The organism is Streptomyces sp. NPDC110618 (assembly GCF_055657065.1).
On record NZ_JBVKBN010000005.1, the window covers coordinates 227,774 to 284,460 of the forward strand.

50 protein-coding genes (2 of these 50 running past the window's edge) are annotated in these 56,687 nt (G+C 71.2%); 32 read left to right on the top strand and 18 right to left on the bottom strand.

Translation table 11 applies throughout. The features are described 5' to 3' along the window. On the top strand, positions 1-43 hold the 3' portion of the coding sequence (locus ACZ7L7_RS12125) for a carboxymuconolactone decarboxylase family protein (protein WP_285513249.1). It extends 440 nt beyond the left edge of the window; the window shows 43 of its 483 coding nt (coding positions 441-483); its start codon lies beyond the left edge, outside the window; the stop codon is at positions 41-43. A 3-nt stretch (positions 44-46) separates the two neighbouring features. Here ACZ7L7_RS12125 and ACZ7L7_RS12130 read toward each other — a convergent pair whose 3' ends face one another. The 3 genes from ACZ7L7_RS12130 to ACZ7L7_RS12140 form a co-directional block, all read right to left on the bottom strand. Further along, positions 47-1,537: a glutamate synthase subunit beta gene (locus tag ACZ7L7_RS12130; RefSeq protein WP_472075730.1), complete on the bottom strand. Its 1,491-nt coding sequence runs from the start codon at positions 1,535-1,537 to the stop codon at positions 47-49. Between the two features lie 139 nt (positions 1,538-1,676). Next, positions 1,677-2,156, bottom strand: a complete 480-nt coding sequence (locus ACZ7L7_RS12135) for an anthrone oxygenase family protein (RefSeq protein ID WP_285513251.1) — start codon at positions 2,154-2,156, stop codon at positions 1,677-1,679. Between the two features lie 142 nt (positions 2,157-2,298). Further along, positions 2,299-2,994, bottom strand: a complete 696-nt coding sequence (locus ACZ7L7_RS12140) for a DUF2293 domain-containing protein (protein ID WP_471428293.1) — start codon at positions 2,992-2,994, stop codon at positions 2,299-2,301. 58 nt (positions 2,995-3,052) lie between these two features. Between ACZ7L7_RS12140 and ACZ7L7_RS12145 the strand changes: the two genes are divergently transcribed. Both ACZ7L7_RS12145 and ACZ7L7_RS12150 read left to right on the top strand, forming a co-directional pair. Beyond that, positions 3,053-3,700 carry a nucleoside/nucleotide kinase family protein gene (locus ACZ7L7_RS12145; RefSeq protein WP_285513344.1) on the top strand — a complete coding sequence of 216 codons (648 nt, stop codon included), beginning with the start codon at positions 3,053-3,055 and terminating at the stop codon, positions 3,698-3,700. Positions 3,701-3,814: 114 nt separating this feature from the next. Then, a complete protein-coding gene (locus ACZ7L7_RS12150; RefSeq protein WP_285513253.1) occupies positions 3,815-4,243 on the top strand; it encodes a CBS domain-containing protein in 429 nt (142 codons plus the stop codon). 55 nt (positions 4,244-4,298) lie between these two features. Here ACZ7L7_RS12150 and ACZ7L7_RS12155 read toward each other — a convergent pair whose 3' ends face one another. Continuing rightward, entirely contained in the window at positions 4,299-5,426 is a 1,128-nt protein-coding gene (locus tag ACZ7L7_RS12155) for a magnesium and cobalt transport protein CorA (protein ID WP_453606661.1), read from the bottom strand. Positions 5,427-5,638: 212 nt separating this feature from the next. Between ACZ7L7_RS12155 and ACZ7L7_RS12160 the strand changes: the two genes are divergently transcribed. After that, on the top strand, positions 5,639-6,433 hold the full coding sequence (locus tag ACZ7L7_RS12160; RefSeq protein ID WP_285513255.1) for a methyltransferase: 795 nt from the start codon (positions 5,639-5,641) through the stop codon (positions 6,431-6,433). 107 nt (positions 6,434-6,540) lie between these two features. Here the strand turns inward: ACZ7L7_RS12160 and ACZ7L7_RS12165 are convergent, their stop codons facing one another. Next, a complete protein-coding gene (locus ACZ7L7_RS12165) occupies positions 6,541-7,455 on the bottom strand; it encodes a carbohydrate kinase family protein (RefSeq protein ID WP_471592352.1) in 915 nt (304 codons plus the stop codon). After that, on the bottom strand, positions 7,452-8,360 hold the full coding sequence (locus tag ACZ7L7_RS12170) for a pseudouridine-5'-phosphate glycosidase (RefSeq protein WP_472075734.1): 909 nt from the start codon (positions 8,358-8,360) through the stop codon (positions 7,452-7,454). Before ACZ7L7_RS12170 ends, ACZ7L7_RS12165 begins: the two co-directional genes overlap by 4 nt. Positions 8,361-8,461: 101 nt before the next feature. On the opposite strand from ACZ7L7_RS12170, the gene ACZ7L7_RS12175 reads away from it, so the two are divergent. After that, entirely contained in the window at positions 8,462-8,890 is a 429-nt protein-coding gene (locus ACZ7L7_RS12175) for a VOC family protein (RefSeq protein WP_285513258.1), read from the top strand. Between the two features lie 41 nt (positions 8,891-8,931). Here the strand turns inward: ACZ7L7_RS12175 and ACZ7L7_RS12180 are convergent, their stop codons facing one another. Continuing rightward, on the bottom strand, positions 8,932-9,486 hold the full coding sequence (locus ACZ7L7_RS12180; RefSeq protein WP_472075736.1) for a methylated-DNA--[protein]-cysteine S-methyltransferase: 555 nt from the start codon (positions 9,484-9,486) through the stop codon (positions 8,932-8,934). Between the two features lie 71 nt (positions 9,487-9,557). Then, entirely contained in the window at positions 9,558-10,433 is an 876-nt protein-coding gene (locus ACZ7L7_RS12185; RefSeq protein ID WP_453606651.1) for a glycerophosphodiester phosphodiesterase, read from the bottom strand. 277 nt (positions 10,434-10,710) lie between these two features. Between ACZ7L7_RS12185 and ACZ7L7_RS12190 the strand changes: the two genes are divergently transcribed. The 7 genes from ACZ7L7_RS12190 (at position 10,711) to ACZ7L7_RS12220 (ending at position 19,508) form a co-directional block, all read left to right on the top strand. Further along, positions 10,711-11,580: an MHYT domain-containing protein gene (locus ACZ7L7_RS12190; protein ID WP_285513261.1), complete on the top strand. Its 870-nt coding sequence runs from the start codon at positions 10,711-10,713 to the stop codon at positions 11,578-11,580. 39 nt (positions 11,581-11,619) lie between these two features. Beyond that, on the top strand, positions 11,620-13,743 hold the full coding sequence (uvrB, locus tag ACZ7L7_RS12195) for an excinuclease ABC subunit UvrB (RefSeq protein ID WP_285513262.1): 2,124 nt from the start codon (positions 11,620-11,622) through the stop codon (positions 13,741-13,743). Between the two features lie 151 nt (positions 13,744-13,894). Then, complete coding sequence (locus ACZ7L7_RS12200; protein WP_285513263.1) at positions 13,895-14,473, top strand: TerD family protein; 579 nt, start codon at positions 13,895-13,897, stop codon at positions 14,471-14,473. A 170-nt stretch (positions 14,474-14,643) separates the two neighbouring features. Then, positions 14,644-16,644 carry a TerD family protein gene (locus ACZ7L7_RS12205; RefSeq protein WP_472075738.1) on the top strand — a complete coding sequence of 667 codons (2,001 nt, stop codon included), beginning with the start codon at positions 14,644-14,646 and terminating at the stop codon, positions 16,642-16,644. Positions 16,645-16,903: 259 nt separating this feature from the next. After that, positions 16,904-17,905, top strand: a complete 1,002-nt coding sequence (locus ACZ7L7_RS12210) for a TerC/Alx family metal homeostasis membrane protein (RefSeq protein WP_472075740.1) — start codon at positions 16,904-16,906, stop codon at positions 17,903-17,905. 129 nt (positions 17,906-18,034) lie between these two features. Beyond that, the gene (locus ACZ7L7_RS12215; protein ID WP_285513266.1) at positions 18,035-18,334 is read left to right on the top strand and encodes a hypothetical protein; all 300 of its coding nucleotides are present in this window, start codon (positions 18,035-18,037) and stop codon (positions 18,332-18,334) included. Positions 18,335-18,407: 73 nt separating this feature from the next. Then, positions 18,408-19,508 (top strand): calcium:cation antiporter, encoded by a 1,101-nt coding sequence (locus tag ACZ7L7_RS12220; RefSeq protein ID WP_472075742.1) that lies wholly within the window; start codon positions 18,408-18,410, stop codon positions 19,506-19,508. On the opposite strand, the gene ACZ7L7_RS12225 is transcribed toward ACZ7L7_RS12220, so the two are convergent. Beyond that, entirely contained in the window at positions 19,498-20,769 is a 1,272-nt protein-coding gene (locus tag ACZ7L7_RS12225; protein WP_285513268.1) for an MFS transporter, read from the bottom strand. The genes ACZ7L7_RS12220 and ACZ7L7_RS12225 overlap by 11 nt on opposite strands. Positions 20,770-20,855: 86 nt before the next feature. Beyond that, positions 20,856-21,902 carry a S66 family peptidase gene (locus ACZ7L7_RS12230; RefSeq protein WP_472075744.1) on the bottom strand — a complete coding sequence of 349 codons (1,047 nt, stop codon included), beginning with the start codon at positions 21,900-21,902 and terminating at the stop codon, positions 20,856-20,858. Positions 21,903-22,009: 107 nt separating this feature from the next. Between ACZ7L7_RS12230 and aroQ the strand changes: the two genes are divergently transcribed. Continuing rightward, positions 22,010-22,483, top strand: coding sequence for a type II 3-dehydroquinate dehydratase (gene aroQ, locus ACZ7L7_RS12235; protein WP_285513270.1), 474 nt, complete (start codon positions 22,010-22,012; stop codon positions 22,481-22,483). Positions 22,484-22,794: 311 nt separating this feature from the next. On the opposite strand, the gene ACZ7L7_RS12240 is transcribed toward aroQ, so the two are convergent. Both ACZ7L7_RS12240 and ACZ7L7_RS12245 read right to left on the bottom strand, forming a co-directional pair. Then, entirely contained in the window at positions 22,795-23,451 is a 657-nt protein-coding gene (locus ACZ7L7_RS12240) for an MBL fold metallo-hydrolase (protein WP_453605937.1), read from the bottom strand. A gap of 9 nt (positions 23,452-23,460) precedes the next feature. Beyond that, positions 23,461-24,144 (bottom strand): maleylpyruvate isomerase family mycothiol-dependent enzyme, encoded by a 684-nt coding sequence (locus ACZ7L7_RS12245; RefSeq protein ID WP_285513272.1) that lies wholly within the window; start codon positions 24,142-24,144, stop codon positions 23,461-23,463. 223 nt (positions 24,145-24,367) lie between these two features. Here ACZ7L7_RS12245 and uvrA point away from each other — a divergent pair, with 223 nt between their 5' ends. Next, positions 24,368-27,421 (top strand): excinuclease ABC subunit UvrA, encoded by a 3,054-nt coding sequence (uvrA, locus tag ACZ7L7_RS12250; RefSeq protein WP_472075746.1) that lies wholly within the window; start codon positions 24,368-24,370, stop codon positions 27,419-27,421. 75 nt (positions 27,422-27,496) lie between these two features. Here the strand turns inward: uvrA and ACZ7L7_RS12255 are convergent, their stop codons facing one another. Further along, entirely contained in the window at positions 27,497-28,402 is a 906-nt protein-coding gene (locus tag ACZ7L7_RS12255; RefSeq protein WP_471428306.1) for a carbohydrate kinase family protein, read from the bottom strand. Beyond that, positions 28,399-29,433, bottom strand: a complete 1,035-nt coding sequence (locus ACZ7L7_RS12260; protein WP_285513275.1) for a LacI family DNA-binding transcriptional regulator — start codon at positions 29,431-29,433, stop codon at positions 28,399-28,401. Before ACZ7L7_RS12260 ends, ACZ7L7_RS12255 begins: the two co-directional genes overlap by 4 nt. 198 nt (positions 29,434-29,631) lie before the next feature. On the opposite strand from ACZ7L7_RS12260, the gene ACZ7L7_RS12265 reads away from it, so the two are divergent. Then, positions 29,632-30,060 carry a Rieske (2Fe-2S) protein gene (locus ACZ7L7_RS12265; RefSeq protein ID WP_285513276.1) on the top strand — a complete coding sequence of 143 codons (429 nt, stop codon included), beginning with the start codon at positions 29,632-29,634 and terminating at the stop codon, positions 30,058-30,060. 77 nt (positions 30,061-30,137) lie between these two features. Here the strand turns inward: ACZ7L7_RS12265 and ACZ7L7_RS12270 are convergent, their stop codons facing one another. Further along, on the bottom strand, positions 30,138-31,130 hold the full coding sequence (locus ACZ7L7_RS12270; protein WP_471428309.1) for a hypothetical protein: 993 nt from the start codon (positions 31,128-31,130) through the stop codon (positions 30,138-30,140). A gap of 265 nt (positions 31,131-31,395) precedes the next feature. Between ACZ7L7_RS12270 and uvrC the strand changes: the two genes are divergently transcribed. The 12 genes from uvrC (at position 31,396) to pgi (ending at position 46,821) form a co-directional block, all read left to right on the top strand. Continuing rightward, positions 31,396-33,432 (top strand): excinuclease ABC subunit UvrC, encoded by a 2,037-nt coding sequence (gene uvrC / locus ACZ7L7_RS12275; protein ID WP_471428311.1) that lies wholly within the window; start codon positions 31,396-31,398, stop codon positions 33,430-33,432. Next, on the top strand, positions 33,429-34,382 hold the full coding sequence (gene rapZ / locus ACZ7L7_RS12280) for an RNase adapter RapZ (RefSeq protein WP_285513279.1): 954 nt from the start codon (positions 33,429-33,431) through the stop codon (positions 34,380-34,382). Before uvrC ends, rapZ begins: the two co-directional genes overlap by 4 nt. Next, a complete protein-coding gene (locus tag ACZ7L7_RS12285; protein WP_285513280.1) occupies positions 34,379-35,446 on the top strand; it encodes a gluconeogenesis factor YvcK family protein in 1,068 nt (355 codons plus the stop codon). The genes rapZ and ACZ7L7_RS12285 overlap by 4 nt, the downstream gene beginning before the upstream one ends. Then, entirely contained in the window at positions 35,437-36,426 is a 990-nt protein-coding gene (gene whiA, locus ACZ7L7_RS12290; protein ID WP_285513281.1) for a DNA-binding protein WhiA, read from the top strand. Before ACZ7L7_RS12285 ends, whiA begins: the two co-directional genes overlap by 10 nt. 146 nt (positions 36,427-36,572) lie before the next feature. Further along, positions 36,573-39,530 carry a M14 family metallopeptidase gene (locus ACZ7L7_RS12295; protein ID WP_285513282.1) on the top strand — a complete coding sequence of 986 codons (2,958 nt, stop codon included), beginning with the start codon at positions 36,573-36,575 and terminating at the stop codon, positions 39,528-39,530. Between the two features lie 195 nt (positions 39,531-39,725). Further along, a complete protein-coding gene (gene gap / locus ACZ7L7_RS12300; protein WP_285513283.1) occupies positions 39,726-40,733 on the top strand; it encodes a type I glyceraldehyde-3-phosphate dehydrogenase in 1,008 nt (335 codons plus the stop codon). 121 nt (positions 40,734-40,854) lie between these two features. Further along, positions 40,855-42,066 carry a phosphoglycerate kinase gene (locus ACZ7L7_RS12305; protein ID WP_285513284.1) on the top strand — a complete coding sequence of 404 codons (1,212 nt, stop codon included), beginning with the start codon at positions 40,855-40,857 and terminating at the stop codon, positions 42,064-42,066. Positions 42,067-42,072: 6 nt separating this feature from the next. Then, positions 42,073-42,849, top strand: coding sequence for a triose-phosphate isomerase (gene tpiA, locus ACZ7L7_RS12310; protein ID WP_471428317.1), 777 nt, complete (start codon positions 42,073-42,075; stop codon positions 42,847-42,849). A 101-nt stretch (positions 42,850-42,950) separates the two neighbouring features. Further along, positions 42,951-43,181 (top strand): preprotein translocase subunit SecG, encoded by a 231-nt coding sequence (gene secG / locus ACZ7L7_RS12315; RefSeq protein ID WP_015661252.1) that lies wholly within the window; start codon positions 42,951-42,953, stop codon positions 43,179-43,181. A gap of 246 nt (positions 43,182-43,427) precedes the next feature. Beyond that, positions 43,428-43,715: an RNA polymerase-binding protein RbpA gene (locus ACZ7L7_RS12320; RefSeq protein WP_004002138.1), complete on the top strand. Its 288-nt coding sequence runs from the start codon at positions 43,428-43,430 to the stop codon at positions 43,713-43,715. A gap of 133 nt (positions 43,716-43,848) precedes the next feature. Beyond that, positions 43,849-45,114: an MFS transporter gene (locus tag ACZ7L7_RS12325; protein WP_285513286.1), complete on the top strand. Its 1,266-nt coding sequence runs from the start codon at positions 43,849-43,851 to the stop codon at positions 45,112-45,114. A 54-nt stretch (positions 45,115-45,168) separates the two neighbouring features. Further along, a complete protein-coding gene (gene pgi, locus ACZ7L7_RS12330; RefSeq protein ID WP_472075750.1) occupies positions 45,169-46,821 on the top strand; it encodes a glucose-6-phosphate isomerase in 1,653 nt (550 codons plus the stop codon). A 52-nt stretch (positions 46,822-46,873) separates the two neighbouring features. Here the strand turns inward: pgi and ACZ7L7_RS12335 are convergent, their stop codons facing one another. The 3 genes from ACZ7L7_RS12335 to ACZ7L7_RS12345 are packed head-to-tail and all read right to left on the bottom strand — an operon-like array spanning position 46,874 to position 50,463. Beyond that, positions 46,874-49,159: an FtsX-like permease family protein gene (locus tag ACZ7L7_RS12335; protein WP_285513288.1), complete on the bottom strand. Its 2,286-nt coding sequence runs from the start codon at positions 49,157-49,159 to the stop codon at positions 46,874-46,876. Between the two features lie 39 nt (positions 49,160-49,198). Beyond that, positions 49,199-49,951, bottom strand: a complete 753-nt coding sequence (locus tag ACZ7L7_RS12340; RefSeq protein WP_453605921.1) for an ABC transporter ATP-binding protein — start codon at positions 49,949-49,951, stop codon at positions 49,199-49,201. Next, a complete protein-coding gene (locus tag ACZ7L7_RS12345) occupies positions 49,948-50,463 on the bottom strand; it encodes a PadR family transcriptional regulator (RefSeq protein WP_285513290.1) in 516 nt (171 codons plus the stop codon). Before ACZ7L7_RS12345 ends, ACZ7L7_RS12340 begins: the two co-directional genes overlap by 4 nt. A gap of 137 nt (positions 50,464-50,600) precedes the next feature. Here ACZ7L7_RS12345 and ACZ7L7_RS12350 point away from each other — a divergent pair, with 137 nt between their 5' ends. The 5 genes from ACZ7L7_RS12350 to ACZ7L7_RS12370 form a co-directional block, all read left to right on the top strand. Further along, positions 50,601-51,863 (top strand): ABC transporter substrate-binding protein, encoded by a 1,263-nt coding sequence (locus ACZ7L7_RS12350; RefSeq protein ID WP_285513291.1) that lies wholly within the window; start codon positions 50,601-50,603, stop codon positions 51,861-51,863. Positions 51,864-52,028: 165 nt separating this feature from the next. Beyond that, a complete protein-coding gene (locus ACZ7L7_RS12355; RefSeq protein ID WP_285513292.1) occupies positions 52,029-53,639 on the top strand; it encodes a glycoside hydrolase family 13 protein in 1,611 nt (536 codons plus the stop codon). A gap of 39 nt (positions 53,640-53,678) precedes the next feature. After that, on the top strand, positions 53,679-55,007 hold the full coding sequence (locus ACZ7L7_RS12360; protein ID WP_285513293.1) for an ABC transporter substrate-binding protein: 1,329 nt from the start codon (positions 53,679-53,681) through the stop codon (positions 55,005-55,007). 6 nt (positions 55,008-55,013) lie between these two features. Next, positions 55,014-56,375 (top strand): ABC transporter permease, encoded by a 1,362-nt coding sequence (locus ACZ7L7_RS12365; RefSeq protein ID WP_285513294.1) that lies wholly within the window; start codon positions 55,014-55,016, stop codon positions 56,373-56,375. Beyond that, a protein-coding gene (locus ACZ7L7_RS12370; protein ID WP_285513295.1) for a carbohydrate ABC transporter permease crosses the window boundary here: on the top strand, positions 56,372-56,687 show its beginning. Its footprint extends 524 nt past the window's final position; 316 of the gene's 840 nt are visible here — the first part of the coding sequence; its start codon is at positions 56,372-56,374; its stop codon lies off the right edge, out of view. Before ACZ7L7_RS12365 ends, ACZ7L7_RS12370 begins: the two co-directional genes overlap by 4 nt.

Consider the following 56,687-nt stretch of genomic DNA (forward strand, 5'->3'; position numbering starts at 1 on the left):
CACCGTGGGCAAGGTCGCGGGCACGGACGAGCGCCGGGGCTGAGGTCTAGACGGCCATCGGCCGGTCGTACGGGGATATCGGCGCCGGCAGCCGCGAGGTGCCCCCCGTCAGATGGCGGTCGACGGCCGCCGCCACCGCCCGCCCCTCGGCGATCGCCCACACGATGAGCGACTGCCCCCGGGCCGCGTCCCCGGCCGCGAACACGCCGGGGACGTTCGTGGCGAAGTCCGCGTCCCGCGCGATCGTGCCCCGGGGCTCCAGGGCCAGCCCCAGCTGGTCGATCAGGCCGTCCTGCCGGTCGGGCCCGGTGAACCCCAGTGCCAGCAGCACGAGATCGGCCGGAATCGCACGTCCCGTGCCCGGCAGGGGCCTCCGGTTCGAGTCGACCTCGACCAGGTGCAGGTATCGCACGTGCCCCGCCCAGTCACCGGTGAAGCGCAGCGTGGACGCCGCGAACAGCCGCGCGTCCGCGTCCGCCGAGGGCGCCGTCCGCAGCTGCCCCGCCTCCTCGTGCGCCGCCGAGAGCCGGTAGATCTTCGGGTACGTCGGCCAGGGCTCGGCGTCCTCGTCGCGCTCCTCGCCGGGCTTGGCGTAGATGTCGAGCTGGGTGACGGACGCGGCGCCCTCCCGGACCGCCGTGCCCAGGCAGTCGGCGCCGGTGTCACCGCCGCCGACGATGACGACGTGCTTCCCGGCGGCGGACAGCGGCGAGGCCTCCAGGTCCCCCTCGCACACCCGGTTGGCCAGCGGCAGGTACTCCATCGCCTGGTGGATGCCGGACAGCTCCCGGCCCGGCACGTCCAGCTCACGCCACGCGGTCGCCCCGGTGGCGATCACCACGGCGTCGTAGCGGGACCGCAGCTCCGCGGCCCCGATGTCCCGCCCGACCGCCGTGGACGTACGGAACTTCGTCCCCTCGGCCTCCATCTGCTCGATACGGCGCTGCAGTTGACGCTTCTCCATCTTGAACTCGGGGATGCCGTACCGCAGCAGCCCGCCGACCCGGTCGTCCTTCTCGTACACGGCGACGGTGTGCCCGGCCCGGGTCAGCTGCTGGGCCGCCGCGAGCCCCGTGGGCCCCGACCCGATCACCGCGACCGTCCGCCCCGACAGCCGGTCCGGCGGTCGGGGCGTGGTGAACCCCAGCTCCCAGGAGCGGTCGGCGATCGCGCACTCGACGTTCTTGATGGTTACCGCGGGCTGGTTGATGGCGAGCACACACCCCGCCTCGCAGGGCGCCGGGCACAACCGGCCGGTGAATTCGGGGAAGTTGTTGGTGGCGTGCAGCCGCTCGGCGGCGGCCCGCCAGTCCTCGCGGGAGACCAGGTCGTTCCACTCGGGGATCAGATTGCCCAGCGGACAGGCGTCGTGGCAGAAAGGTATGCCGCAGTCCATGCACCGGTCGGCCTGCCGGCTCACGATGGGCAGCAGCGCCCCGGGGACATAGACCTCGTCCCAGTCCCCTACCCGCTCCTCGACCGGCCGCCGCGGCCAGTCCTGGCGGGGAGTGGTCATGAATCCCTTGGGATCGGCCATGGCCGTCTCCCTTGCGTGCGGAGTGGAGCCGTACGTCATCGGGCGGCACTCTTCCGGCCACGATACGTCTCATCCGTCCCTTGCGCTTTCCCTCGGAAGCCCCCTGCCGGCGCTTGTCGGGCGAGGGCCAGGAGACTTCTCAGGCGAGCGCCAGGAGGTAGGAGACGCAGGCCGCCGCCGAGGCCACCGTGCGCACGTGGTTCCAGGCCGTCCACTCGCGCACGTACGCGGTCCAGTAGGCGCTTGCCTCGGCCGTACCCGGTTCCAGCTTCGCCAGCGCGTCGTTGCGGGGGACATTGGCGACCATGGTCACGCCGAACGAGCCGAACAGATACAACGCGCTGCCCAGCAGCAGCTCCACGGTCCCCTCGTCCGGCCACAGCACGAACGTCACCACCGCGAGCACCGCGCACAACACCGCGGAGCCGAGGAACACGATCATGAAGGCGGGGGTCACCGCAGCCACATTGATCGCCTGCATCGCCGCGACGCCCTGCGCGGGCGGCAGCGCGGCCAGCCCCTTCATCACGAAGGAGGAGAAGCCGCAGAACACCCCGGCCACCAGGCCGGTACCCAGCACACCCAGCACGGTCAGTACGAAGTACGGCCCATCGATCATCGCAACGTCAACTCCCCTTCGCCGCCGGGATCCTCCCGGGCGCCGTCGCTCACCTCAAGTGAATTCCTCGGCGTGGCGGCATCCCATGGCCGGTCGGCGCGGGGGCATAAGCGAGCGTCTCGCTCAGGGGGGACCAGGGGGTTCAGCCCGCCTCGGACTCCGGCTCCCGCCACCCCCTGAGCACCTCCTCCACCGCAGGTGCGATCCGCCGCCGCGCCTCGCGCCGCGGCACGCCGCTCATCAGCAGCTGGTCGTACGGCGTGTCCAGGTGCCGTACGGAGGCCGCGACCGCCGAGATCACGGCGCCCTCGGACAGCGCGCGCCCCGCCGCGCTGCGGCCGACCCGGCCGCTGCCCCGCACCGAGGCGTGCGCGGCCGTCGCGGCGGCCCGGTCCGGCGGGCAGCCCGGGAACAGCCGCCGTATCTCCGCCGCGAACGCCTCCGTGAACCGCACGTCCTCGGCCGCCCTGCGCTGTGCGTCCCGCAGCCGCCGACGCCGCCTGGCCTCGGCGTCCTCGAGACACCGCGCCTCGGCCCGGGCCAGCCCCGCCTCCTCCACCAGGACGCCCTGCCGCTCGTAGCGCCCCTTGCGCCGGTTGAACCGCACCACCACCGCCGACAGGGTGCTCTCCTCCCGCGACCGCCGGGTCAGCGCGGTGTCGCCGCGCGGCAGGAACACCAGATGCCCGAGGTCCGCGCAGTCCAGGCAGCGCGGTGCGCCGTCCTCCAGCACCAGCAGTGACAGCGGTCCGCCCCGGCAGGCGGAGCAGTACCGCCGCCGCAGCGGCTGCATGACGAGAAGCCCGGTCCGGTGCACGGAAGTTGACAGGTGTGCCATACCCGGATCATTCCCCTCCCGGTGCCCGCGCACCGTGCCCGGCCGCTCCTGGCGCATCATGGGCGGTGTGCGACTCGAAGCGATCACCTGGGACCGGCTCGGCGACGAGATCGCCGAGCGGCTGCTCGATCTGAAGCCCGCCGACGGCAGCCCCTGGCCGCGCATCGCCTTCGACGGAGCCCCGGCGGCCCGGCCGGGCGACCTCGCCGAACGGGTCGCCGAAGCGCTGCGCACCCGTGGGCGCCCCTCGCTGGTCGTCGGCGCCGAGGGCTTCCTGCGCCCCGCCTCCCTCCGCCTTGAGCACGGCCGCCGGGACGTCGAGGCGTACTACGACGGCTGGTTGGACACCGGCGCCCTGTGGCGCGAGGTGTTCGGCCCGCTCGAACCCGGCGGCGACGGCCGCGTCCTGCCCGATCTGTGGGACCCCGTCACCGACCGGGCCACCCGCAGTCCCTACGTTCCCCTCCCTTCGGGCGCCGCCCTGTTGCTGCACGGCCCGCTGTTGCTGCGGCACTGGTTCCCCTTCGACCTGACCGTCCACGTCCGGCTCTCCCCGGGCGCCCTGCGCCGCCGCACCCCCGAGGACGAGCACTGGACCCTGCCCGCCTTCGAGCGATACGAGGACGAGACCGACCCGGCCGGCACCGCCGACGTCCTCATCCGCGCCGACGACCCCCGCCACCCGGCCTGGAACGGCGGCCGCTGAAACGCGTCGGCTCCCGCGAGGTGCGGTCCGCCCCCGGCGCGGCGAGAATGTTTGGCGCCGGGACTAGCGGTGCGTCCTGCGCCGCGCCGGCCGTCCGGCATCGGGAGGTACTCCATGACCACTGCCGGAGACATCATGCACCGGGGCGCCCAGTGGATCCCGGCGCACGAGACCCTGGACCGCGCCGCCCAGCTGATGCGCGACCTCGGCGTCGGTGCCCTGCCCATCGGTGACTCGAACGACCGACTCTGCGGCATCCTCACCGACCGCGACATCGTGGTCGGCTGCGTGGCCATGGGACACGACCCGGCCAAGGTCACCGCCGGTGAGATGGCCCAGGGCACCCCGCGCTGGATCGCCTCGGACGCCGAAGTCGACGATGTGCTGCACATGATGCAGGAGCACCAGATCCGCAGGCTTCCCGTCATCGAGGGCAAGCGGCTGGTCGGCATGATCAGTGAGGCGGACCTGGCCCAGCACCTGTCGGAGGACCAGATCGCCGCCTGGGCCGAGAGCGTCTACGCCCGGACGGCCGCTCACTGAACGGACCTCCGCCCGGGGGCACGCCCGCACGCCCCGCGGCACCGAGGGCGTGCCCTCACAGCCAGCCGTTGCGCCGGAAGCCGCGGTACAGGCTCAGACAGGCCACCGCTATCACCCCTATGACCAGCGGGTACCCGAACTTCCAGTGCAGTTCCGGCATGTGCTCGAAGTTCATCCCGTACAGCCCGCAGACCATGGTCGGCACGGCGACCAGCGCGGCCCACGCCGTGATCTTCCGCATGTCCTCGTTCTGCGCGACCGTGACCTGCGCGAGGTGCGCCTGGAGTATGGAGTTGAGGAGCTCGTCGAAGGACGCGATCTGCTCCTTGACCCGCAGCAGGTGGTCGGCGACGTCCCGGAAGTACGCCTGTATCTCCGGGTCGACCACCCGTATCGGCCGGGTGGCCAGCTCCTCCAGCGGCCGGGTCAGCGGCGCCACCGCCCGCTTCAGCTCCAGCAGTTCACGCTTGAGCTGGTAGATCCGGCCCGGGTCGACACGCGCGCCGTCCTCCGCGAACACCGCCGTCTCCACCTGGTCGACGTCCTCGTGGACCGAGTCGGCGACGCTCAGATAGTCGTCCACCACATGGTCGGCGATGGCGTGCAGCACCGCCGCCGGACCCTGGGCGAGCTGCTCGGGCCGGGACTCCAGCTCCTCGCGCAGCGGACCCAGCGAACCGTGCCGTCCGTGCCGCACGGTGATCACGAAGTCGGTGCCGGTGAACACCATGATCTCGCCGGTGCTCACCACTTCGCTGGTCGACGTCAGCTCTTCGTGCTCCACGTAGCAGACGGTTTTGAACACCGCGAACAGCGTCTCGTCGTACCGCTCCAGCTTGGGCCGCTGATGCGCCTCGATCGCGTCCTCGACGGCCAGCGGGTGCAGCTCGAACAGCTCGGCGATGTCCGCGAACTCCTCGGCCGTCGGCTCGTGCAGGCCGAGCCAGACGAAACCGTCGCCGTGCTTGCGCACCCGCTCCACCGTCTCGACCACGTCGCCGCTCGCCGGGACCCGTACACCCTCGCGGTAGCTCACGCAGTTGACCACGGAGGAGCCCAGCGGGGAGCGGGCCGGGTGGCTCAGGTCGACGCGCGGGCGGCGCCGGGCCAGCCGGGCCACTCTGCGCAGGCCGCCGACCGTGCCGAGGCTCGTGACCTTCCGCAGATTTCCTGCCATGGACATCTGGATCTCCCCGTGTGGATCTCCTCGCGCCGCCGCTTCCCGCGCCGGTCGCGCCAGTCTGCCAGGTCGGCGGAAAAGCCGTACGGGCCTGTGGGAACAGGCTGTTCCGCTTGGTTCCCGGCTGTGGACAACCCGGTTCTCCCGGGGCGTGAACGGGTTCCCGGTGCGCGTCATCCACTCCGGACAAGAGGGGTAACTGGGATGATCACGGCATGACGCGAACCGACGGGTATCTCCTGGACAACCGGCAGAGTGAAGCCGGCGAGCGTTTCGACGCCTTCGCCGCCCTCTTCGATCCCACCACCTTCCGGCACTTCGAGGCCCTGGGTGTCGGCCCCGGCTGGCGCTGCTGGGAAGTCGGTGCGGGCGGCACCTCCGTGGTGTCCTGGCTGGCCAAGAAGGTCGGGCCGACGGGAAGGGTGCTGGCTACCGACATCGACACCTCACGGCTCGCCACGGCCGCCCGGCCGCCGGTCGAGGTGCGCGTCCACGACGTGGGGACCGAGGAGCCGCCCGGTGAGGGCTTCGACCTGGTGCATGCCCGGCTCGTCCTCGTCCATGTCCCGGACCGGGAGCGGGCGTTGCGGTCGATGATCGCCGCGCTGCGGCCCGGCGGACGGATCGTCGTCGAGGACGCCGACCCCGCCCTGCAGCCGCTGGCCTGCCCCGACGAGCACGGACCCGAGGAGCAACTGGCCAACCGGCTGCGGCAGGGCTTCCGCAAGCTCCTCGCCGACCGCGGCGCCGATCTCTCCTACGGCCGCAAGCTCCCGCGCCTGCTGCGGGAGGCCGGGTTGCAGCGGGTGGAGTCCGACGCGCACTTCCCGGTGGCCTCGGCCGCCTGCGCCGCGCTGGAGTCGGCGACGGTCCGCCAGGTTCGCGACCAGCTGGTCGCCGCGAACCTCGCCACGGAGGAGGAGATCGACCGCCACCTCGCCAACGTCGCCGCGGGCGGCATGGACCTGGCGACGGCCCCGATGATCTCGGCGTGGGGCCGGAAGGGCTGAGGGGCGATCAGGGCGGGGCAAGGCGAGGGCAAGGCGAGGGCAACGGGGGCGGGTCCCCGCGGTGCCCGTGACCCCCGCCGAGCACTCCTTTCTCCCCTGCTTGGTCCTCAGTCCGCCCCCGGCGGTCTCCCGCCCACCCGGCATACCGCGGACGCCCCCGCCCGGCACCCCTCGCGGGCGGCCTCCTCGGGATCCGCGCCCCTGAGCAGGGCGGCGAGGAAGGCGCCGGTGAAGGCGTCGCCCGCGCCGGTCGTGTCGGTGGGGGTCACGGGCACCGCGGGGACCCGGGCGCGCACCGTCCCGTCCGCCGCGACGAGCGCGCCGGACGCGCCCAGCTTGACCACCACCAGCGGCACCGCGCGGCTCAGCTCGGCCGCCGCGTCCGCCGGGCCGGGCAGGCCCGTCAGCAGGCAGGCCTCGTCCCGGCTGGGCAGCAGCACCTCGACCCCGTCGACGAGGGTGAGGAACCGGTCGGCGCCCAGGTCGGTCAGGAACCCGGCCGAGGCGGGGTCCAGGCTCACCGGTACACCGCGTGCCCGGGCCGACGCGAGGGCGGCGGCCACCAGGCCTCGGCTCGGCTCGGAGAACAGCAGATAGCCCGACAGATGCAGCCGGGCGACGCCGTCCAGCAGCGTGTCCGACCAGTCACCGGCGTCCAGCCGCAGGGAGGCGCCGCTGTCGGTCAGGAATGTCCGCTCGGCCGCCGCACCGGTGTCGACCAGGCAGATGACCGTGCCGGTCGGCGCTTTCGGATCGACCACCAGACGCGGCCGCACGCCGCAGGCCGCCAGCTCCCGCTCGTGCCAGGCCGCCGCCTCCGCGCCCACCCGGCCCAGCAGCCGCACCTCCGCGTCCGAGGAGTACGCCGCCCAGCAGGCCACATTGGCACCCGCGCCGCCCGGCACGGTCCGGATCGCGGCGGACGTGTCGGTGCCCGGGGCGAGCGGTCCCCGGTGCCGGGCGATGACGTCCGTGACGACATCGCCCACGACCAGCAGGGCGCCGTCCGGCACGGGCGTCACGCCCGGACCCAGGCCGCCGCGATCCGCGCCGCCAGCCGTACGTTGCCGCGCACCGCCGCCAGATTGGCTTCGAGCGAGGCCCCGTCGGTGTGCCGCACCAGGTAGTCGAGGAGGAACGGCGTCACGGTCTGACCGGTGATCCCCTCCGCCTCGCACGCGTGCAGCGCGTCGGCGAGCACACGCGCGTGCAGCGCGGGATCCAGCTGCTCGTCCTCCGGCACCGGGTTCGCGACGATCAGCGCCGACCCGGGGCCGCCGAGCCCGTCCTGCGCCCGCATCACCCCCGCCACCTCCTCGGGGGAGTCCAGCGTCCAGTCCACCGGGTGGCCGGAGTCCGACAGGTAGAAGCCGGGGAAACGGCCGGTGCCGTACCCGGCGACCGCGACGCCCAGCGTCTCCAGCCGCTGGAGCGTGGCCGGCACGTCCAGGATCGACTTCACGCCCGCGCAGACCACCGTGATCCGGGTCCGCGCCAGCAGCCCCAGGTCGGCCGACTCGTCCTGGGTCACCGTCCACTCCCGGTGCACCCCGCCGAGCCCGCCCGTCGCGAACACCCGTACGCCCGCCAGCGCCGCCAGCAGGGCCGTCGCCGAGACCGTGGTCGCCCCGCTCACCCCGGCCGCCACCGCGAGCGGCAGATCCCGGTGGCCGAGCTTGCGGATCCCGTCCTCGTTGGCGATCCGCTCCACCTGCTCCTTGTCCAGCCCCACATGGGGCACGCCGTCCAGTACGGCGATCGTCGCGGGCACCGCGCCCTCGCCGCGTACGACGTCCTCCAGCTCCAGGGCCACCTGGAGATTGCGCGGACGGGGCAGCCCGTGCGCGATGATCGTGGACTCCAGAGCCACCACGGGTCGACGCGCGTTGATCGCCTCGCGCACCTCTTCCGACACCACCAGAACCACGCGCCCGCCTCCTGTCGTTCGGTCTCTCCCACATCCCTGGCGAGCACGGCACCCGGTCAAACCACTTGCGGCCTGTGGTGGTCGCCACGAGCCTGGGACGCATGAGCGACCACACCGCACGCCTCGACCACGTCGTCCTCTGGGTGAACGACCCGGTCGCGTCGGCCGAGTTCTACGAGAGGACACTCGGCACCGAGCCCGTGCGGCTGGCCGAGTACACCGAGGGCAAGGTTCCCTTCCCCTCGGTACGGCTGAACGAGGAGACCATCATCGATCTGATGCCGTGGACCATGGCGGCCCGGATGACGATGCTCCCGGGCGCCGCGGACAGCGCGGGACACCCGGTCAACCACATCTGCGTCGCCCTGTCCGGGGCCGCCTTCGACGCCCTGCTCGGCCGCCTGCGGGGCAGCACGGTGCCGGTCTCGGAGATCTCCCACGGCTCCTTCGGCGCCCGCGGCCCGGCCGCGCGCAGCTTCTACTTCCGCGACCCTGACGGCAACGTCTTCGAGGCACGCCACTACGACTGAGACGGAACCGCCCGGAAAAGGGCCGTGGGCCTCGGGGCCGCTCAGAACAGCGGCTCGGGCAGCACGCCCTCCCGCGCCAGCAGCCTCCGCTTGGTCTCCACGCCGCCGCCGAAGCCGCCGATGCCGCCGTCGCTCTCCACCACCCGGTGACAGGGCACCACCACCGGCAGCGGATTGGCGCCCATCGCCATGCCCACCGCCTGGGCCGCCCCCGGCTGCCCCACCCGCCGGGCCAGGTCGCCGTAGCCCACCACCGAGCCGTACGGCACCCCGGAGGCCAGCTCGCGCAGCACCTCCCGGTTGAAGCCCGAGATCAGCGACCAGTCCAGGGGCAGCTCGAAGTCCTTCCGCTCACCCGCGAAGTACGCCTTCAGCTGGCGTATCGCCTCGGCGAGCAAGGGGGAGCCGGGCTCCTCGACCGGCTCGCCGCCCAGCCGGGACGCGAGCCGCTCCAGCGCCCTGTCGCGCACCGCGTCGGTGGCGTGGAAGACGACGTTGACCAGGCCCTCACGGGTCGCGGCCAGCAGCAGCGGACCGATGTCGGTACCGACGACGGCCCACACCACCCGCTGTTCGTACTGCCCATGGCTGTCCATGCGTCCCACCGTACGGCCCGCCACTGACAACGCCCCGGGGCCGGTGCCGCGCCGGCCCCGGGGCACGCCCGTCAGCCGCTCTCGACCGCCTCGCGCACCACGTCGGGCTTGTTGGAGATGATCCCGTCCACCCCGTACCCGGCGACCCGCCGGGCGTCCGAGGCCTTGTCGACGGTCCAGGTGAAGACCCCGAGCGGCCTGCCGTGCGGCCCGGTGAAGGCGTGCACGGCGGCCACCCAGCCGGTCGAGACCGAGCCGTGGGAGGGGTTGATCAGGTCGGTGAACTCGGAGTACGCGGGCAGCTCCGCCACGCTCGGCGTGCCGAGGAAGCCGGTCCTGACCGACGGCTTGAGCGCGTGCACGGTCCGGATGCTGTCCGCGCTGAAGCTCTGCACGATCAGCCGCGTGGAGACATGCCGCCGGTCGAGCCAGCCCTCGTTGCTCAGCACCTTCAGGGTCTGCTGCTCGATGCCCGGGTACAGCACCGGGTTCTTGATCTCCAGCAGCAGCTTCTGGTGGTGCCGCTCGACCCGGCGCAGGTACTGCTCCAGTGTCGGCACGCGCGTGCCCGCGTACTCGGGGCCGAACCAGCTCCCGGCGTCCAGTCGGGCGATCTCCGCGGTCGTGAAGTCCTTCACCTTCCAGGGCGCCCGGTCCGGGAAGACCTCCTCGACGTCGGTGGTGCGCCGCAGATTGTCGTCGTGCAGGACGACCAGCTCACCGTCCTTGGTGCGCTGGACGTCGTTCTCGACCCACTCGATGTCCCGCTCGGCCGCCTCGTCGACGGCGGCGAGGGTGTTCTCGGGCGCGTAGGCCGAGGCGCCCCGGTGGGCGATGACCAGCGGGGGTTCCCCGCCGATGCCGCCCGCCAGGGCGGAGGTCGGCATCAGGGCGGCGACGGCCCCCAGGAGTGCGGTGGTCGTGGCGGCGATGGCGCGCGCGTGCATGCGTACTCCCTCTGTCGAGGTCACGGACAGCACCACTGTGACAGCAGAGGGTGAACAACACGGGGTTGCGCGAGTGGCTGGAATGGCGTGGGGTTGTCCAAGTCCGTTCACCACTGCCGCACAACTGGGGCAGGGCCGTGTTTCTTTGCCGGAAAATCGTTCGACCATTCCGGTGGGGGTCATACTCTCTGCCTCAACCCTGACCGCTCGGGCGGTCCTGGGAGGGGGCGCATATCAGCACATTCCGGGACGTAAGAGGGCGGAAGGACAGCCGCGCATGCAGGGCACGGTCGATGGATTCAGCTACGGCCTCGTCACACCGCTCGTGGCCTTCCTCATGGCCTGCCTCGGCGGCGCCCTCGGCCTGCGCTGCACCACCAGAGCCATGCTCGTCACCCGCTCCTGGCGCCCCGGCTGGCTCGCCCTCGGCTCGGCGGCCATCGGCTCCGGCATATGGACCATGCACTTCGTCGCCATGATGGGGTTCACCGTCGCGGAGACCCCGATCCACTACGACCGGCCGATGACCTTCGCCAGCCTCGCCGTCGCCGTCGTCATGGTCGGCGTCGGGATCTTCATCGTCGGCTACAAGGGCGCCAGCGGCACCGCCCTGTTCACCGGCGGCACCATCACCGGACTCGGCATAGCGTCCATGCACTACCTGGGCATGGCGGGCCTGGAGCTCAACGGCAGGCTGGAGTACAACACGCTCACCGTGGCCGCCTCGGTGGTCATCGCCATGGTCGCGGCCACCGCCGCCCTGTGGTCCGCCGGACAGGTCCGGGGCTTCGGCTGGACCGTGGGCGCGAGCCTGGTCATGGGGCTCGCCGTCAGCGGCATGCACTACACCGGCATGGCCGCCCTGAGCGTCCATGTGCACGGCACCGGGACCACCGCCGAGGGCGACTCGCCCGCCGCCCTGCTCGCGCCCATGATGATCGGCCCGCTCGCCTTCCTGCTGCTCGCCGCGGTCGTCGTGATGTTCGACCCGCTGATGGTCATGGGCAAGCCCCACCCGGCCTCCGCCGACGACCACAAGCCCGGCATCCCGGCCCACCCCACCGGCCCGCACACCGCCCGCCGCCCCCAGCTGCGCACCCGCCGCAGCGTCGTCGAACGCCGCCCCCGGACCCCGCAGAACCGCTGACCGGACCGCGTTGTCAGTGGGTGGCCGTACGGTGGATCCATGCGGCCCGTTTCCAGCATCGAACGCACGGTGGCGCCCTTCGAGGTCGTCAGTCCCTACCAGCCCAGCGGCGACCAGCCGCAGGCCATCGCCGACCTCGCCCGGCGCATCAAGGCGGGTGAGAAGGACGTCGTCCTGCTCGGCGCGACCGGCACCGGAAAGTCCGCCACCACCGCGTGGATGATCGAGCAGCTCCAGCGCCCCACCCTGGTCATGGCGCCGAACAAGACCCTGGCCGCCCAGCTGGCGAACGAGTTCCGCGAGCTGCTGCCGAACAACGCCGTCGAATACTTCGTCTCGTACTACGACTACTACCAGCCCGAGGCGTACGTCCCGCAGTCGGACACCTACATCGAGAAGGACTCCTCCATCAACGAGGAGGTCGAGCGGCTGCGCCACTCCGCCACCAACTCGCTGCTCACCCGCCGCGACGTCGTCGTGGTCGCCTCCGTCTCCTGCATCTACGGCCTCGGCACCCCCCAGGAGTACGTGGACCGGATGGTCCCGCTCAGGGTCGGCGAGGAGATCGACCGCGACCAGCTGCTGCGCCGCTTCGTGGACATCCAGTACACGCGCAACGACGCCGCCTTCACCCGCGGCACCTTCCGGGTGCGCGGCGACACCATCGAGATCTTCCCGGTCTACGAGGAGCTGGCCGTCCGCATCGAGATGTTCGGCGACGAGATCGAGGCGCTGTCCACGCTGCACCCGATCACCGGCGAGATCATCAGCGACGACGAACAGCTCTACGTCTTCCCGGCCTCCCACTACGTCGCCGGCCCCGAGCGCATGGAGCGGGCCGTCAACGACATCGAGAAGGAGCTGGCCGAGCGCCTGGCCGAACTGGAGAAGCAGGGCAAGCTGCTGGAGGCCCAGCGGCTGCGCATGCGCACCACCTACGACATCGAGATGCTCCGCCAGATCGGCACCTGTTCCGGCGTGGAGAACTACTCGATGCACTTCGACGGCCGTGAGCCCGGCTCCCCGCCGAACACGCTGCTGGACTACTTCCCGGACGACTTCCTGCTCGTCATCGACGAGTCGCATGTGACCGTGCCGCAGATCGGCGCCATGTACGAGGGCGACGCCTCCCGCAAGCGCACCCTGGTCGAGCACGGCTTCCGGCTGCCCTCGGCGCTGGACAACCGCCCGCTGAAGTGGGAGGAGTTCCAGGAGCGCATCGGCCAGACCGTCTATCTGTCGGCCACCCCGGGCCAGTACGAACTCTCCCGCTCCGACGGCGCGGTCGAGCAGATCATCCGCCCCACCGGCCTGGTCGACCCCGAGGTCGTGGTCAAGCCGACCGAGGGGCAGATCGACGACCTGGTGCACGAGATCCGCAAGCGCACCGAGAAGGACGAGCGGGTCCTGGTCACCACCCTCACCAAGAAGATGGCCGAGGACCTCACCGACTACTTCCTGGAACTGGGCATCCAGGTCCGCTACCTGCACAGCGACGTCGACACCCTGCGCCGTGTGGAGCTGCTGCGCGAACTGCGCGCCGGTGAGTACGACGTCCTGGTCGGCATCAACCTGCTGCGCGAGGGCCTGGACCTGCCCGAGGTGTCCCTGGTGGCCATCCTCGACGCCGACAAGGAGGGCTTCCTGCGCTCGGGGACCTCCCTCATTCAGACCATCGGCCGCGCCGCGCGCAATGTCTCCGGCCAGGTCCACATGTACGCCGACAAGATCACCCCGGCGATGGAGAAGGCCATCGAGGAGACCAACCGCCGCCGGGAGAAGCAGGTCGCCTACAACAAGGCCAACGGCATCGACCCGCAGCCGCTGCGCAAGAAGATCAACGACATCGTCGCGCAGATCGCCCGCGAGGACGTCGACACCGAGCAGCTGCTCGGCACTGGCTACCGCAAGACCAAGGACGGCAAGGGCGCCAAGGCCCCGGTGCCCTCGCTCGGCACCAAGGCGAAGGCCAAGGGCAAGGCCAAGGAGACGGTGCCCACCGACCGCCCGGCCGCCGAACTCGCCGAGCAGATCGAGGAGATGACCGAGCGGATGCGTGCCGCCGCGGCGGATCTGCAGTTCGAGATCGCGGCCCGGCTGCGCGACGAGGTCGCCGAGATGAAGAAGGAACTGCGCCAGATGAAGGAGGCGGGCCTGGCCTGACGGGGCGGGCGGTACACCCGGGGACGCGCAGTGTTGCAAGACCGACACAAAGTGCGGCCCTGGGTACGGCACTGTCAGTGCCCCTGCGTAGGGTTCAGGTCATCCGCGGGCTCCGCGGCCAACAGGGGACGTTCGAGAGGGGAAACAGCGCGTGACCGTCAACATGACCAAGGGTCAGGCCATCAGTCTGCAGAAGAGCGACGGCGGCAGCCTGACCGCGGTGCGCATGGGTCTCGGCTGGCAGGCGGCCCCGCGGCGTGGCCTGTTCGGCTCGCGCACCCGGGAGATCGACCTGGACGCCTCCGCGGTCCTGTTCGCCGACAAGCAGCCGGTCGACGTGGTCTTCTTCCGCCACCTGGTGAGTGACGACGGCTCGGTCCGGCACACCGGTGACAACCTGGTCGGCGGTGTCGGCCAGGGCGGCGACGACGAGGCCATCCTCGTCGACCTGCAGCGGGTCCCGGTCCACATCGACCAGATCGTCTTCACCGTGAACTCCTTCACGGGCCAGACCTTCCAGGAGGTGCAGAACGCCTTCTGCCGCCTGGTCGACGAGACCAACGGCCAGGAGCTGGCCCGCTACACGCTCGCGGGCGGTGGCGCCTACACGGCCCAGATCATGGCCAAGGTGCACCGCAACGGCACCGGCTGGACGATGACGGCCCTCGGCACGCCCGCCAACGGCCGCACCTTCCAGGACCTGATGCCCGCGATCCTGCCGCACCTGTAGGTCCCAGGGCGTGTCGGCCTGGCGGACACGCCCCAGGGGTATTACGTCCGGATCGGCCCGGTGCCGCGGCCGCCCCGCGGCACCGGGCCGATCCGGGTGACAGACCACAGCGGCGCGCGAGCACGCGTACCTCACGACACCGGACACAGCGACACAGGGGGACGAAGGCGATGACGGCCGAGCTGGTGCGGGGGCAGAACCACCCGCTTACCCAGGTCCGTCTGGAGATCCGGGTTTCGGCCGGCGCGCCGATCGTGGCGGGAGCCACGCTCGGCGACGAGAACGGCCGGATCCACGGCACGGAGTGGGTGGCCCATCCGGGCTCGCCCACCCTGCCGGGCCTGGAGGTCTCCCGGCAGGCCGCCGCGGACCACCGACTCGCGGTGGACCTGGACGCCGTGCCGGAAGCCGTGCACCGGGTCAGCGTGCTGCTCGCCCTGCCCACCGGCGTCGGGGGACCGGTCCGCTTCGGCGCGCTCGCCGCCCCCTTCGTCGCGGTCACCGGCCTGGACGGCACCGAGGTGGCCAGCTACACCATCACCGGTCTGGACGCTGAGTCCGCCGTCATCGCCCTGGAGCTCTACCGCCGCCAGGGCGCCTGGAAGGTGCGCGCCATCGGCCAGGGTTACGCGGGCGGCCTGGCCGCGCTCCTCGCCGACCAGAACCTGCCCGAGGCCGGACCGCTGGCAGGCCGCATCAACGAGGCGGTGGCCCAGGGCCTGGCCCGTTCCGTCCCGGCCCCGCCGAGCCGCACCGCCGACACCAGTGACCGGCACCGGCCGCAGACCGCGCCCGCGGTCGCCCCCGACCAGAGCGGCACCGCACCCACCTCGCCCTACGGCACCCAGGGCGCCCCGGGTCCCGTACCGCCCGCGCCGCCCGCCGCGCCGTACGGGGGACAGCCGCCGCAGAACACGCCCCCGGCACAGGGCGACCCGTCCGCCACCGGCGGAGGGGTCAACTACAGCCACCCGAGCCGCCAGACCGCCCCGCCGCCCCCCGCCCCGCCCGCGCCCCCGGCGCAGCCCGGTCAGCCGGGGCAGCCCGTCGCCGGTGACGCGACCGGCTGGTCCATGGAGGAGCGGCTCTACAACCAGGTCTGGGGCATGTTCGAGGACCTGGCCCGGACTGCGGCGGCCTACCGCAGCGCCGTCGACTTCGCCGATTCGCGCATGGAGAAGGAGCTGGACCACGTCCTGTCCGACCCGCGCAGCCGGATCGGCGGCCAGGGCGACGCCGCCCGCGAGGCGGCCCAGGCCAAGCGGGCCCAGCTCGTGGACCAGGCCCGGGCCTCCCTCGACCGGGACGTCGCCCAGCTCAAGGCGGAGTCGGACGTCGTCGAGCCCGCCCTGCCCCCGGCGTACGCGCGCTGGGACAACCCCGTCTGGCATGCCTACCGGGTGCCGATGGAGACGCCCATGGCGCTGCGGCTGGGCGATCTGCGCCTGCCCGAGGCCGAGGAGCTGAGCATCCCGATGCTGGTCCGGCTGCCGCTGGAGCGGGGCCTGTGGATCGACAGCGGCCAGTCCCCTTCGCTGGACGGCGCCTTCCACGACTCGCACGAACTGCGCAGGCTCGCCCTGGACGCGGCCGTGGCGCACGCGGCCCGGCTGCTCGCCGTGTACCCGGCCGGGGACTTCACCGTCCATGTCATCGACCCGGCCGGTTCCGGCGCCCAGGCGCTCGCCCCGCTGGTGCAGACCGGGGTGCTGGCGTCCCCGCCCGCTACCGGCGCGGCGGGGGTGACCGATGTGCTCGGCAGGCTGACCCAGCGCGTGGACCTGGTGCAGATGGCGGTGCGCGGCGGCGCCCCGGAGTCGCTGCCCCCCGGCTTCGACACCTCGGAGCAGCTGCTGATCGTCAACGACTTCCCGCACGGCTTCGACGACCGGGCCGTGAACCAGCTGCGCTACCTCGCCGACGAGGGTCCGTCCGTCGGGGTCCATCTGATGATGGTCGCCGACCGCGAGGAGGCCTCCGCCTACGGGCCCCTGCTGGACCCGCTGTGGCGTTCGCTGCTGCGGCTCACCCCGGTGCCGGAGGACCACCTCGCCGACCCCTGGGTGGGCCACGCCTGGACCTACGAGCCCCCGCTCGTGCCGCCCGGCAGCCAGGTGCTCCAGCAGGTGCTGACCCGGGTCGCCGAGGCGCGCCGCGCTTGGAACCGGTGACCTCACACGGCCTTTACAAAGCAATCGTAAAGCGGCTCTGACCTGGGTTTTTGGTCTCTATTTTACTTACCCCTTTACCTTTCCTTGGTGATGGGGGTACTCTCGTCCGTACGGAGGGGAGTACTCCCTGACTGCTGCGGCGTACCCGTCAATACGGATCCGGTCGGATCCCGGGGCGCCGGCCCGACCGCGGGTGGAAGAGACCTCCGGCAGCGACGACAACGCTGACTCATTGCCGTGACGTACTGCCGGAGGCGCAGTGGATGTTTCCGTGACCCTGTGGGTCCTCACGATCGTGGGCCTCGCCGCCCTGATCGCGGTCGATTTCTTCATCGGCCGCAAACCGCACGACGTGTCCATCAAGGAAGCCGGCATCTGGACCGTGGTCTGGATCGCCCTGGCCGGGCTCTTCGGCCTGGGCCTGCTGGTCTTCGGGGGCGGACAGCCCGCCGGTGAGTTCTTCGCCGGCTTCATCACCGAGAAGTCGCTGAGCGTCGACAACCTCTTCGTCTTCGTGCTGATCATGGCGAAGTTCGCCGTGCCCTCGCAGTACCAGCAGCGCGTGCTGCTCGTCGGTGTGCTCATAGCCCTGGTCCTGCGCGCGATCTTCATCGCCGCCGGTGCCGCGATCCTCGCCAGCTTCGCCTGGGTGTTCTACCTCTTCGGCGCCTTCCTGATCTGGACCGCCTGGAAGCTCATCCAGGAGGCCCGGGCGGACGACGAGGAAGAGGAGTTCGAGGAGAACAAACTCCTCAAGGCCGCCGAGCGCCGCTTCGGCGTCGCCGACCGCTACCACGGCACCAAGCTGTGGATCCAGCAGAACGGCAAGCGGGTCATGACCCCGATGCTCGTCGTGATGCTCGCGATCGGCACCACGGACGTCCTGTTCGCCCTGGACTCCATCCCCGCGATCTTCGGCCTGACCCAGGACCCGTACATCGTGTTCACGGCCAACGCGTTCGCCCTGATGGGTCTGCGGCAGCTGTACTTCCTCATCGGCGGCCTGCTCAGGAAGCTGGTCCACCTCAGCTACGGCCTGTCGGTCATCCTCGGCTTCATCGGCGTGAAGCTGGTGCTGCACGCCCTGCACGAGTCCGGGGTGCACGTCCTGGAGATCAGCATTCCGGTCTCCCTCGGCGTGATCTGCTCGGTCCTGATCGTCACCACGATCACCAGCCTCAGGGCCTCGCGGAAGCAGGCGGAGGCGGAGACGGCGCACTCGGCGGGCGAGGGCGCTCCGAAGGACAGCATCGGCGCCTGACCACGTCGGACGTAGAAAGAACCGTCACCGGGAGAGGTGCCTGGCGATTGCCGCGCACCGCTCCCGGTGATTGCTTTGTTCTGAGCGCGTTCCCCGGCCCGGGGGCGCCGTGGCCGGCGGAGGTTGTCCGTGAAGTTCGTGCAGATCATCGACTTCGAGACCGAGCGGCTCGACGAAATGGAGCAGTTGGTTCAGGAAGTGCGGCAGGGCATGGCCACCAAGGAGGGCGGCCCCACCCACCGCATCCTCCTCAAGGACCGCGACACCCCGGGGCGCTACCTCGCCCTCATCGAGTTCGACTCCTACGAGGAGGCCATGCGCAACAGCGAGGACCCCGACACCAGCAAGATGGCCGAGCGGATGGGCGCGCTGTGCACGCGCGAGCCCCGCTACGTCAACTGCGATCTGCTGGACTCCAGCGACCTGTGACGGTCCGGCACCCGGGTGACGGGCCCCGTACGGCCGACGTGCGGGGCCCGTCACCCTTTGCGACGATCACTGCATGATCACTCGGCTCAGGGCGCTCACCCTCCCGTGGACGTCGATCGTGCCGGTGCTCGCGGTCGTCCTGCTGGTGTTCACCTGGGGCCGGGACCTGCCCGGCGTGGTCGTCGGCGCGGTGACGGTGGTGCTCGCCGGGGCCGTCCTGGCCGCCGTCCACCACGCGGAGGTCGTCGCCCACCGGGTCGGGGAGCCCTTCGGCTCCCTGGTCCTCGCGGTCGCCGTGACGGTCATCGAGGTCGCCCTGATCGTCACCCTGATGGTGGACGGCGGTGCCAAGGGCGCGACCCTGGCCCGGGACACCGTCTTCGCGGCCGTGATGATCACCTGCAACGGCATCGTCGGCCTGTGCCTCCTGGTCGCCTCCCTGCGCCACGGCATCGCGGTCTTCAACCCGGAGGGCACCGGCGCCGCCCTCGCGACCGTCGCCACCCTGGCCACGCTCAGCCTGGTCCTGCCGACGTTCACCACCAGCAAGCCCGGCCCGGAGTTCTCCAGCGTCCAGCTGACCTTCGCCGCGCTCTCCTCGCTGATCCTGTACGGCCTGTTCGTCGCGACCCAGACCGTCCGGCACCGCGACTACTTCCTGCCGATCACCAGGCACGGCGAGATCATCACCGCCGACACCCACGCCGAGGCACCCTCCGCGCGCACCGCGCTGATCAGCCTGGGCCTGCTGGGCCTGGCCCTGATCGGGGTGGTCGGCCTCGCCAAGGCGGTGTCGCCCACCATCGAGTCCGGCGTGGAGTCGGCCGGCCTCGGACACGCCGTCGTCGGCGTCATCATCGCCCTGCTGGTCCTGCTGCCCGAGACGATCGCCGCACTGCGCGCCGCCCGCCGCGACCGCGTGCAGACCAGCCTCAACCTCGCCCTCGGCTCCGCCATGGCCAGCATCGGACTGACCATCCCCGCAGTCGCCCTGGCCACGATCTGGCTCTCCGGACCACTGATCCTCGGCCTCGGCCCCACCCACATGCTGCTGCTCGTCCTGACCGTCGTGGTGGCCTCCCTGACCGTGGTGCCGGGGCGGGCCACACCCCTCCAGGGAGGAGTGCACCTGGTGATCTTCGCCGCCTACCTGGAGCTGGCGATCAATCCATGACCGGCTCCCGCGCGGGGACCGACGCCGGGCGGGTCTCCGGCAGCAGCGCGAAGCAGCCCAGGCTGAGCAGCGCGATCCCGGTCAGATACGCCCCCACGCCCCACGGCACCCGACCGCCCTGCTCGGCGAGCGCGGTCGCCGCGATCGGCGTGAGCGCCCCGCCCAGCACCCCGCCGAGGTTGTAGCCGACCGCCGCCCCGGTGCAGCGCACCCGGGGCTCGTACAACTCCGGCAGATAGGCGGCGATCACCGCGAACATCGTGATGAACGCCAGCATCGCCCCCAGGAACCCGAGGAACATCAGCACCGGCTCCCCGGTCGCCAGCAGCGCGACCAGCGGAAGCATCCACACCGCTGCCGCCGCGCACCCGGCCAGGCACAGCGGACGCCGCCCGTACCGGTCCCCGAGCAACGCGAACACCGGGGTCAGCGCCCCCTTCACCAGCACCGCGCCCATGATGCAGACCAGCATGACCGTACGGCTCACCCCGAGCCGTTCGGTCCCATAGGCCAGGGACCAGGTGGTCACCGCGTAGAAGATCGCGTACCCGATGGCCAGGGCCCCGGCCGTCAGCAGGACCAGCCTCCAGTGGTCGCGCACCACCTCGGCGAGCGGCACGCGCGCGGGCTCGTCGATCCGCAGGAACTGCGGGCTCTCGGCGAGCGAGGACCGCAGCCACAGCCCGGCCACCGCGAGCACGCCCGCCGCCCAGAACGGCACCCGCCACCCCCACGCGGCGAACTGCGCCTGCGACAGCGAGGCGGCCAGCGCCAGCGTCACCCCGTTCGCCAGCAGGAAGCCGACCGCCGGTCCGACCTGCGGAAAGCTCGACCACAGCCCGCGCCGCTCGGCGGGCGCGTGCTCCGCCGTGAGCAGCACCGCCCCGCCCCACTCCCCGCCGAGCCCGAGCCCCTGCAGGAAGCGCAGCACGAGCAGCAGCACCGGGGCCGCCACGCCGATCGTGTCGTACGTCGGCACACAGCCGACCGCCACCGTGGAGGCCCCGGTCAGCAGCAGCGAGGCGACCAGAACCGGCCGCCGCCCGTGCCGGTCGCCGATGTGCCCGAACAGCACGGAGCCGAGCGGCCGGGCCACGAACCCGACCCCGAACGTCCCGAACGCGGCGAGCGTCCCCGCGACCGGCGAGAACGTGGGGAAGAACAGCGGCCCCAGGACCAGCGCCGCCGCGGTCCCGTAGACGAAGAAGTCGTAGAACTCGATGGCCGTCCCGGCGAGCGAGGCAGCCGCGAGCCGGAGCATGGAAGGCGCCTTTGTGGTGCGTACGTCGTGCATGCCGCGTCAACCACCCGCGGTGACCGAGGGTTACGGGGGCGCGGCCCGGATGCTCAGTACGTGACGGTGATGCGCCGGGCCGGGCCGTCGACGCGGACCAGACCGCCGTAGGGGATCACCAGCTGGGGATCGGTGTGGCCGAGGTCCACATCGAAGACCACGGTGGCGTCGGGCGCGTACGTCCGCATGGCGCGCAGTACCGCCTCGCGCTGCTCCTCGGCGTAACGCGCCGCCTCCTCGGGGCTGTTGGGGCGGTCGAAGGACCAGGTCCTCGCGCGGCCCATCAGCAGCGCGGAGAAGCGCTGGAGCAGTCCGCGCTCGCCCATGTTGCGCAGGGTGCGGAAGACCTCGGCGCCGCTCGGCATCTCCTCGGAGGTCTCCAGGAACAACACGCCGCCGTCGTAGACGCTCAGGTCGTGGGAGATCTCGCGGTCGGCCATCAGCAGCCAGCCCAGGATCTCCAGACAGCCGCCCCAGCTGCGGCCCTCCACCACGCGGTCGGCGTTCACCCAGGTCCAGTCGGCGGCCGGACGCATCGACGGCTCCGACTCGAAGGTGGCGGGGTCGGCCCAGTCGCGGTTGATGTCGTTCCAGCTCTCGGCGGGCGAGAGTTCATAGGCGCCCGAGGTGAACAGGGCCGCGCGCAGCGAGTCCGCCGTCCGCGGGTTCATGGCGCCGGGTCGGCCCAGTTCGCACATCACGGACGCGCCGTGGTAGCTGACGATGCCGGTGTTCCACAGATAGGCGAGCAGATTGGTGTTGTCGCTCATCCCGATGAAGGGCTTGGGATTGGCGCGGATCAACTCCCGGTCCAGGTAAGGCAGCACGGTGATCTGGTCGTCGCCGCCGATGGAGGCGATCACCGCCTTGATGCCCGGGTCGGCGAAGGCGGCGTTGACGTCGGCGGCCCGTGCCTGGGGCGTGGCGCCCATCGTGCGGGTCGTCGGGTACTCGACGGGTTCGAGGTCGTACTCCTTGCGCAGCCGCTCCAGCCCTAGTTCGTAGGGGAGCGGGAAGAGTCCGGGCAGACCGGCACCGGCCGAGATGACGGCTATGCGATCGCCGGGGGAAGGCTTGGGCGGATACGAGATCATCGTCATGCCATCGCAGCGTACGGGCCGTCACCGTCCGCTCGCACCGTGATAAACCGGGTCCCAGCAGCGGCCCTTCGAACGGGGCCGCCCACGTCTGACGGACCGGAGGAACCGTGCCCCGCACCCTGGCCAACGCCCCGATCATGATCCTCAACGGCCCCAATCTGAACCTGCTCGGGCAGCGGCAGCCCGAGATCTACGGCTCCGAGACGCTCGCCGATGTCGAGGCGATGTGTGCGAAGGCGGCGGCAGCGCACGGCGGGACGGTGGACCTGCGCCAGTCCAACCACGAGGGGCAGCTGGTCGACTGGATCCACGAGGCGCGTACCGACCACTGCGGCATCGTGATCAACCCGGGCGCCTACTCGCACACCTCCGTCGCGATCCTGGACGCGCTCAACACCTGCGACGGCCTGCCAGTGGTGGAGGTCCACATCTCCAACATCCATCGCCGTGAGTCCTTCCGGCACCACTCCTACGTCTCGCTGCGCGCCGACGGGGTCATCGCCGGCTGCGGGGTGCAGGGCTATGTGTTCGGGGTGGAGCGGGTGGCTGCCCTGGTGGGGGCGGGGCGGGCCGAGGCCTGACAGCCCTGGGCCGCCGGTCGAGGGCGGGGATGTGACCGGCGGCCCGTACCGCGCAGGAGCCGTCATCCTGCCGCGGAATGCTTTCAGTTGACTACGCCACGGCACGCGCCGGGAGCGCGCGCGGTGCGCGGGTGCGTGTGAACCGTTCACACGGGGCGCGCGGAACCTGTCGTACGCCCCGCGCGCACCCTGGGACTCACCACCCGCGCGCGTGAGGCGTCACGCGCCCCGCGTGCACGCCGATCCCCACAACCCCGCGCGGGCTGCTCGCCGTTCCCGAGCGCCGGAGTTCACCACCCGAGCGCCGGAGTTCACCACCCGCGCGTGTGCCACTCCGGAAGATGCGGGCGCTCCGCGCCCAGCGTCGTGTCCTTGCCGTGCCCCGGGTACACCCAGGTCTCGTCCGGGAGCACGCCGAAGATCTTCGTCTCGACATCGTGGATCAGGCTCGCGAACGCCTTCGGATCCTTGTGGGTGTTGCCCACGCCGCCCGGGAACAGACAGTCCCCGGTGAACACATGGGGGTGCCCGTGCGGGTCGTCGTAGACGAGGGCGATCGAGCCCGGCGTGTGCCCGACCAGGTGGCGCGCGGTCAGCTCCACGCGCCCCACGCGGATCACATCGCCGTCGTCGACCAGGACGTCGGTGGGCACCGGGATGCCCTCGGCGTCCTCGCGCCCCGCGTAGGTCCGCGCGCCGGTGGCCGCGACGACCTCCGCCAGCGCCTGCCAGTGGTCGCCGTGCCGGTGGGTCGTGACGACGGACCTGATGCCGTCGTCACCGATCATGCCGAGCAGTGCCTGTGCGTCGTTCGCCGCGTCGATCAGCAGTTGCTCGTCCGTGGCCCGGCAGCGCAGCAGATAGGAGTTGTTGTCCATCGGGCCGACCGCGATCTTGGTGATCATCAGGTCCTTGAGCTCGTGCACGTCCGCCGGGCCGCCGACCGTCACCTCTCCGCTGTACGTCATGTCCGCAGCCTATAGCGGGGGGAGCGCCGGGAGCGGCCCGCCGACGGCGGTCAGCGCCGCGCCGTCACGGCGTCCGCAGAGCCAGCCGAGCAGATCCGCCTGCCGCCCGCTGACGGTGATCGGGTCCCCCTTGCGCCCGGTGGGGATGCGCCGGCCGTTGTCCTGCACGATCATCACGGCGGGTACGTCGGGGTGGTCCCGGAACCGCTGCGTGAGGAAGTTGATCTCGCGCTGGGTGAAGTCCTCGGACAGATCCTCCAGCTCGTAGCCGATGCCGAGGTCCACGTGGTGCAGCTCCACCTCGACCCACCGCCGGAACGGCACCCGGGAGGCGGTGTCGGTGACGCCGTTCCGCAGCTCCACCGTCCGCGACCAGTCCGCGGGCGCCTGCCCGGCCCGCGCGAACCGGGCCGCGCTCTCGCGCACGTCCGCGAGCTGGACGGCGAGGGGGCGGGGCGCGTCCCGCTCGATGTCGGCGTCCCGGGCCTCGCCGCTGACGTACATGGGGCGCCCTTCGAGCACGTTCACGAGGGCGTCCGCGTTGCGGGCGAGGTGGGCGAGGACATGGCCGCGGGTCCAGCCGGGCAGCCGGGACGGCTCGGTGACCGCGTTGTCGTCCAGTTTCGCGGCAGCGGTGAGCAGCCGTTCGGTCGCTTCCTGTACAGACGCCAGGTCATGAGCGTGATCAATCATGCTGCTGACCTTAGTCCCGCCACTCCTTCGGGTGAAGGTGGCGAAGGAGTGCCGTAAATCGAATGCACGTGCTATATGGTCGGAGGTGGCGTCGGGCATTCTGGAGAGCTGGGGATTGTTACGCCTCCGGGAATCCCACCGGCGTTGTCAGTGGCTCCCCCTAGTCTGAGAACGACGGGGGCCCCGCCCCTGTCACTTCTCCCAAAGAAAGGTGCGGACCGGCGTGGCCGACCGTCTCATCGTCCGTGGCGCGCGCGAGCACAACCTGAAGAATGTCTCGCTCGATCTGCCGCGCGACTCGCTCATCGTCTTCACGGGCCTGTCGGGGTCGGGCAAGTCCTCGCTGGCCTTCGACACCATCTTCGCCGAGGGCCAGCGGCGCTATGTCGAGTCGCTGTCCTCCTACGCCCGGCAGTTCCTCGGGCAGATGGACAAGCCGGACGTCGACTTCATCGAGGGACTGTCGCCCGCGGTCTCCATCGACCAGAAGTCGACCTCGCGCAACCCGCGCTCGACGGTCGGCACCATCACCGAGGTCTACGACTACCTGCGCCTGCTCTTCGCGCGCATCGGCAAGCCGCACTGTCCCGAGTGCGGCCACCCCATCTCCCGGCAGTCGCCGCAGGCCATCGTGGACAAGGTGCTGGAGCTGCCGGAGGGCAGCCGCTTCCAGGTGCTGTCCCCGCTGGTCCGCGAGCGCAAGGGCGAGTTCGTCGACCTCTTCGCCGATCTGCAGACCAAGGGCTACTCCCGCGCGCGGGTGGACGGCGAGACCGTCCAGCTCTCCAACCCGCCCACGCTGAAGAAGCAGGAGAAGCACACCATCGAGGTGGTCGTCGACCGCCTCACGGTCAAGGACTCCGCCAAGCGCCGCCTCACCGACTCCGTCGAGACCGCCCTCGGCCTGTCCGGCGGCATGGTCGTGCTGGACTTCGTCGACCTCCCCGAGGACGACCCCGAGCGCGAGCGCATGTACTCGGAGCACCTGTACTGCCCGTACGACGACCTCTCCTTCGAGGAGCTGGAGCCGCGCTCCTTCTCCTTCAACTCGCCCTTCGGCGCCTGCCCCGAGTGCACCGGCATCGGCACGCGCATGGAGGTCGACCCCGAGCTGATCGTGCCGGACGAGGACAAGAGCCTCGACGAGGGCGCCATCCACCCCTGGTCGCACGGCCACACCAAGGACTACTTCGGCCGCCTCATCAACGCCCTTGCGGACGCGCTGGGCTTCCGGACCGACATCCCCTTCGCGGGGCTGCCGCAGCGCGCCAAGAAGGCCCTGCTGTACGGCCACAAGACGCAGATCGAGGTCCGCTACCGCAACCGGTACGGCCGCGAGCGGGTGTACACCACGCCGTTCGAGGGCGCGGTGCCCTTCGTCAAGCGGCGGCACGGCGAGGCCGAGTCGGACGCCAGCCGGGAGCGCTTCGAGGGCTATATGCGCGAGGTGCCCTGCCCCACCTGTGAGGGCACGCGCCTGAAGCCGATCGTCCTCGCGGTCACCGTCATGGGGAAGTCGATCGCCGAGGTCTCGGCGATGTCCATCAGCGACTGCGCGGACTTCCTGGGCGAGCTGAAGCTCAACGCCCGCGACAAGAAGATCGCCGAGCGGGTGCTGAAGGAGGTCAACGAGCGGCTGCGGTTCCTGGTCGACGTCGGCCTGGACTACCTCTCGCTGAACCGCGCGGCCGGCACCCTGTCCGGCGGCGAGGCCCAGCGCATCCGCCTGGCCACCCAGATCGGCTCCGGTCTCGTCGGCGTGCTCTACGTCCTCGACGAGCCGTCCATCGGCCTGCACCAGCGCGACAACCACCGGCTGATCGAGACCCTCGTCCGGCTGCGCGACATGGGCAACACCCTGATCGTCGTCGAGCACGACGAGGACACCATCAAGGTCGCCGACTGGGTCGTCGACATCGGCCCCGGCGCGGGTGAGCACGGCGGCAAGGTCGTGCACAGCGGCTCCCTGAAGGAGCTGCTGGAGAACGCCGAGTCGCAGACCGGCCAGTACCTGTCGGGCCAGAAGTCCATCCCGGTGCCGGACATCCGCCGCCCGCACGACCCGTCCCGGCAGCTCACGGTGCACGGCGCCCGCGAGAACAACCTGCGGGACATCGACGTCTCCTTCCCGCTCGGGGTGTTCACCGCGGTCACCGGTGTCTCCGGCTCCGGCAAGTCGACGCTGGTCAACGACATCCTGTACACGCACCTGGCCCGCGAGCTCAACGGCGCCCGGAGCGTGCCGGGACGGCACACGCGCGTGGACGGCGACGACCTCGTCGACAAGGTCGTGCACGTCGACCAGTCGCCCATCGGCCGCACCCCGCGCTCCAACCCGGCGACCTACACCGGCGTCTTCGACCACATCCGCAAGCTGTTCGCCGAGACCACCGAGGCGAAGGTGCGCGGCTACATGCCGGGCCGGTTCTCCTTCAACGTCAAGGGCGGCCGCTGCGAGAACTGCGCGGGCGACGGCACCATCAAGATCGAGATGAACTTCCTCCCGGACGTCTACGTCCCGTGCGAGGTCTGCCACGGCGCCCGGTACAACCGGGAGACCCTGGAGGTCCACTACAAGGGCAAGTCCATCGCCGAGGTCCTGAACATGCCGATCGAGGAAGCCATGCACTTCTTCGAGGCGGTCCCGGCGATCAACCGCCACCTGAAGACGCTCAACGACGTCGGTCTCGGCTATGTCCGCCTCGGCCAGTCCGCGACGACCCTGTCCGGTGGTGAGGCCCAGCGTGTGAAGCTCGCCAGCGAGCTGCAGAAGCGCTCCACCGGCCGCACGGTCTACGTCCTGGACGAGCCGACCACCGGTCTGCACTTCGAGGACATCAGCAAGCTGCTGAAGGTCCTCGCCGGACTGGTCGACAAGGGCAACACGGTCATCGTCATCGAACACAACCTCGACGTGATCAAGACCGCCGACTGGATCGTCGACATGGGCCCCGAGGGCGGCGCGGGCGGCGGCCTGGTCGTCGCCGAGGGCACCCCCGAGGAGGTCGCCGCGGTCCCGGCCAGCCACACCGGCAAGTTCCTGCGGGAGATCCTCGGCGACCGGATCAGCGACGCGACCTCGGTGAAGGCCCCGCGCGGCGCTGCGAAGAAGACGGCGGCGGCGAAGAAGACCGTCGCCGCCAAGTCGGCCGCCAAGAAGACGGCCACCGCGCGGACGACCAAGACCGCCAACAACACGGCTGCCAAGAAGGCCGCCGGAGCCGCCAAGAAGACGGCCCCGGCGAAGAAGACGGCGACCAGGACCCGCAAGTCCTGACCCCGTCCGGCCGAGCACACCGAGGCGCCCCCGCGGAGACCTTCCGCGGGGGCGCTTCGCCGTTCAGCCCGTGGGTCAGGCCAGCTCGGCCGCGTACGGGGGTTCCGCCCCCGCGCGGGAGCAGGTGATCGCCGCCGCGCGCGCCGCGAACCGCAGCAGCCCGGTCCAGTCCTCCGCGCCGAGCCCGGCCAGCGCCTCGGGGGAGAGGGCGTCCCGTACGGCCAGCCCGTGCAGCAGGGCCGCGTTCACGGTGTCCCCGGCCCCGATGGTGTCCACGACCTCGACCTTCTCGCCCGGCACGGAGTACTCGGAGCCGTCACGGGTGAAGACGGTGAGCCCGTCACCCCCGTGGGTGATCACCACGGCCGCAGGGCCCTCGGCCAGCCACTCGCGCGGGGTGCCGCCGAGCCATTCGGCGTCCTCCGCGGAGAGCTTCAGCAGCGACACCGACGGCAGCCAGCCGCGGAACCTGGCCCGGTAGGCGTCCGGGTCGGGTATCAGCCCCGGCCGGATGTTCGGGTCGAGGGCCGTGAAGACGCCCTGCGCCGCTGCCTTCCGCAGCAACTGCTCGTAGGCGGAGGCGCCCGGTTCCAGGACCAGCGAGCAGGTCCCGAAGGACACCGCGCGCGTGCCTTCGGGCAGCGCGTCCGGAGCGGTGAACAGGCGGTCGGCGGTGCCGTCGACGTAGAAGGAGTACGCCGCGGAGCCGCCGTCGTCGATGGTGGCGACCGCCAGCGTGGTCGGCTCCGGCCCGCGCTGGACGTGCGAGACGTCCACTCCGGCCTGCCGCAGCCCGTCCAGCAGGGCCTCGCCGAAGGCGTCGAGGGAGGTCCGGGAGCAGAAGGCGGTGGGGGAGCCGAGGCGGCCGAGGGCGACGGCCGTGTTGTAGGGGCCGCCGCCGAGCGCCGGGCGCAGGCTCGCCAGGGCGCCCGTGCCCTGCGGCACGAGGTCGATCAGGGCCTCACCGGCGACGACGATCACGGGACGGTTCCTTTCGCGGGGGGCTGCTCGGGGCAGCCGCACGAGGTGCGGTGGACGAAGGCGCAGTCCAGCCGCACGGTCCGGGCGGGCCGGTCCGGCTCGGCGAGCCGGTCCAGGAGCACCTGTACGGCGCGGGCGCCGATCTCCCTGCTGGGCTGGGCGATCGCGGTGAGCCGGGGCGTGAACAGATCCGCCCAGGCGAAGTCGTCGAAGCAGCACAGGGCGATGTCGTCGGGCACGGAAAGCCCGTGCGCGCGCAGGCTGCGCAGGGCGCCGATGGTCATCGCGTTGTTGGCGGTCACCAGGGCCGTGGGCGGAGCGGCGAGGGAGAGCAGCGCGTCGGTGGCGCGCTCGGCGCCGGCGGACTCCGAGTCGCCGTGCACGACCAGCCGCTCGTCGTGGGCGAGTCCGGCGTGCGCGAGGCCGTGCCGGTAGCCGGTGATCCGCTCGCGGGTGGTGCTGAGCCCGGGGCGGCCCGCGACCAGGCCGATCCGCCGGTGGCCCAGCTCGGCGAGATGGGTGACCAGCCGGGTCGTCGGTTCGGCGCTCTCGGCGCACACCTGGTCGAAGAGCGGCCCGGCGTCGTCGACCAGCCGATCGAGGAACACGGTCGGCACCGAGTGGCGGCGCAGGTAGGCCAGGAGGGCCTCGGGCTCGGCGGACGGAGCGACGATCATGCCGTCCACCCGCCGCTCGTGCAGCAGCTGGACCGCCTTGCGCTCGTGCTCGGGGTCGTCGTGCGGGTCCGCGATGAGCAGGCCGTACCCGTGCTCCAGGGCGGCGGCCTCCACGCCCTGGAGGATCTCGGTGAAGTACGGATTGCTGATCGCCGACACCGCGAGGCCGATGGAGCGGGTGCGGGCGGTCACCAGGGAGCGGGCGAGGGAGTTCGGGGTGTAGCCGAGCCGTTCGACCGCGTCCAGGACGGCCTGGCGGGTGTGCGGGAGGACCGGGCGGGTGCCGTTGAGGACGTGCGAGACCGTCGCCACGGAGACGCCCGCGTCCCGGGCCACATCGGCCATGGTCGCCATCGCGTGCCTCCCCTTCCCGGACTGTCCCTGTGATGCCTCTGGCCGGGAAGGTATCGCATCCGACGGCAGACGTAAACGTTTACGCAAGCGCTTACGTGCGGCCGGGGCCGTACTCGCTCCCACTCCGACCCCGCCCCGGCCCGGGGAGCACCGCCCGGTATCGTCGCGTTGCCCGCCCTTTGACCTGTGGAGACCCGCATGACCGGCCACCCGACCCCGTCCCGCCGTACCGTCCTGCGCGGAGCGGCCCTCGCCCCCGTCGCCGGGCTGGGCCTGGCCGCGTGCTCGCCGGGCGGGGAGACGGTGGACGCCGAACCGACCGCGCCGGTCGACCTGGGCGCGGAGAGCGAGGTCACCGAGGGCGGCGCGAAGCTCTACAAGGACCACAACGTGGTCGTCAGCCGGGACGACAAGGGCGCCCTGAAGGCGTACAGCACGATCTGCACGCACGCGCGGTGCCCCATCAACAACCTGGAGGGGACGAAGCTCGTCTGCTCCTGCCACGGCAGCGAGTTCGACGCCACGAACGGCGAGGTGCTGCGCGAGCCCGCGAGCGTCCCGCTCAAGGAGCTGCCGGTGGAGGCCAAGGGCGGCCGGATCGTGGTGAGCCCGGCGACCGACGCCTGATCCGCCCGATCAGCTGTACCGCCCGATCATCGGTCCCGCCCGATCATCGGTCCCGTCCGCTCAGCCGTCCCGTCCGCTCACTCCCAGTCCCAGCCGATCCCCACGATCCCGGTCCGCAGGCGCGGCTCGACGAGGTGCACGGAGTGGTGCAGCGGGCTGAGCGGGAGTTCCTGCCGGCCGCTGCGCGGGGCCGCCGCCGAGTGCTGGACGAACCGGTGGCAGCGCAGCGGCAGTTGGCGCCCGTCGAAGCGGACCTGGAGCGCGTACTGGCCGCCCGCCTGGCGGAACCCGCGCGCGTACTCTCGGGACACCCCGGCCGTGCCGTCCTCGACGCCGTACCGGAAGAGGAAGGTGTCTCCGGAGCGCAGCCGGGTGCCGAAGAGCAGTTCGGCGGCCAGGACTCCGGTGTCGTGGTGGGTCAGGACCCGGCCGGTGCGGCAGTTCTCCAGTGCCTGGACCCGCATCAGGTCGGGCGTACAGCCCGGGTCGCCGTGGTAGACGGCCACGAAGCGGTCGACGCCGTCGCGGTGGGAGCGCACGATGTGCTGTGCCTCGCGGCCCGCCAGCTCGCGCCGCGCGCCGACCCGTATCCGCTCGTGCAGTCCGAGAAGGTGCAGACCGCCGTCGACCGGGGCCCCCAGGTCGGCCAGCAGCGAGGCCAGGACGCCGTCGGCCTCGACGAGGGAGCGGTAGGAGCGGGCCGCGGGAGGGTGTTCGCCCGCCGTGTCCTCGCTCTCGGCGAGCAGGCGGATCAGGGACTCCTCGGGGAGCTGGAGTATCTCCTCCAGCGCGCGCACCGCGCGCAGCGACTCGGGGCGCTGGGGTCTGCGGGCGCCCTGCTGCCAGTAACTGAGACTGGTGACGCCGACCTTGACCCCGTAGCGCGAGAGATGGTGCTGGACGCGCTGGAGGGGGAGCCCGCGTGCGGCGATGGCGGCGCGCAGGGCGACGTGGAAGGGGCCGCCGTTCAGTACCGCGTTCAGTTCCTGGTCCGGCTTCGCGTCCCTGTCCGCGTCCGGCTCCGCGGTGGCGACGGCGGCGGCGTCCGCGTGCTGGGGGGCCTGCGGCATGCGGGGGCCTTTCTGTGAAGCGTTCACGACGGCTGGTCGGACCGAGCGTGCGGGCGAGGGGGCGGGCCCGAGTTCCCCCGCATTGAAGCGTGTTGACCAAGCCCCGACAACACCTGAAGCCGAACCACCGTGTTCGATTGGCCGGTCATGCACTTGTTGTACGCGCCACACGCCCTCCCGCCGGCGCCCCGCCACCCCGGCGGCCGCCCCCGCCGTCGTCCACAGCCCCGCCGTGCTGTCACCCCTCGCCAGTAGGGTGTGAAGCATGGCCGACCCCTCCAGCTACCGCCCCCGGCCGGGACAGATCCCGGACTCTCCCGGGGTCTACCGCTTCCGCGACGAGCACCGCCGGGTGATCTACGTCGGAAAGGCGAAGAGCCTGCGCCAGCGCCTGGCCAACTACTTCCAGGACCTGGCCGGGCTCCACCCCCGAACCCGGAGCATGGTCACCACGGCCGCGTCCGTGGAGTGGACGGTGGTGTCCACGGAGGTCGAGGCGCTCCAGCTGGAGTACTCCTGGATCAAGGAGTACGACCCCCGGTTCAACGTCAAGTACCGCGACGACAAGAGCTACCCGTACCTCGCGGTGACGATGAACGAGGAGTTCCCGCGCGTGCAGGTGATGCGCGGTCACAAGAAGAAGGGCGTGCGCTACTTCGGTCCGTACGCGCACGCGTGGGCCATCCGCGACACCGTCGACCTGCTGCTGCGCGTTTTCCCCGTGCGGACCTGTTCGGCCGGCGTCTTCAAGAACGCCGCCCGCACCGACCGCCCCTGTCTGCTCGGCTACATCGGCAAGTGCTCCGCGCCCTGCGTGGGCCGTGTCTCGCCCGAGGAGCACCGCGAACTCGCCGATGAGTTCTGCGACTTCATGGCCGGCCGCACCGGCACGTATCTGCGCCGTCTGGAGAAGCAGATGATGCGGGCGGCCGACGAGATGGAGTACGAGCGGGCCGCCCGGCTGCGCGACGACATCGAGGCCCTGAAGAAGGCCATGGAGAAGAACGCGGTCGTGCTCGCCGACGCGACCGACGCCGACCTGATCGCCGTCGCCGAGGACGAGCTGGAGGCGGCGGTGCAGATCTTCCACGTCCGCGGCGGACGCGTGCGCGGCCAGCGCGGCTGGGTCACCGACAAGGTCGAGGAGATCACCACCGGCGCCCTCGTCGAGCACGCCCTGCAGCAGCTCTACGGCGAGGAGAGCGGCGACGCCGTCCCCAAGGAGGTCCTCGTCCCCGCCCTGCCCGACCCGGTGGAGCCGGTCCAGCAGTGGCTCACCGAGCGCCGCGGCTCCAACGTGTCGCTGCGCATCCCGCAGCGCGGCGACAAGAAGGCGCTGATGGAGACCGTCGCGCGCAACGCCCTTCAGGCCCTCGCGCTGCACAAGACCAAGCGTGCCTCCGACCTGACCACGCGCTCGCGCGCGCTGGAGGAGATCGCCGACGCCCTCGGCCTGGACAGCGCCCCCCTGCGCATCGAGTGCTATGACATCTCCCACCTCCAGGGCGACGACGTGGTGGCCTCCATGGTCGTCTTCGAGGACGGTCTGCAGCGCAAGAGCGAGTACCGCCGCTTCCAGATCCGCGGCTTCGCCGGACAGGACGACGTGCGGTCCATGCACGAGGTGATCTCCCGCCGCTTCAAGCGCTACATCGCCGAGAAGGAGAAGACCGGCGAGTGGGTGGACGAGGAGTCCGCCGCCCCCGGCGAGAACGGCCTGAAGGACGACGACGGCCGTCCCAAGAAGTTCGCCTACCCGCCCCAGCTCGTGGTCGTCGACGGCGGGCAGCCCCAGGTCGCCGCCGCCAAGCGGGCCCTGGACGAGCTGGGCATCGACGACATCGCCGTGTGCGGCCTGGCCAAGCGCCTGGAGGAGGTCTGGCTGCCCGGCGAGGACGACCCGGTCGTCCTGCCCCGCACCAGCGAGGGCCTCTACCTGCTCCAGCGGGTCCGCGACGAGGCCCACCGCTTCGCCATCACCTACCAGCGCGCCAAGCGCGCCAAGCGCTTCCGGTCCTCTCCGCTGGACGACGTACCGGGCCTCGGCGAGACCCGCAAACAGGCGCTGATCAAGCACTTCGGTTCCGTCAAGAAGCTCCGGTCGGCGACAATCGATCAGATCTGCGAGGTTCCGGGCATAGGCCGTAAAACGGCCGAGACCATCGCCGCGGCCTTCGCCCGGGCGGTCCCGCCCGCGCCCGCCGTCAACACGGCGACTGGAGAGATCATGGAAGACATGGAAGACGGGGCGCCCGACCCGACCGAGGGCACCCCGGACGAACGACGGGGGCAGGAGACATGACCGAGCAGGACAAGCAAGAGCGACCAGAACGACCCCAGGAAAACGGAGCACAGGTGAGTACCGGCGAGAACGTCGTGGTCCCCGAGGCCGCCATCCCCGAGCTGGTGATCATCTCCGGCATGTCCGGAGCGGGTCGCTCCACGGCCGCGAAGTGTCTGGAGGACCTCGGCTGGTTCGTGGTCGACAACCTGCCGCCCGCGCTGATCCCCACCATGGTGGAGCTCGGCGCCCGCTCCCAGGGCAATGTCGCCCGCATCGCGGTCGTCGTCGACGTCCGCGGCCGCCGCTTCTTCGACAACCTCCGCGAGTCGCTCGCCGACCTCGACACCCGGGGTGTCACCCGGCGCATCGTGTTCCTGGAGTCCTCCGACGAGGCCCTGGTGCGCCGCTTCGAGTCGGTGCGCAGACCGCACCCCCTCCAGGGCGACGGCCGCATCGTCGACGGCATCGCCGCCGAGCGCGAGCTGCTGCGCGAGCTGCGCGGCGACGCCGACCTGGTGATCGACACCTCCAGCCTCAACGTGCACGAGCTGCGCGCCAAGATGGACGCCCAGTTCGCCGGCGAGGAGGAGCCCGAGCTGCGGGCCACCGTGATGTCCTTCGGCTTCAAGTACGGCCTGCCCGTCGACGCCGACCTCGTCGTCGACATGCGCTTCCTGCCCAACCCGCACTGGGTCCCGGAGCTGCGCCCCTACACCGGCCTGAACGAGGAGGTGTCGGCGTACGTCTTCAACCAGCCCGGCGCCAAGGAGTTCCTCGACCGGTACACCGAGCTGTTGCAGCTGGTTGCCGCGGGCTACCGTCGTGAGGGCAAGCGCTACGTGACCATCGCGGTCGGCTGCACGGGCGGCAAGCACCGCTCGGTGGCCACCTCGGAGAAGCTCGCCGCCCGGCTCGCCGCGCAGGGTGTGGAGACGGTGGTGGTCCACCGGGACATGGGACGCGAATGACAGGACGTACACCGCGGCTGATCCGGGTGGGCCGGGTCGTACCGGTGGGGCGGATCGGCCGCCCCGTGGAGGCCCGCGGCGGCCGGCCGCGCCGCCGGGGCACCCAGCCCAAGGTCGTCGCCCTCGGCGGCGGCATGGGGCTGTCCGCCTCACTGGCCGCACTGCGCCGGATCACCGGCGACCTCACCGCCGTCGTCACCGTGGCCGACGACGGCGGCTCCAGCGGGCGCCTGCGCGCCGAGCTGGGCGTACTGCCGCCCGGTGACCTGCGCAAGGCGCTGGCCGCGCTGTGCGGCGACGACGACTGGGGCCAGACCTGGTCCCGGGTGATCCAGCACCGCTTCACCTCCCACGGCGATCTGCACGACCACGCGCTCGGCAATCTGCTGATCGTCGCCCTGTGGGAGCAGCTCGGCGACCACGTCCAGGCCCTGGACCTGGTCGGCAAGCTGCTCGGCGCGCACGGGCGCGTGCTGCCCATGTCCGCCGTGCCCCTGGAGCTCCAGGCGCTGGTCAAGGGCCACGACCCGGAGCGGCCCGACCAGGTCGACACCGTGCGCGGACAGGCCACCGTCGCCCTCACCCCGGGCGAGGTGCAGTCCGTGCACCTGGTCCCGAACGACCCGCCCGCCGTCCCCGAGGCCGTCGAGGCGGTCCTGGACGCGGACTGGGTGGTGCTGGGCCCCGGCTCCTGGTTCTCCTCCGTCATCCCGCATCTGCTGGTGCCCCAGCTGCTGGACGCGCTGACCGAGACCAAGGCCCGCCGGGTACTCTCGCTGAACCTCGCTCCGCAGCCCGGAGAAACCGAAGGTTTCTCCCCGCAGCGTCATTTGGAGGTTTTGGGACGACACGCCCCTAAACTCGCCCTGGACGTGGTGCTGGCCGACGAGGCCGCCGTGCCCGACCGTGAGGTCCTCACCGAGGCCGCCAAGCGGTTCGGGGCCGCGGTCGAGCTGGCTCCGGTCGCCCGGAGGGACGGAACCCCGCGGCACGACCCGGAGCTGCTCGCCGCCGCGTACGACCGTATTTTTCGGATGCATGGAAGGATCGGCCCATGGCGATGACGGCAGCGGTGAAGGACGAGATCTCCCGGCTCCCCGTCACCCGGACCTGCTGCAGAAAGGCGGAGGTCTCCGCCATTCTGCGGTTCGCCGGCGGCCTCCACCTGGTCAGCGGGCGCATCGTGATCGAGGCGGAGCTGGACACCGCGATGGCCGCCCGGCGGCTCAAGCGGGACATCCTGGAGATCTTCGGCCATGCCTCCGAACTGATCGTGATGGCGCCGGGCGGGCTGCGCCGCGGCTCGCGCTACGTCGTCCGGGTCGTCGCGGGCGGTGACCAGCTGGCCCGGCAGACCGGCCTGGTCGACGGGCGGGGCCGCCCGATCCGCGGGCTGCCCCCGCAGGTCGTCTCCGGCGCCACGTGCGACGCCGAGGCCGCCTGGCGCGGCGCCTTCCTGGCGCACGGCTCGCTCACCGAGCCGGGCCGCTCCTCCTCCCTGGAGGTCACCTGCCCCGGCCCCGAGGCCGCGCTGGCCCTCGTCGGCGCCGCCCGCCGCCTGTCCATCGCCGCCAAGGCCCGTGAGGTGCGCGGCGTGGACCGCGTGGTCGTCCGCGACGGCGACGCCATCGGCGCGCTGCTCACCCGGCTCGGCGCCCATGAGTCGGTGCTGGCCTGGGAGGAGCGCCGGATGCGCCGCGAGGTACGGGCCACGGCGAACCGGCTCGCCAACTTCGACGACGCCAACCTGCGCCGCTCCGCGCGCGCCGCGGTCGCCGCCGGTGCCCGGGTCCAGCGGGCCCTGGAGATCCTCGGCGACGACGTTCCCGAGCACCTCGCCGCCGCGGGACGGCTGCGCATGGAGCACAAGCAGGCCTCGCTGGAGGAGCTGGGCGCGCTCGCCGACCCGCCGCTGACCAAGGACGCTGTCGCCGGCCGTATCCGCCGGCTGCTCGCCATGGCCGACAAGCGCGCCCAGGACCTCGGCATCCCGGGCACGGAGTCCAGCATCACCGAGGAGATGGCCGACAATCTCGTCGGCTGACGTCTGCTCAGAACGCCGGTGAACGGGTCCACTTGGGGGACGTTCACCGGCGTTTTCGTGGCTGTGAGGCGCCCTTGACTCGATCTTGGAGTGACATGAGCCTGGCAACTGTTCGCTGACGTGGCGAACCCACGCTAGGGGGGTTCATGAGACACAGAGCGAGATCGATCCTCGCTGTCGGCGCGCTCCTGATCGGCGGAGCGAGCATCGCACCCATCGCCCAGGCACAGGACGAGAACCCGGACTCACCCGGTCCGGAGCAGGTCAAGGTCTTCCGCGCCGAGGTCACCAAGAAGCAGATCCCGCTGCTGCTCGCCGCCGGACAGGACGGCCACGAACTCGGCGAGCGGGCCCCCGACAAGGGCACCGCCACGGTCGAGGTCTACCTCACCGACAAGCAGGCCGAGAAGCTTCAGGATCAGGGCGTACGGCTCACCGAGCACGACCTGTCCGGCAAGGCCGAGCGGCGCGTCGAGGCCGCCGCGGAGGGTGTCTTCCGCCCGTACAGCGGCAGCGGCGGCCTGAAGGAGGAGATCCTGCGCACCGGCCGGGACAACCCCGGTCTGACCAAGGTCGTCTCCATCGGGAAGACGATCAGCGGCCAGGACATCCTCGCGGTGAAGCTCACCAAGAATGCCAAGCACGTCAAGGACGGCTCCCGGCCCGCCGTGCTGTACATGTCCAACCAGCACGCGCGCGAGTGGATCACCCCGGAGATGACCCGGCGGCTGCTGCACCACTACCTGGACAACTACCGCACGGACAAGCGGATCAAGAAGATCGTCGACAGCACCGAGCTGTGGTTCGTGCTCTCGGCCAACCCCGACGGCTACGACTACACCTTCCGCGCCGACGGCGACCGCCTCTGGCGCAAGAACCTCCGTGACGTCAACGCCGACGGAGTCATCGGCAACGGCGACGGCGTCGACCTCAACCGCAACTTCCCCTACAAGTGGGGCTACGACGACGAGGGCTCCTCGCCGCACCCCGCCAGCCAGACCTACCGCGGCGCGTCCCCCGGCTCGGAGCCGGAGACCAAGGCCATCGACGCCCTGCAGAAGCGCATCGGCTTCTCCTTCGGCATCAACTACCACTCGGCCGCCGAACTCCTCCTCTACGGTGTCGGCTGGCAGGTCGCCACCGACACCCCCGACGACGTCATGTACAAGGCGCTCGCCGGAACCCCCGGCGACTCCGCGATCCCCGGCTACCACCCGCAGGTCTCCTCGGAGCTGTACACCACCAACGGCGAGGCCGACGGACACGCCTCCAACGTCAACGGCATGGCGATGTTCACCCCCGAGATGTCGACCTGCCAGACCGCCTCCGACGTCGACTCCGACGACGAGTGGCGCGCCTCCGACTGCCGGTCGGTCTTCACCTTCCCGGACGACGAGAAGCTGATCCAGCAGGAGTTCGCCAAGAACATCCCCTTCGCGCTCTCCGTGGCCGAGTCCGCCGCCCACCCCGACCGGCCGGTCTCCGCGATCGGCGCCGAGGCCGCCGACTTCACCCCGGCGCCCTTCACCACGTCGTACGCGCGCGGCGCCGACCAGGAGGTCTCCGTCGTCGCCCGCAAGTCGCTGCGCGACAAGGAGCTCAAGTACCGCGTCAACGGCGGCCGTACGCACGACATGGCGCTCAAGCGGTGGAAGGGCGGCGAGACCTTCGGAGGCGAGGACAACCTCCACTTCGACGAGTACCGCGCCAAGGTCGCCGACGGCGATGTCGGCGACAGGGTCGAGGTGTGGTTCACCGCCGAGACCCGCGACGGCAAGAAGGTCTCCAGCGAACGCTTCACCTACACCGTGGCCGAACGCCCGCGTGCGGACGTCCTCGTCGTCGCCGAGGAGGGCGCCGCGGCCACCCAGACCAAGACCTACGTCGACGCCCTGAAGGCGAACGGCCACCGGGCCGCCGTCTGGGACGTCGCCACCCAGGGCGCGCCGCACGCGCTCGGCGTGCTCGGCCACTTCGACACGGTCGTCCACTACACCGGCGCCTCCACCCCCGGCAACGCCACCCAGCTCCAACTGCGCGCCTACCTCAACGAGGGCGGCAAGCTGATCGAGGCCGGCGAACTGGCCGGCGGCAGCGTCAGCCTCGCCGACGGCACCCCGTCCAACGACTTCAGCCAGTACTACCTCGGCGCCTACACCCGTACGTCGCTGCCCGGGGCCACCGCCTTCGAGGGCTCCGGCGCACTCGCGGGCGCCAAGGGCACGCTGGCCGGGGCGCCGGGCAACCCGCTGAACGCGGCCGGGACCTACAGCGTCACCTCCGAGACCCTGGCCCCGGACAGGTTCCCGCAGTTCGCCAGCTCCGGCGCGGGCGGATACCCGGGCACGGTCAACCCGTACGGCCCGTACGAGGGCGAGGCCATGGCGGCCGTCACGCACAGCGACTACGCCTGGAACCGGCTCACCCGCACCGTCGACCTCACCTCGGTCACCGCGGCACAGGCGCCCACCCTGCGCGCCCGCATGCTGTGGAGCACCGAGCCGGGCTACGACCACGCCGTGCTGGAGGCCCGGACGGCGGGCGGCGACGACTGGACCACGCTGCCGGAACTCGGCGGCGCGACCGGCACCGCGGTGCCCGACGAGTGCTCGGCCGGGTTCTTCCTCCAGGCCCACCCGGCGCTCGGCCGGTACCTGACGCTCGACGGCGGCGCCTGCACGGCGAGCGGCAGGAGCGGCGCCTGGAACAGCTTCACCGGGGCCTCGGACGGCTGGCAGGAGGTCTCCTTCGACCTGTCCGCGTACGCGGGCCGGACCGTGGAGCTCTCCTTCAGCTACATCACCGACCCCGGTTCCGGCGGGCGCGGCGTCCTCGTCGACAACGCCTCCGTCGTGATCGGCGGCAGCGCGGCCGAGACCGAGGGCTTCGAGACCTCGCTCGGCGCCTGGACCACCCCCGGCCCGCCCGCGGGCAGCCCCGCGGTGGTCAAGGACTGGTCGCGCGCGGGTCAGCTCTTCCGGACCTACGGCGCGGTCACCACCCACGACACCGTGCTGCTGGGCTTCGGCCTGGAGCACGTCGTCGCCCCGGCCGACCGGGCGGCACTGCTCCGTGAGGCGCTCACCTCCCTCGACTCCGAGTGACGAAAAGATGACGAGGAGTCAACCCTGAGGGGCGGTCCGTACCCCTACTGGCGGGTACGGACCGCCTGCCCGTGTATGGGGCATCTCGATGTCACCAAGGGGGCCTCAGAGAGGTAGGGTCATAGGCGGTCGGGGACATCCCAAATACAGCTCGCCGGCACCGCATGGCCGGCGTACCAACGAGGAGATCGGTTCGTGACGATCCGCGTAGGCATCAACGGCTTCGGCCGCATCGGTCGTAACTACTTCCGCGCGCTGCTGGAGCAGGGTGCTGACATCGAGATCGTGGCTGTCAACGACCTGGGTGACACCGCGACCACCGCTCACCTGCTGAAGTACGACACCATCCTGGGCCGCCTCAAGCAGGAGGTGACCCACACCGCCGACACCATCACCGTCGACGGTCACACCATCAAGGTCCTGTCCGAGCGCAACCCCGCCGACATCCCGTGGGGCGAGCTGGGCGTCGACATCGTCATCGAGTCGACCGGCATCTTCACGAAGAAGGCCGACGCCGAGAAGCACATCGCGGGCGGCGCCAAGAAGGTCCTCATCTCGGCTCCGGCCACCGGTGAGGACATCACCATCGTGATGGGCGTCAACCACGACAAGTACGACGCGGCCAACCACCACGTCATCTCCAACGCCTCCTGCACCACCAACTGTGTGGCGCCGATGGCGAAGGTCCTCGACGAGAACTTCGGCATCGTCAAGGGTCTGATGACGACGGTCCACGCGTACACCAACGACCAGCGCATCCTGGACTTCCCGCACAAGGACCTGCGCCGCGCCCGCGCCGCCGCCGAGAACATCATCCCGACCACGACGGGTGCCGCGAAGGCCACCGCCCTGGTCCTGCCCCAGCTCAAGGGCAAGCTCGACGGCATCGCGATGCGCGTCCCGGTCCCCACCGGTTCCGCCACCGACCTGGTCGTGGAGCTGGAGCGCGAGGTCACCAAGGACGAGGTCAACGCCGCGTTCAAGAAGGCCTCCGAGGGCGAGCTGCAGGGCTACCTGTCCTACACCGAGGACGCGATCGTCTCCTCGGACATCGTCAGCGACCCGGCCTCCTGCACCTTCGACTCCTCCCTGACCATGGTCCAGGAGGGCAAGTCGGTGAAGATCCTCGGCTGGTACGACAACGAGTGGGGCTACTCCAACCGCCTCGTCGACCTGACGGTCTTCGTCGGCAACCAGCTCTGATCCACAGAGCGGGCACCTCGATGTGAGTGCGGGGCTCGTGCGGCGCGATGATGCGTTGCACGAGCCCCTACTCGCGTGATCAGCTTTCGCACGACCAGAGCCTCTTCAGGAGTCCCCTTATATGAAGACGATCGACGAACTCCTCGCCGAAGGTGTCGCCGGCAAGCGGGTCTTCGTCCGCGCCGATCTGAACGTGCCGCTGGCCGGCACCACGATCACCGACGACGGCCGGATCCGCGCCGTGCTGCCCACCGTCAAGGCCCTCGCCGAGGCGGGCGCCCGCGTGGTGGTCGCCTCCCACCTGGGCCGTCCCAAGGGCGCCCCGGACCCGGCGTTCTCCCTCGCGCCCGCCGCCGCCCGGCTCGGCGAACTCCTCGGCGCCGACGTCACCTTCGCGACCGACACGGTCGGCGAGTCCGCGCAGGCCGTGGTGGCCGGCCTGGGCGACGGGCAGGTCGCCGTCATCGAGAACCTGCGCTTCAACGCCGGTGAGACCGCCAAGGACGACGCCGAGCGCGCCGCCTTCGCCGAGCAGCTCGCCGCCCTCGCCGACGTGTACGTCGGTGACGGCTTCGGCGCCGTGCACCGCAAGCACGCCTCCGTCTTCGACCTCCCGGCGAAGCTGCCGCACTACGCGGGCTACCTCATCGCCACCGAGGTCGGCGTGCTGAAGAAGCTCACCGAGGACGTCCAGCGGCCCTACGTCGTCGCCCTCGGCGGCGCCAAGGTCTCCGACAAGCTCGCCGTCATCGACCAGCTGCTCGACAAGGCCGACCGGCTGCTCATCGGCGGCGGCATGGCGTACACCTTCCTCAAGGCCAAGGGCTACGAGATCGGCAACTCGCTGCTCCAGGAGGACCAGATCCCGGCCGTCCAGGAGTACCTGGAGCGGGCCGAGAAGAACGGCGTCGAGCTGGTCCTGCCCGTCGACACCCTGGTCGCGGCCGACTTCCCGGACCTGAAGACCAAGGCGCCCGCCAACCCCACCGCCGTCGCCGCGGACGCCATCCCGGCCGGCCAGCAGGGCCTGGACATCGGTCCGGAGACCCGCAAGCTCTACGCCTCGAAGCTCGCCGACGCGGCCACCGTCTTCTGGAACGGCCCCATGGGCGTCTTCGAGCACCCCGACTACGCCGAGGGCACCAAGACGGTCGCCCAGGCTCTCCTCGACTCCCCGGCCTTCACGGTCGTCGGCGGCGGAGACTCCGCCGCCGCCGTGCGCATCCTGGGCTTCGACGAGACCGCATTCGGCCACATCTCGACCGGTGGCGGCGCTTCCCTCGAATACCTCGAAGGCAAGACGCTCCCCGGCCTCGCAGCACTGGAGGACTGACCCTCAATGACCACCCGTACGCCGCTGATGGCGGGCAACTGGAAGATGAACCTCAACCACCTTGAGGCCATCGCCCACGTCCAGAAGCTCGCCTTCGCCCTCGCGGACAAGGACTACGAGGCCGTCGAGGTCGCCGTCCTGCCGCCCTTCACCGACCTGCGCTCCGTGCAGACCCTGGTCGACGGCGACAAGCTCAGGATCAAGTACGGCGCCCAGGACATCTCCGCCCACGACGGCGGCGCCTACACCGGCGAGATCTCCGGCCCCATGCTGGCCAAGCTCAAGTGCACCTACGTGGCCGTCGGCCACTCCGAGCGCCGCCAGTACCACAACGAGACCGACGAGATCGTCAACGCCAAGGTCAAGGCCGCGTACAAGCACGGCGTGACCCCGATCCTGTGCGTCGGCGAGGAGCTGGAGGTCCGTGAGGCCAGCAACCACGTCGCGCACACCCTCGCCCAGGTCGAGGGCGGTCTGAAGGACCTCCCGGCCGAGCAGGCCGAGACCGTCGTGATCGCCTACGAGCCGGTCTGGGCCATCGGCACCGGCAAGGTCTGCGGCGCCGAGGACGCCCAGGAGGTCTGCGCGGCCATCCGCGGCAAGCTCGCCGAGCTGTACTCCCAGGACGTGGCCGACAAGATCCGCATCCAGTACGGCGGCTCGGTCAAGTCCGGCAACGTGGCCGAGATCATGGCCCAGGCCGACATCGACGGCGCCCTGGTCGGCGGTGCCTCCCTGGACGCGGACGAGTTCGTCAAGATCGTGCGCTTCCGCGACCAGTGAGTAGGCCGTAGCGGCGATCCGTCGTACCCTTGCGGGGGCACAGCCCGTGGCTGTGCCCCTGTCGTCCATCCAGATCCGAGGAAGTTGGTCCAGCCGTGGTTATGGGGTTCTCGATCGCCCTGATCGTGTTCAGCGGGCTGCTGATGCTGCTGGTGCTGATGCACAAGGGCAAGGGCGGCGGCCTCTCCGACATGTTCGGTGGCGGCATGCAGTCGTCCGTCGGCGGCTCCTCGGTCGCCGAGCGCAACCTCGACCGGATCACCGTTGTGGTCGGTCTGCTGTGGTTCGCGTGCATTGTCGTGCTCGGCCTTCTGATGAAGGTCAACAACTGACCCACGCGCACATTCCGTACGTAAGGCCCCATGTTCGGTACGCGCGCCAGAGCGCGGCCTATCATGGGGCTTGCGTCTTGATATGGGGCCTGTAACTCCAATCACTGGACGTGCGTTGGGCCTTACGTAGACTGAGGCGCCCGCAACGAAGCGACACGCCGACTCGCTTCGCGGCACCATCACGCAGGGAGTTACACCGTGGCAAGTGGCAACGCGATCCGAGGAAGCCGGGTCGGGGCGGGGCCGATGGGCGAGGCCGAGCGCGGCGAGTCCGCGCCCCGGCTGCGCATCTCCTTCTGGTGCTCCAACGGGCACGAGACTCAGCCCAGCTTCGCCAGCGACGCGCAGGTTCCCGACACCTGGGACTGCCCGCGCTGTGGCTTCCCCGCCGGGCAGGACCGGGACAACCCGCCGGACCCGCCGCGCACCGAGCCGTACAAGACGCATCTGGCGTACGTACGGGAGCGGCGCAGCGACGCGGACGGCGAGGCGATCCTCGCCGAGGCGCTCGCCAAACTGCGCGGCGAGATCTAGCAGTTCACCACCGGCCGGGCACCAAAACGTGCCTGGCCGAAGCTGTCTCACCGGCCACCACCCCGCTGGTCACGGCCGATTGTCAGTGGTGCCCTCTACGGTTTGTGCATCGGGCGAACCGTGAGGGGGAGACGTGGCGGTCGGGACGGGGGAGGTGCGCGCGCCGGCGTGGCGCGGTGGGTTCGGACGGCTGTGGAGCGCCGCCGTGCTCTCCAGCTTCGGCGACGCCCTGCGCACGGCCGCGCTGCCGCTGCTGGCGGCGACCCTGACGCATCGGCCGCTGCTCGTCGCCGCGGTCACCGCCTGCGGCTATCTGCCCTGGATCGTGTTCGGGCTGCTCGGCGGCGCCGTGGCCGACCGGGTGGACCAGCGGCGCGCGATGTGGACGGTCGACGCGGTACGGGGCGCGCTGGTCGCCGCCTTCGCGGTCACTGTCGCGCTCGGGCACGCCTCGATCGGACTGCTGATCGCCTTCGCCTTCGCCCTGACCACGCTGCAGACCCTCTTCGACAACGCCTCCACCGCGCTGCTGCCCGCCCTGGTCGGCCCCACCGAGCTGGGCGGCGCCAACGCCCGGCTGATGACCGGGCAGCGCATCGCGGGCGGCTTGCTCGGCGCCCCCGCGGTGCCCCTGCTGCTCGCCGCCGGGGCCGCGGCACCCTTCGCGGCCGACGCGGTCACCTTCCTGCTCGCCGCCGCCCTGATCGCCTCCCTGCGCACCGCGCCGCCCGAGCGGGCGCGCCGCCCGGTGGGCAGCACCCTGCGCCGGGAGATCACCGAAGGCTTACGCGCCCTGTGGCGGGACCGGGCCCTGCGCGGGCTGTGCGCCGCGACCGCCCTGTGCAACATCGGCATGGGCGCGCTGATCGCCACCCTGGTGCTGCTGGTGACGGGCTGGCTGGACGCCGGCAACACCGGGTACGCGCTCGCGATGACCGCGTACACCGTCGGCAGCCTGGCCGGCGGGGTCGCCGGGGGAGCGGTGGTCGCCCGGGTGGGGCGGGTGCGGGCGGTGCTGCTGGCCGGGACCGCGCAGATCGCCGCGCTCGTCGTCATGGGCTCGGTACGGCATCAGGCCGCGCTCTGTCTCGCGCTCGCCGCGTTCGGGTTCATGGGCATGGTGTGGAACGTCAACACCACGACCCTGATGCAGCAGCGCACCCCCGCCGAACTGCTCGGCCGGGTCAGCTCGGCGTTCCGCACCCTCGGCGTGGCCGGGGCACCGCCCGGCGCGCTCCTCGGCGGCGCCGTCGCCACCGCCTGGGGCCTGAACACCCCCGCGCTGCTCGCCGCCGCGTTCTTCGTCCTGTCCGTGCTCGCGCTGATACCTGTGCCCAGGGCCGACGTACTTGTTGTCGACCCGCACGACGACAGCACGACCGCTCACGTCGCCCGCTGATCAACTAGGTTGGGGATCCGCGGGGACAGGTACGAAAGAAGGCTGAAGTCCGAGATGAACCAAGACGGCCGTACCCGGCTCAACCAGACGCCCGAGTGGACCGCACTGGCCAAGCATCGCGAGCAGCTCGAAGAGGCGGACCTGCGCGCGCTGTTCGCCGCCGACCCCGGGCGCGGCACCGGGTACACGCTCCAGGTCGGCGACCTGTACATCGACTACTCCAAGCACCTCGTCACCGACGAGACACTGCGCCTGCTGCGCGAGCTGGCCGCCGCCACCGATGTGTTCGGGCTGCGCGACGCCATGTTCCGCGGCGAGAAGATCAACACCACCGAGAACCGGGCGGTCCTGCACACCGCGCTGCGCGCCCCGCGCGACGCGGTCATCGAGGTCGACGGGGAGAACGTCGTCCCCGGAGTGCACGCCGTGCTCGACAAGATGAGCGCCTTCGCGAACCGGGTCCGCTCCGGGGAGTGGACCGGCCACACCGGCAAGCGCATCAAGAACGTCGTCAACGTCGGCATCGGCGGCTCCGACCTCGGCCCGGCCATGGCCTACGAGGTGCTGCGGGCCTTCACCGACCGCGATCTGACGGTCCGCTTCGTCTCCAATGTCGACGGCGCCGACCTGCACGAGGCGACCCGCGACCTGGACGCGGCGGAGACGCTGTTCATCATCGCCTCCAAGACCTTCACCACCATCGAGACCATCACCAACGCCACCTCGGCCCGCAACTGGCTGCTGGCCGGGCTGAACGCCGGTCAGGAGGCCGTCGCCCGGCACTTCGTGGCGCTGTCCACGAACACCGAGAAGGTGACCGAGTTCGGCATCGACCCGGCGAACATGTTCGAGTTCTGGGACTGGGTCGGCGGCCGCTACTCCTACGACTCGGCGATCGGCCTCTCCCTGATGATCGCCATCGGCCCGGACCGCTTCCGCGAGATGCTCGACGGCTTCCGGCTGATCGACGAGCACTTCCGCACCGCGCCCGCCGAGGCCAACGCCCCGCTGCTGCTGGGCCTGCTGGGTATCTGGTACGGCAACTTCCACGACGCCCAGTCGCACGCGGTACTGCCCTACAGCCACTACCTGTCCAAGTTCACCGCCTACCTCCAGCAGCTCGACATGGAGTCCAACGGCAAGTACGTGGGCCGGGACGGGCAGCCGGTGGACTGGCAGACCGGGCCGGTGGTGTGGGGCACGCCGGGCACCAACGGGCAGCACGCCTACTACCAGTTGATCCACCAGGGCACCAAGCTGATCCCGGCGGACTTCATCGGGTTCGCCGAGCCGGTTTCGGAGCTGAGTGAGGAGCTCAAGGCGCAGCACGACCTGCTGATGGCCAACTTCTTCGCCCAGACGCAGGCCCTGGCCTTCGGCAAGACCCCGGACGAGGTCCGCGCGGAGGGCGTCCCGGAGGAGCTGGTCGCCCACAAGACCTTCAAGGGCAACCACCCGACGACCACCATCCTCGCCCGCGAACTGACCCCGTCGGTGCTCGGTCAGCTCGTCGCGCTCTACGAGCACAAGGTGTTCGTGCAGGGCGCGGTGTGGAACATCGACTCCTTCGACCAGTGGGGCGTGGAGCTGGGCAAGGTGCTCGCCAAGCGCGTCGAACCCGCGCTCACCGAGGGCGCCGACGTGCCGGGCCTGGACGCCTCCAGCAAGGCGCTGGTCGCCAAGTACCGCGAGCTGCGCGGGCGGTGACACCGACGGCGGGGAGCGGGCGGCGCCGGTCCGTCCGCTTTCCGCCCGGCCGTCACGCCACCGTGTTCAGCGCGTCCGTCAGCCGGTGCCGGGCCGCCCGTGCGGCGGGCACCGCTGCCACGGCGGCCGCTCCCGCCACCGCCGCCGCGCCGAGCGCCAGCAGGATCGCCGCGGGCGGTCCGCTCGCGATACCGGCCCCGACGCCGCTCGAACTGCCCTGGGCGTCGATCAGCCACCGGCCCAGCACACTGCCCAGCGCCGTGCCCACCAGGACCGCGCCGAGCGCCGTGACGGCCGTCGCCGTGACCGTGATGCCGGTGATCTGGCGCGGGGACAGACCGATCGCCTTCAGCGCGAGAAGGTCCCGTTCGCCCTCGCGGACCATGCCGCCGATCGCCGTCAGCAGTTCGATCAGCCCGATCAGGGCGAGCACGGTGATGACGCCGATCACCACACCGCGCAGCGGGGAGAGACTGTCGGCCGGGTTCGGGACCGTGTGCACGTCCAAGTGGCCCCGGCCCTCCTCGGTCAGCCGGGCCGCCACCTCGGAGGCCTCGGCGCCCTTGTCGAGCCGCAGCTCGTAGCGGCTCGGGGTGAGGTCCGGGTCGTTCTCGCGGAGGGTGTCCAGGGACGTGGAGATGGAGCGGCCGGCGTTCTCCGGCTCGATGCTGCGGCCGACGATGTGCAGGATCTGCACGTCGTCGCCCACGGTCATCCGCACCCAGTCGCCGACCTTCGCGTCCAGCAGGTTCAGCAGGCCCTGTCCCGCCACCGCCTCGTCCGGGCCGCGGGCGGCGCGGCCCTCGGCGAGGGCGTGCGGGTAGGGGTTGTCCGCGGTGCCCAGGCCCCGCAGCGCGATCGTGGAGGTCTGGCCCGGGACCAGCGCCGCCACCTCGGCACTCGGGTAGACGGCGGCGACCTGCGGGTCCTCGTCGAGGATCGCGCGGGCCTCCCCGGCGGCGATGCCGGAGTCGGTGTGCACGGTGAGCGCGGTGGGCAGGCCGATCTGCTCGGGGTGGCTGTGGAAGCGGTCGATGGTGCTCCAGGCGCTCAGCGCCACGACGATCAGCAGCAGTGGCAGGGCGAGCCGGGCGACCGTGGCGAGCGTGCGCGGACGGCGGGCGACCGCGGTGTGCCAGCCCAGCACCAGCGCGGGGGGAAGCCGTACCCCCAGCAGCCGCCGGACCGGGCGGGACAGCCCACCGCCCGCCGACGACACCGGCCGGGGCACCGGCACCGGCGGCACCCGGCCCGCCCGCCAGGCCGCGAGCCCGGTCGTGGCCGCGATGAACAGCACCGCGCCGACCGGGACGGCGAACAGCACCACCGCGTGCCCCGGCAGCCCCTGCCACACCCCGACCGCGTCACCGAGCCGCCCCGGCAGCAGAGTGCCCAGCGCCTCGGTGAGCGCCGCCGCGGACACCGCGCCCAGCAGCGCGTAGGCGAGATGCTGCAGCAGATAGACCCGGACCACCTGGCCCGGGGTGAAGCCGACCGCCTTCAGGATCGAGATGTCGCGCAGGTGACCGCGGATCCGGGTGGAGATCGCCCCGTGCACGGCGAGCCCCGCGGCGATCAGCGCGCCCAGCCCGAACAGGCCCAGCACCTGGCCGAGCAGCCGGTCGCTGCCCTGCTCCTCGGCGCGCGCCTGCGTCCAGGTGGAGACCTTGCTGACGGCGCCCGCGCCCAGTTCGGTGACCGCGCGCTGGACCATGTAGTCGGTGTCCTCGGGGTCGGCCAGGCGCAGCCCGGTGACCTGGCCGACCGGGTCGTGCACGGCGGACGGCAGGGCCCAGACCAGCCCGGGGCGCTCGCCGGGCCGGTACCGCAGCTCCGGGCTGTCGGCGACGCCGAGCACGGTCAGTTTCCGGGCGGTGCCGGGGAGGGTGAGGGTGTCGCCGGGGCCCGCGAGCAGGGCGTGGGCGAGCCGGGACTCCAGGACCACGCCGTCGGGGTTCTCCGTGTCCAGCCAGTGCCCCGAGGTGAGCAGCGGGCGGCCGACGGACGGGCGGTCGGGGGTGCCGCGCAGTTCGACCGAGGCGCGGGCGCCGCCTCGGGAGGCCAGGGTGGCGGGGGCGGTGGGGTAGGGGCCGGCGACGGCGGCGACGCCGTCGAGGGCGTTCAGCCGGCCCGCGTCGGCGGTGTCGGCCGTGTGCAGCCAGACATGGGCGCCGCGGGACTGGGTGAACAGGCGCTGCCAGGGGTTGGTGGCGTAGCCGAACAGGGCCGTGGCCAGCAGCAGCGAGACAACCACGCCCGCGGTGGCGAGGACCAGGAACAGCGCCTCGCCGCGGTGTGTGCGCAGATCGGAGTGCGCCCAGCGCAGAGTGGCTCGCATCCGGATCAGGCCCCCAGGAGATCGTCGTAGGCCCGCATGTCAGTCCCTGAGCTCCAGGACGCCCGATATTCCGCCGCGGCGCGGCGGGGCGGTGTCGGTGAGGGCCGCGTCGTCGGCTATTCGGCCGTCGAAGAAGCTGATCACGCGGTCGGCGGCGCTGGCCAGCCGGGCGTCATGGGTGACCAGCAGGATGGTCTGGCCGCGCTGGTGGAACCGGGACAGCAGCCGCATCACCTCGCGGGTGCCCTTGCTGTCCAGGCTGCCGGCGGGTTCGTCGGCGAGCAGCAGCGGGGGGTGGTTGACCAGGGCGCGGGCGAGTGCGACGCGCTGCTGCTCACCGCCGGACAGCTCGCCCGGCATGCTGCGCTCCTTGCCGTCCAGGCCCAGCTCCGCCAGCAGCTCCTCCCGCTCGGCGCGCGCCTTCTTCGGCGGCAGCCCGGCGAGCAGGGCGGGCAGTTCGACATTGTCGGCGACCGACAGGTTGGAGACCAGGTTGAAGAACTGGAAGACGATGCCGATGCGCTTCCTGCGCTCGACCGCCCAGCGGGCCTCGCTCCAGGTGTCGGTGGACACCCCGTCCAGTTCGATCCGGCCGCTGTCCGGGCGCAGCAGGCCGCCCAGCAGATGCAGCAGTGTCGACTTCCCGGCGCCCGACGGGCCGGTGATCGCCACGAACTCACCACGGGTCACGGACAGATCGACACCGCGCACGGCGTGTGCCGGGGCGCCCTCGCCGTAGTGGGTCTTGACCAGGCTCTCGGCGTGCAGCACGGGAGCGGGACTGTCGCTCATTCCAGCTCCTCCAGCTCTTCCTGACAGCGCTCCAGCCAGTCGAGGTCTGCCTGGAGATGCAGCATCGCGCCCTCGATGAGCAGATGCGCTATGCGGTTGTCGCGGTCTTCGGCGGCGGCCAGCTTGGAGAGGCTGCGCATGGTCGTGAGGTACTGGCGCCGCTGTTTGTTGATGAGGGCGATCTGGTCGGCGAGGCCGGTCTGGGGCGCGAGAGCCAGCTTCATGAAGAACTCGTCCCGCACCCGCGGCTCGTCCTCGGTCTCCTCGAACCAGGCGCTCAGCGCCTCGCGCCCGGCGTCCGTGAGGTGGTAGACCTTCTTGTTGGGCCGGCTGGACTGCTCCACGTCCTCGCCCTCGATCAGTCCCGACTTTTCGAGGCGGCCGAGGGTGACGTAGATCTGGCCGACGTTCGGCTGAGGGTACGCCGAGCCCAGCATCCGCTCAAGGTCCTGCTTCAGCTCGTAGCCGTGGGCGGGACCGCGCGCGAGGAGTGCCAGGAGGGGCAGGCGCACTCGTGCTGTCCTCCTCGGGTCTCCGCCAGTGCGACAGGCGTAATGTGCGACAGACCCTAGTATCGCGCATACCTAACAGGTATACATGGCCTCTGACCCGGGCGACGAAGCCCGAGCCGGTGTACAGGGAGGAACCTATGCGGTGGATACACGCCGCCGGTAGGGGGCTCCTCGCACTGATGGTGGTTCTGACCGGATACGCGGCCTCCGGAGTGCAGTCCGGCGAGGACTCCGGGCGCGGCCCGCTGACCCTGGCCACCGCCGGTGACCTCACCGGATACCTCGGCCCCCTGCTGGAGGGCTGGAACCGCGAGCACCCGGACGAACGGGTCACCCTGGTCGAGCTGCCGGACTCCGCCGACGAGACCCACGCGCAGATGACCACCGACCTGCGCGACGGACGCGGCCGGTTCGACCTGCTGAACATCGACGTCAACTGGACCTCGGAGTTCGCCGCGGCCGGCTGGATACGGCCGCTGCCGCGCGACCGCTTCCCGCTGGACTCCTTCCTGCGCCCGGTCGTCGACACCGCGACCTACGACGGACGGCTGTACGCCGTCCCGTACGTGACCAACGCGGGTCTCCTCCTGTACCGCAAGGACATCCTGGCCGAGGAGGGCGTCTCCCCACCGCGCACCTGGGCCGAACTGGAACATCTGGCGAAGACCGTCGCCCCGAAACACGGGCTGGACGGCTACGCGGGCCAGTTCCTGCCGTACGAAGGTCTCACCGTGAACGCCGCCGAGGCCGTCTACTCGGCGGGCGGCTCCATCCTCGGCGGCGAGGGCGAGACGGTCACCGTGGACTCGGCCGCCGCGCGCGAGGGCATCGGGTTCCTGGCGCGCGGGGTGCGCGAGGGCTGGATCCCCGAGCGGGCGCTGGCCTTCAAGGAGGAGGAGTCCAAGCAGGCCTTCCAGGACGGCCGCCTGCTGTTCCTGCGCAACTGGCCCTACGCCTATGTCGTGACCTCCGCCCAGGGCTCGCCGGTCGCCGGGAAGGTCGGCGCGGTGCCGTTGCCGGGGCCCGACGGGCCGGGCACCAGTGTGCTCGGCGGGTCCAATCTGGCCGTCTCCACGCATGCCCGGCACCCCGACTCCGCCGCGCGCCTGATCGCGTACCTCACCAGTGAGCCCGTCCAGCGCCAGGTGCTGACGCGCGGCGCGCTGCCGCCCGTGCGGGCGGCGCTCTACGAGGACCCGGACCTGATCCGGCAGTTCCCCTATCTGCCGACCCTGCGCCAGAGCGTGCTCACGGCCGCCCCGCGCCCCAAGAGCCCGCGCTACGACCAGGTCAGCCTGGTGGTGCAGGCCGTCGTGCGGGACGCCATGACCGGGCACGCGACGCCCGAGGCGGCGGTCCGCCGGCTGGCGCGTGAGCTGGCCGACGTCTCCGACCGCTGACCCTTTCCGGCCACCGGATCCCCCTCCTAGTTACTTGTTAAGTAACGCGGACATCTCAATGCCCCTCTCGGTGGGCCATTAAGTACCGATTTGTGACCGCAACTCCCCGGTAACGTGCGTTCTTTTCATTGACACCCCTCCGACACGGCTACCTAACATGCATACATGTTGAGTAAGTACCGCTGGTGGCGTGACGCGGTGATCTACCAGGTCTACGTCCGCAGCTTCCTGGACAGCACCGGAGACGGAGTCGGCGACCTCGCCGGCGTCCGCACCGGGCTGCCGTACCTGAAGAAGCTGGGCGTGGACGGGATATGGCTGAGCCCCTGCTACCCCTCACCGCAGCACGACCACGGCTACGACGTCGCCGACTACCGCGACGTCGACCCGCTCTTCGGCGACCTCGCCGAGTTCGACCTGCTGATGGCGGCCGCCCGGCGGCTCGGCATCAAGGTGCTCCTGGACATCGTTCCGAACCACTGCTCCATCGAGCACCCGGCCTTCCGCGCCGCGCTCGCCGCCGCCCCCGGCAGCCCGGAGCGCGCCCGCTTCCACTTCGCCGACGGCCGCGGGCCGGACGGCGTCGAGCCCCCGAACAACTGGCACGCCATGTTCGGCGGACCGGCCTGGACGCGGGTCGAGGACGGCCAGTGGTACCTGCACATGTTCACGCCCGAGCAGCCCGACTGGAACTGGCGCGACCCCTCCGTCGGCGCCGACTTCGAGGAGACCCTGCGCTTCTGGCTGGACCGGGGCGTCGACGGCTTCCGGATCGACGTGGCCGCCGGGCTCTTCAAGCACCCCGACCTGCCCGACTCCGACGACCCGGAGGCCGACGCCCGCACCCGCGACTCGGTCAACCCGCTCGCCTGGAACCAGCCCGAGGTGCACGAGGTGTGGCGGCACTGGCGGGCCATCTGCGAGGAGTACACCGCCCGCGACGGCCGTGAGCGGCTGCTGGTCGGCGAGGTCTCCGTGCCCACCGCCCGCGAGCACGCCCTCTACGTCCGCGCGGACGAACTCCACCAGGCGTTCTTCTTCGACCTGCTGGGCGCCCCCTGGGACGCCGACGCCTTCCGCAAGGTCATCTCCGAGGCCATGCAGGACATCGCCGGCACCGGCTCCACCGTCACCTGGGTCCTCAACAACCACGACCAGGTCCGCACCGTCACCCGCTACGGCGGACCCACCCCCGAGGGCAGTGGCATGGGCGCCGCCCGCGCCCGCGCCGCCGCGCTGCTGATGCTGGCGCTGCCCGGGGCCGCGTACATCTACCAGGGCGAGGAGCTGGGGCTGCCCGAGGTCGTCGACCTGCCCGACGACGTGCTCACCGACCCCATCTTCCGGCGCACCGGCAGCCGGGCCCGCATCCGCGACGGATGCCGGGTGCCGCTGCCCTGGTCGGGACAGGCGTCCCCGTTCGGCTTCACCTCCGGCGTCGAGGGCGCCAAGCCCTGGCTGCCGCAGCCGGACTACTTCGCCGAGTACGCCACCGACCGTGCCCTCGCCGACACCCGCTCCTTCTGGCACCTGTACCGCGACGGCCTCCAACTGCGCTCCTCCCTGCCGCAGTTGGGGGAGGGCGAACTGCACTGGCTGGACAGCTCGCCCGACGTCCTGGCCTTCTCCCGCGGCGACGGATTCGTCTGCGCCGTCAACTTCGGGACCACCCCCGCTCCCGCACCCGTCTCCGGCGCCCCGCTGCTGTCCAGCGGACCCTGCCCGGCCGGAGTGCTGCCCGGTTCCACGGCCGCCTGGTGGCTCGGCGACCTCTGAGTTTCCGTCAGTTTCCCACCCTCTGAAGGGACATCAACGATGATGCGACGACGCTCCACCCTGCTCATCAGCTGCACCGCCCTCGTCCTCGCCCTCGGCGCGACCGCCTGCGGAAGCGACGACCCGGTCACCGCCGGCGGCGGCGACCAGAGCCTGAGCGGCCAGACCATCACCGTCGCCGGTGTCTGGTCCGGCAGCGAGCAGAAGAACTTCCAGAAGGTCCTGGACGCCTTCACCGAGAAGACCGGCGCCAAGACCCAGTTCGTCTCCACCGGCGACAACGTCTCCACCGTCGTCGGCAGCAAGATCGAGGGCGGCAACGCCTTCGACGTCGTGATGGTCCCGCAGGTCGGCGTGCTCAAGCAGTTCGCCGAGCAGGGCTGGCTGCTGCCGCTGTCCAAGAAGACCGAGAGCGAGGTCGACGCCAACTTCGCCAAGGTCTGGAAGGACTACGGCACCGTCGACGGCAAGTTCTACGGCCTCTACTTCAAGGCCGCCCACAAGTCGACCGTCTGGTACAGCCCCGAGGCCCTGGAGCAGGCCGGCGTCGAGCCGCCGCGGGACTTCAAGGGCATGCTGGAGGCCGGCCGCACCGTCTCCGACTCCGGGCTCGCCGCCTTCGCCGTCGCCGGACAGGACGGCTGGACCCTCACCGACTGGTTCGAGAACATCTACCTCTCCCAGGCCGGACCCGAGAACTACGACAAGCTCGCCGCGCACGAGCTGAAGTGGACCGACGAGAGCGTGGTCAAGGCGCTCACCACGCTCGGCGAGGTCTTCAAGGACGAGCAGCTCATAGCCGGCGGCCGCAAGGGCGCCCTGAACACCGACTTCCCCGGCTCGGTGGAGAAGGTCTTCGGACCCAAGGCCGAGGCCGGCATGGTCTACGAGGGCGACTTCGTCGCGGGCGTCGCCAAGGACCAGTTCGGCCGCTCCATCGGCGACGACGCCAACTTCTTCCCCTTCCCGGGCGTCGACGGCGGTGACGCGCCCGTGGTCAGCGGCGGTGACGCGGCCGTCGTCCTGAAGGACGGCAAGAACCAGAAGGCCGCCCAGGCGCTGGTGGAGTTCCTGGCCACGCCGGAGGCCGCGGCGGTGTGGGCCGACGCGGGCGGCTTCCTCTCCCCGAACAAGAAGCTGGACCCGGCCGCCTACAGCGACGGTGTGACCCGGTCGACCGCCAAGTCCCTGGTCGCCGCCGGTGACTCGGTCCGCTTCGACATGTCCGACCAGGCACCTGCCGCCTTCGGCGGCACCAAGGGCGCGGGCGAGTGGAAGATCCTCCAGGACTTCCTGCGCGACCCCTCCGACCCGAAGGCCACCGCCGCGGAGCTGGAGAAGGCCGCGGCCAAGGCGTACAAGGGCTGACGCGCCATGACCGCGACCGTCGTCAAGGAGACGAACCCCCCGCCGCCACCGGCGGCCTCGCCGCCGCAACGGGTACGGCGGATGCGGCGGCGGGGCTGGCTGATCGCCTCCCTCTTCGTGCTCCCCGCGCTGCTGCTGCTCGGCGCGCTCGTCGTCTACCCGGTGCTGTTCTCCATCGGCCGCAGCTTCTTCGACGCCTCCGGCGACAAGTTCGTGGGCGGCGAGAACTACTCCGAGATGTTCCGCGACCCGGCCACCCTCAAGGCCGTCCGCAACACCGCGATCTGGGTGGTGGTGGCCCCCGCGCTGCTCACCGGGCTCGGCCTGATCCTCGCCGTGCTGGTGGAGAAGGTCCGCTGGGCCACCGCGTTCAAGCTGCTGCTGTTCATGCCGATGGCGGTGTCCTTCCTGGCCGCCGGGATCATCTTCCGGCTCGCCTACGACGAGGACCCCGACAAGGGTGTCCTCAACGCGGCCGTCGTCGCCGTCCACGACGCGGTCAAGGGCACCTCCTCCTATCCGACCGCCCGCGCCCGTGAGGGGCAGGGCCTGACCAAGGAGTCGGACGGCTCCTACCGGGCCACCGGCTCACCCGGGGACACCCTGGCGCTCGGCCTGGTCGGCGTCGCCCCCAAGGACCTGCCCTCCGGCGCCGAACCGGCCGCCGGGGCGGCTGCCCGGCCCGCCGAGCCCGGCTCGCTGAGCGGTGTCGTCTACCTGGACTTCACCCCCGGCGGGGGAGGAGAACAGGGCAAGGTCGACCCGAAGGAGAGCGGACTGCCCGAGGTCAAGGTCGAGGCGGTGCGCGACGGGGAGAAGGTGGCCAGTACGACCACCGCCTCCGACGGCTCCTTCCGCTTCACCGGTCTTGAGCAGGGCGAGTACGAAGTCCGGCTGCCCGCCTCCAACTTCTCCCCGCCCTACGACGGGATCTCCTGGCTCGGGCCGGCGCTGGTCACCCCGGCGATCATCGGGGCGTACCTGTGGATCTGGACCGGGTTCGCGATGGTGCTGATCGGGGCGGGGCTCTCCACCCTGCCGCGGGACGCGCTGGAGGCGGCGCGGATGGACGGCGCCAATGAGTGGCAGATCTTCCGCAAGATCACCGTGCCGCTGCTGGCGCCCGTGCTGACCGTGGTCTTCGTGACCCTCGTGATCAACGTGATGAAGGTCTTTGACCTCGTCTACATCATCGCGCCGGGACCGGTGCAGGAGGACGCCACCGTGCTCGCCACCCAGATGTGGCTGGTGTCCTTCGGCGGCGGCAACAACCAGGGGCTCGGCAGTGCCCTCGGTGTGCTCCTGCTGCTGCTCGTGGTGCCGGCCATGGTCTTCAACCTCCGCCGCTTCCGAAGGAGTCAGCGATGAACGCCGTGCGACGGGCCCTCGGCAGCAGTGCGGTCCAGGCCTTCCTCGTCCTGATCGGGCTGATCTGGCTCACCCCGCTGGCCGGTCTGCTGCTGTCCTCGCTGCGGTCGGCGGAGGACACGGCGAGGGGTGGGTGGTGGACGGTGTTCACCAGTCCCGGGCAGCTGTCCTTCGACAACTACTCGGCGCTGCTGGACAACGCCGGGATCACGCGGGCGTTCTGGAACACCGTGCTGATCTCGGTCCCGACGACCGTGCTGGTCGTGATCCTCGCGGCGCTCGCCGGATACGCCTTCGCCTGGCTGGACTTCC

Excerpts from the sequence above, each read along its gene's own strand:
- ACZ7L7_RS12350 (WP_285513291.1), top strand. The coding sequence starts at position 50,601 with ATGCGGTGGATACACGCCGCCGGTAGGGGGCTCCTCGCACTGATGGTG.
- ACZ7L7_RS12150 (WP_285513253.1), top strand. The coding sequence starts at position 3,815 with ATGACCACTGCCGGAGACATCATGCACCGGGGCGCCCAGTGGATCCCG.
- pgi (WP_472075750.1), top strand. The coding sequence starts at position 45,169 with ATGAACCAAGACGGCCGTACCCGGCTCAACCAGACGCCCGAGTGGACC.
- ACZ7L7_RS12230 (WP_472075744.1), bottom strand. The coding sequence starts at position 21,902 with ATGACGATGATCTCGTATCCGCCCAAGCCTTCCCCCGGCGATCGCATA.
- ACZ7L7_RS12305 (WP_285513284.1), top strand. The coding sequence starts at position 40,855 with ATGAAGACGATCGACGAACTCCTCGCCGAAGGTGTCGCCGGCAAGCGG.
- secG (WP_015661252.1), top strand. The coding sequence starts at position 42,951 with ATGGGGTTCTCGATCGCCCTGATCGTGTTCAGCGGGCTGCTGATGCTG.
- ACZ7L7_RS12135 (WP_285513251.1), bottom strand. The coding sequence starts at position 2,156 with ATGATCGATGGGCCGTACTTCGTACTGACCGTGCTGGGTGTGCTGGGT.
- ACZ7L7_RS12130 (WP_472075730.1), bottom strand. The coding sequence starts at position 1,537 with ATGGCCGATCCCAAGGGATTCATGACCACTCCCCGCCAGGACTGGCCG.
- ACZ7L7_RS12270 (WP_471428309.1), bottom strand. The coding sequence starts at position 31,130 with ATGCCGCAGGCCCCCCAGCACGCGGACGCCGCCGCCGTCGCCACCGCG.
- ACZ7L7_RS12360 (WP_285513293.1), top strand. The coding sequence starts at position 53,679 with ATGATGCGACGACGCTCCACCCTGCTCATCAGCTGCACCGCCCTCGTC.
- tpiA (WP_471428317.1), top strand. The coding sequence starts at position 42,073 with ATGACCACCCGTACGCCGCTGATGGCGGGCAACTGGAAGATGAACCTC.
- uvrB (WP_285513262.1), top strand. The coding sequence starts at position 11,620 with ATGCGGCCCGTTTCCAGCATCGAACGCACGGTGGCGCCCTTCGAGGTC.
- ACZ7L7_RS12175 (WP_285513258.1), top strand. The coding sequence starts at position 8,462 with ATGAGCGACCACACCGCACGCCTCGACCACGTCGTCCTCTGGGTGAAC.
- ACZ7L7_RS12260 (WP_285513275.1), bottom strand. The coding sequence starts at position 29,433 with ATGGCGACCATGGCCGATGTGGCCCGGGACGCGGGCGTCTCCGTGGCG.
- ACZ7L7_RS12240 (WP_453605937.1), bottom strand. The coding sequence starts at position 23,451 with ATGACGTACAGCGGAGAGGTGACGGTCGGCGGCCCGGCGGACGTGCAC.
- ACZ7L7_RS12155 (WP_453606661.1), bottom strand. The coding sequence starts at position 5,426 with ATGTCCATGGCAGGAAATCTGCGGAAGGTCACGAGCCTCGGCACGGTC.
- ACZ7L7_RS12140 (WP_471428293.1), bottom strand. The coding sequence starts at position 2,994 with ATGGCACACCTGTCAACTTCCGTGCACCGGACCGGGCTTCTCGTCATG.
- ACZ7L7_RS12335 (WP_285513288.1), bottom strand. The coding sequence starts at position 49,159 with ATGCGAGCCACTCTGCGCTGGGCGCACTCCGATCTGCGCACACACCGC.
- ACZ7L7_RS12180 (WP_472075736.1), bottom strand. The coding sequence starts at position 9,486 with ATGGACAGCCATGGGCAGTACGAACAGCGGGTGGTGTGGGCCGTCGTC.
- uvrC (WP_471428311.1), top strand. The coding sequence starts at position 31,396 with ATGGCCGACCCCTCCAGCTACCGCCCCCGGCCGGGACAGATCCCGGAC.
- ACZ7L7_RS12205 (WP_472075738.1), top strand. The coding sequence starts at position 14,644 with ATGACGGCCGAGCTGGTGCGGGGGCAGAACCACCCGCTTACCCAGGTC.
- ACZ7L7_RS12365 (WP_285513294.1), top strand. The coding sequence starts at position 55,014 with ATGACCGCGACCGTCGTCAAGGAGACGAACCCCCCGCCGCCACCGGCG.
- rapZ (WP_285513279.1), top strand. The coding sequence starts at position 33,429 with ATGACCGAGCAGGACAAGCAAGAGCGACCAGAACGACCCCAGGAAAAC.
- ACZ7L7_RS12295 (WP_285513282.1), top strand. The coding sequence starts at position 36,573 with ATGAGACACAGAGCGAGATCGATCCTCGCTGTCGGCGCGCTCCTGATC.
- ACZ7L7_RS12340 (WP_453605921.1), bottom strand. The coding sequence starts at position 49,951 with ATGAGCGACAGTCCCGCTCCCGTGCTGCACGCCGAGAGCCTGGTCAAG.
- ACZ7L7_RS12185 (WP_453606651.1), bottom strand. The coding sequence starts at position 10,433 with ATGCACGCGCGCGCCATCGCCGCCACGACCACCGCACTCCTGGGGGCC.
- ACZ7L7_RS12220 (WP_472075742.1), top strand. The coding sequence starts at position 18,408 with ATGATCACTCGGCTCAGGGCGCTCACCCTCCCGTGGACGTCGATCGTG.
- ACZ7L7_RS12225 (WP_285513268.1), bottom strand. The coding sequence starts at position 20,769 with ATGCTCCGGCTCGCGGCTGCCTCGCTCGCCGGGACGGCCATCGAGTTC.
- ACZ7L7_RS12320 (WP_004002138.1), top strand. The coding sequence starts at position 43,428 with ATGGGCGAGGCCGAGCGCGGCGAGTCCGCGCCCCGGCTGCGCATCTCC.
- ACZ7L7_RS12190 (WP_285513261.1), top strand. The coding sequence starts at position 10,711 with ATGCAGGGCACGGTCGATGGATTCAGCTACGGCCTCGTCACACCGCTC.
- ACZ7L7_RS12145 (WP_285513344.1), top strand. The coding sequence starts at position 3,053 with ATGGGCGGTGTGCGACTCGAAGCGATCACCTGGGACCGGCTCGGCGAC.
- ACZ7L7_RS12265 (WP_285513276.1), top strand. The coding sequence starts at position 29,632 with ATGACCGGCCACCCGACCCCGTCCCGCCGTACCGTCCTGCGCGGAGCG.
- ACZ7L7_RS12245 (WP_285513272.1), bottom strand. The coding sequence starts at position 24,144 with ATGATTGATCACGCTCATGACCTGGCGTCTGTACAGGAAGCGACCGAA.
- whiA (WP_285513281.1), top strand. The coding sequence starts at position 35,437 with ATGGCGATGACGGCAGCGGTGAAGGACGAGATCTCCCGGCTCCCCGTC.
- ACZ7L7_RS12160 (WP_285513255.1), top strand. The coding sequence starts at position 5,639 with ATGACGCGAACCGACGGGTATCTCCTGGACAACCGGCAGAGTGAAGCC.
- ACZ7L7_RS12355 (WP_285513292.1), top strand. The coding sequence starts at position 52,029 with ATGTTGAGTAAGTACCGCTGGTGGCGTGACGCGGTGATCTACCAGGTC.
- ACZ7L7_RS12285 (WP_285513280.1), top strand. The coding sequence starts at position 34,379 with ATGACAGGACGTACACCGCGGCTGATCCGGGTGGGCCGGGTCGTACCG.